Here is a 56,119-nt window from a genome sequence, read left to right on the forward strand (position 1 = left end):
GCCATTGGCCCGCTTCATGCGCTATTATGGCCAGACCGAGCCCATGCTCCACCTACCCTTCAACACCCAGGTAATGAAGACCAAGCCTTGGAAGGCACGCAAGGTCGACGCCTCCATCGAGCAGTTCATGCAGCTGCTGCCCGAGCATGGCTGGCCCAACTGGGTTATCGGCAGCCACGACGTGCCGCGCCTTGCGAGCCGGCTCGGACCGGCTCAGGCGCGCGTCGCCTCCTTCCTGCTGCTGACGCTGCCCGGCACGCCTTTCATCTACTATGGCGACGAACTGGGGCTTGAACGCAGCAAGTTCTCGCCCGAGCAGGCGGTTGATCCCTATGAGCCCTTTGGCCTCGGCCGCGATGCCGAGCGCGGCCCCATGCCCTGGAGCAATGAAGCAAACGGCGGCTTCACCACCGGCAAGCCGTGGCTGCCACTTGGCGAAAACTGGAAGAGCTGCAATGTCGAGACCGCGCGGGAGGACCAGCGATCCATGCTGCACCTGCACCGTCAGTTGATCGCACTGCGTCAGGACCATCCTGCTTTGCGCGGCAAGGGCTATGAGCCCGCCTGGGGTAATGACGAACTGCTTGCCTTCTACCGCACGGGTGACGGCAAACGCTATTTGGTGGCCGCCAACCTCAGCATGACGCCACAATCCATGCCGCTCGAGGGCGACGGCAAGATCCTCGTTTCGACCGCGCTGTCACGCAGCGAAAACGTGCAGGGTCATGTCAGCCTCGAACCCAACGAGGCCGTGCTGATCCAGCTTGCTTCGGAGTCCTGATGAAAAAGAAAAGCCCCATCCAGGAGGACGGGGCTTCGCAATTTGAGACGCGGAGGTCCTAGGCGCCGAGCGAGGCCCGGATCGACTGCAGCATGACGAGGTGCGTCTGGATGCCAGTCACACCGACCATCGAGGCACCGCGCGCCATCGGGTCTTCACCGTTCTTGGCATACTGCTGGTGAATGGCAAGGAGTTCCTCGTGTCCCGCGATTTGGCCTTCGATATACATCATGTCGAACTCGGCGCCTTCGGCTGCTTCAAGCTCGGCCAGCTTGGCCGCGTGTTCTTCGCTGAGGCCCGCAGCGCCTGGCTCCGAACCGAACGCCATGGCAACGGCGGCCTGTTCGGCGATCTCGAGCTTTGCGAAGGTTTTCACCGAAGCGTTGCTGGCCTTGCTGGAGGCCAGCTGGCTGGTCGCAGTCGCGAAGTCACCTCCCATGAGAGCAGGAAGCTTGGCCTGGTCGACCTGGCCCGACTGGGCCTGCGCCAAGGAGGCAAACGGAAGGACGGCCAGCGTTGCAGCCGAACCGGCAATAAGGGAGCGTCTGTGCATGATATTTCCTCTGGGGGGATCGCAGATGCCTCGTTAACCAACGAGAGTCACGCACGTTCCTGCTCCTCGAATGATGCAACCTGTGTTGCATCGCCAGCCGCGGACGCTGAGGTCAAACCGGCCGGGACTGGTCGGAGTTCTAGCGCGCTCCAGAGCGGCAGCAGATGAACCGGAAGGAACTCCTGCTGCCGCTTTCAACAGGCCTCTGCCTCACTTGCTGCTAGGCTAATGCCGGACCTCTTGCAGGTCATGACAACCAAGTTGGTCCAGCACCGTCTGCAGTGCCTCCGGATAGCTGTACATCGCCATCGCCAAGCGCACTGATCCCATTACCGCTCCCGCACATGAAGCAGCGATCCCGTTCTTTCGGCATGCTGCAAATCGATCGCAAGTGTCGAGTAAGCTCGCGAGCGGACGATCGGAAATGCGCTTCACTCAGGCCCATTCTGCAGATCTGCATAGCCCAAAGCAGACTCGCCTAGCTCGTCGACGGCCATTTGAACATTGCCCTTTGCTCTCAAGTAAGTGCCTGCAGAGTTGACTGATAAGTAGTCGCTATTCCCAAGATACAATTTTGAATTCCATTTGACATAATAAATGGGCGGTGCAAACCTGCTGATGTGTTGGGAGGCACAGCATGGTCTTGCGGGGGACAAATCAGGAGCTGGCGCGCCCTTATAATCGGCGCATCGTTCTCGAGTGCATCCGCAGTTTTGGACCACAGACGCGTGGGGATATCGCTCAGCGCGTTGGGCTTACCGTGCAGACCGTTTCCACCATTGTCCGGGAGCTGGAAGAGCAGGAATACCTGATCTCAATTCGGGGCGCGCCAAAGGGACGCGGGCTGCCGGCGACCACGCTTCATCTCAATCCCGATGGCGGCTACGCCATCGGGCTATCCGTCACGCCACTCGGAGTCCATGCCGCTCTGATGAACCTGGCAGGTGACATACTGGGCAGCGCAGAGCGAGCCTGTCCGCATCCCAGTCCTCACCAGGCGTTCGAACTGATCGAAGAATTGGTGGCCGAAGTCCGCGTATTGCGTCCCGAAGGCCGGCTTCTCGGCGTCGGCTTTGCCATGCCCGGCCCGTTCGACGTCCAAGCCATGAGCTTTGTCGGTCCGACCACGCTCGATGGCTGGGCGGGAGTGCCGATCCGGGCACGGCTCGAGGAAGTGACTAGGCTGCCTGCCTTTATCGCTGTCGATACAGTTGCTGCGGCCTTGGGCGTGCGGCTTTATGGCGAAGGGGCCTCGATCTCCCAGTTTTACTACCTCCACCTTGGTGTAGGCCTTGGCGGCACCATGATGCAGGACGGCGTGCCCTTGCGTGGCGCTTGGGGGAATGCCGGCGAGATCGGACACATCCCCGCGGTTTCGGGTGGTTTGCCCTGCCCTTGCGGCAGCGCGGGATGCCTTGAGCGATACCTGTCCCTCGATGCGTTCCGCAATCGGGCCGCTGGTCAAAGCCAGGCGGATTGGATCGAGGAGATCACCCCGATCTTTCACAGCGCCATCCGCACTATCGAAAACCTTTTCGATCCGCAGACGATCGTGCTGGGCGGGATCGCTCCCGACGACCTGATTGCGGGGCTGACCGCCACCACTGACCAGCTGCCAACTTCGATCTCCAGCCGCTACGACCGCACGACGCCACGCGTCATTGCCGCATTGGGCCACCTCTCCGTGCTGCGGGGCGCTGCGGCATTGGCCGTATCAAGCGTGCTCTCGCCGCGTCAGGAGCCCTCCTCTTCACCCGGTCGCGTCCGCAAGCGCGATCCATTCTCGAACGGAATGGCCGCATGACCGAAGAACTGCTTGCTCTCGACAACATCACCAAGAGCTATGGCGCCGTACAGGCCTTGCGCGGTGTGTCCTTCTCGATCGCCAGGGGCGAAGTGATTGCGCTGCTTGGCGACAATGGCGCCGGCAAGTCGACACTGGTCAAGATCATTTCCGGCGGGCTTGAAGCCAGCTCGGGCAGCATGCGGTTCGAGGGGCGCGACTTCCGGCCAAGATCACCTTCGGAGGCCAAGGCTGCGGGCATTGAGACGGTCTACCAGGACCTTTCGCTCTGCACCAATGTCGACGTCGTCGCCAATTTTTTCATGGGCCGCGAGCTGACCCGCTCGGTCATGGGCATCAAGGTGCTCGATGAAGCGCGGATGGAGGAGCAGGTCGCCAAGGCCCTCGCCAGCGCTGGCACGCGTATTCCATCGCTGCGCACCAAGGTCGAGCATCTCTCCGGCGGGCAGCGCCAGGCGATCGAACTCAACCGCTTCGTCCATTGGGGCGGCAAGCTGGTGCTGCTCGACGAACCTTTTGCTGCGCTCGGCGTGGAGCAGACCAAGCGTGGGCTCGAGATGATCCGCATGGTCGCCGCGCAGGGCATTGGCGTCGTCATCATCACCCATATCATGCAGCAGGCCTTCCAGGTGGCGGACAGGATGGTGGTGATCCGCCAGGGTATTGTCGCAGGTGATGTGCCCACCAGAAAGACGAACGCGGACGCAGTGATCGGCATGATCACCGGCGAAACCCTTGCCGGTGCCGGACCGGTCACGGGCGCGGGGGAGTAGCGATCCGGCAAAGGGAGCGACGAATGAAGCAGTTGTTGAAATACGGCGTGGTTCTTCTGGCCGGCTCGGCCGCCTTGCTGCACCCCGCCTATGCCCAGGAGAAGGGCACCGTCTATTACATGGTCCCACCTTGCTCGACGAGTTCCAGACCGGCTCGGTCAGCGCGCTCGAAATGTTTCTTGAGCAGGTCGGCTACGACCTGACCACCCTTAATGCCGACAACAAGACCGACCTGCAGCAATCGCAGATGAATGACGTCATCGCGCTCGCGCCCAAGGCGATCATTCTGGCTGCGGTAGATTTCAACGCGCTCGCTCCCTCGGTGGACGCGGCGCGGGCTGCCGGCATCCCGGTGATCGAGTTCGATCGCCAGATCTCCTCGACTGTCTCCGACTTTACCTCCGTCGCCGGCACGATCGAAATCGGTCATGTCGCGGCCGCGGAGGTCGAGCGCCTGCTGACCGAGAAGAACGGCTCGGTCAAGGGCAAGGTCCTGCAGGTGCTGGGCGATCCAGGCGACCCCTACACCCTCGATATCCAGAAGGGCTTCGAGCAAAAGATGGCGGCATTCCCGGAGGTCACCATCATCAGCCAGCCTGCCATGATGTGGGAAGCCAGCAATGCCGGCACCATCGTATCGGACCAGCTGCTTGCTAATCCTGATATCGACATCGTCTTCAGTCACGCCGCGCATCTGTCCGTGGCAGCCGTGGCTTCGCTCGAAGCTGCCGGCAAGCAGCCGGGTGATGTCTATGTCATGAGCTCAAACGGCGCGCCGGTAGCCCTCCAGATGATCCGTGACGGATGGATGCAGGTGGAAGTGGAGCAACCGCTTTATGCCCAGGCCGCCGCAGTCGCCATGTTCATGGACAAGATCGTCGCCAAGGAAGAAATCGCGCCCGGCGAGTACGACGTGCTTGGACTGCCCTCGGTGGTGACCAACGAAGCATGGGGTCCGACCATCAAGATCCCCGGTGCCGCCATTACCCCGGACAATGTCGACGACCCCTCCTTCTGGGGCAATCTCAAGCCGCCGGCTGCACCGGTGACGCCGGTCGATTAGTGCCAGCGCCGCTCCTCCCGCGAGGCGGGAGGAGCTTCCCGCATCCATCATTGCCGAGAGACCGAGATGCAGCCCAATCAACGCCGCAGCCTTGAATTCGCGCTCGATAACCTCGTCTGGTTCATGCTGCTCGCGGTTCTCGTCGTCTTTTCGCTGACCGTTCCGAACTATTTTCAACTCGGCATCTTCGCGAACATCATCGAGCAATCCTCGGTGCTCGGCGTCATGTCGATCGGCCTCGCTCTGGTGATCATTGCCGGACACATGGACCTTTCGGTCGAGTCGGTCGCCGCGTTCAGCGCCATGGCGACCGGCATCCTTTTCGCCTCCTCCGGCATCGGTATGGGCATCACATTGACGCCCGGCTGGCTTGTGGTTCCAGTCTCGATTTTGGTCGGGTTGGGGGTCGGTGCTGCTATCGGCGCGCTAAACGGCTTTCTGGTCATCAAGATCAAGATGAACGCCTTCATCGTGACCCTCTCGAGCTTCATCTGGGTGCGTGGCCTGGTTGTCGCCAGCTCAGGCGGCCGCTCGGCGCAGAACCTGGCCGACGAGTTGCGCTTTCTCGCCATTCAGCGCGTCCTCGGCATTCCTCTTACCGCCTACATTGCCATCGTCTGCTTCGTCGGCTTCTCCTTCATGATGGCCAAGACCCGTTTCGGTCGCCACCTGCTGATGATTGGGGGCAATGAGAACGCCGCTTTTCGCGCCGGCATAAAGGTCGACAAGGTTCTGATGATTGCCTTCATCCTGTCGGGCGCAATTGCCGCGCTGGCCGGCTGGCTGCTCGCGATTCGTACCTCGGGCGCCACCGCGAACCTTGGCGCCGGCATGTTGTTCAATGCCTTTGCAGCCGTGGTCATCGGCGGCGTCAGCCTAAAGGGTGGGCTGGGGGCCCTGCCCGGCGTTTATGCCGGCGTGCTGCTGCTGTCCTCGATCAACACCGCCATCAACCTCATGGGCCTGCCGGCGCACTATACCCAGGTCATCCATGGCCTTCTGGTGCTTGCTGCCGTTTTGCTCGATACCCTCAAGCAGACCATCAGAAAGAAATTGGCATGACCGGACGTCTCGCGGGCAAGACCGCAATCATCGTCGGCGCCTCGCGCGGTATCGGCAAGGGCACTGCCATCCGCTTCATCGAGGAAGGCGCCAATGTCGTCCTGGCCGATTGGGAGCCCGAAGCGGGTCAGGCCACCGCAGACGAGATCGGCGCGACTTTCATCCCCACCGACATTTCAAGGTACGCCGATGCAGAAGCGGCAGTTGATCTGGCGGTATCCAGGTTCGGCCAGCTCGACATCATCGTACAAAATGCCGGGATCTATCCATGGCAACTCATCGAGGACACGTCGTCCGACGATTGGGACCGGGTCATGGGCGTCAATCTGCGGGGCAGTTTCCACGCCGCCAAGGCTGCCTTCAAGGTGATGAAGACGCAGCGCACGGGCCGCATTCTTTTCACCTCATCGATTACCGGTCCCTATGTCACCAGCCCCGGCCATGGTCATTATGGCGCGACCAAAGCCGGCATCAACGGCTTCATTCGCTCGGCGGCACTGGAATTTTCGAGCTTCGGCATCACCGTCAACGGCGTCGAGCCGGGCAACATCATGACGGAAGGCATTCAGGAGGGGCGTGGCGATGCCCACATCGCCTCGATGCTCGCAGCCATTCCGCTCGGGCGCCTTGGCTCAGTCCGGGACGTCGCCAACGCTTTCCTGTTTCTTGCCTCCGATGAAGCAAGCTACATTACCGGCACCACCATTGTGGTGGATGGCGGGCAATTGCTGCCCGAAGGCAACGACTTCCGCCTTACCCCGAGCGGTATCTAGGTTCTGTGCCACCAACAACCATGTCGTCGCCAATGCCGATCCTGGATCCTGGCGTCGACATTGCACCTCACACTTCACGTCGGCTCCGCGCCCGGCGGCGCATCGTACCGCACTGGCGCAAGCGCAAACGGCATCGTTTGCTCGACCTACACGAGTTGGGGTGGCCGACTGCCTGTGACCACCCCAGCCTCGATCAGGCAGCGCCCGCTTCCTTGAAGCGCCGTGGCAGAAGAAAATCCACAACGGCGAACACAATCACAGCAGCGCCGGTAAGCGGGAACGCCACGCAAACCGCAAGGGCAATGACGATCACGCCCCACGGTGCCCGGTACTGCCTCGGGTAAAGCGGTGCCGCGACCTTGCCCTTCGGACGACGCCACCACCACATCGCCACACCGGAAATGACCATGAGAATGATCGCCAGGCAGAACAGCACGTTAAGGACGATGTTCCACCAGCCGAGGTTGCCCTGGTGCAGCGCGATGCCGGCGGCCATGGCCTTGCCGCCAAGGCCATAGTCGGCGAACGCTATATCAGCGATCACTTGGCCCGAGTACTGGTCGATGTGGACAGTGCGATCACCAAACGGGTTGGCGCTGTCGCCGCTATTGCTGTCACTGGAAATGGTGAACACGCCCCTCTCGTCTGCGGGTAGGTTGACGCGGAATTGACCTTGGAAGCCAAGTAGGCGAGCTGTTGCGGCGACGCTGTCAAGGTCGACGCCGCTGCTAGGTGCCCTTTCCATCCCGCCCATATCGTGTAGCCCCGTGGCGCTGTGGTCGTGGGGCTCGGACGCTGGCAACGGGGTCTGCTCCAGCGTCCAAGGGACATCGTGCTCGTCGCCCTGGTTCATCGCGGCGTGAGTTCGGTCCGAGAGCGGCGCCTGCATCTTCTCCGCTGGGAACGTATTCCATGCCTGCACGATCTGGGTGCCCCAGACGCCCGTCCAGGCCAGCCCAGTGAAGAGAAAGAACAGCAGGACGACGCCGAAGTAGAAACCGGTGCTCATGTGCAGGTCACGCCAGAAGGCACGGCCTCTGCCCAGGCGTGGAAGCAAGGCCTGGGCCCAGGTCCTGGGTCCACGCGGCCACCACATGTAAAGCCCCGTCAGCAGCAGCACGATGCCCAGGCCAGCAGCGACCTCAAGCACGCGGTCACCGAAGTCGCCGAGTAGCAACGTCCCGTGGATCTTGGACGCCCAGTTGAAGAGAACGCTGTCCTGGCGGTAGTCGGCAACGACCGAGGCGTCGTTCGGATCGACCGCGACGATGTGCGGCCCATCGTCCGCTGAGACCATGAACTTGTTGCCAAGGTCAGGTTCCGGCGCCTGGACGAACATCGTGACTAGGCCACCCGGAATAGCTCCGGCAGCGGCAGCGGCCTGCTCCGTAATCGGCACCGGCGATGTGGAAGACGCCACTGGGTGGCGTGGCCCGAGCATGGTCTCGACGGAGTTGCCGTAGAGCATGATCATGCCGGTGCAGGCGAGAAGAATGAAGAAGGGAACGACGACGAGGCCAGCATAGAAGTGCCAGCGCCAGACGGCGCGATAGAGACGAGAGCTGGCGCGGCTGTCCGGCCGGGCGCCCTCCATTGAAGAGGTGGTCATGATGGATCCTGAGCGTTCACGCGCCGTTGCGGCGTGTGAAGGAAATAGAACGGGGTGAGAAGGCTCAGGCGTGTAGCGGCGGCCCGCGGCTGCGATGGGCGGTCGCGTGTCCATCGGCCTGGTTCGAAACGTCTATCGGCGAAAAGCGGACCGGAAGCGCCTCCCGATCAACCGGAACACTGTCGCATGGCCGCGGCGGCAAGACCGCGTCACCGCCGATCCGGCATGCATGGCATGGCGCAGGTGCCGACCGATCGTCAGGGCCGCTGTCACCGCAGAAGATCACCGTGGCATTGGTGAAGGCGAAACCCTCAGAGGCAACGGCTGGCGCGGCATAGTGAGCGAGGTTGAACAGGATCAGCGCCAGCACAAGGAGTGCGCGCGTCAACTCTTCAAGATATGGACGAACTCTATCCATGGGTCACCTTCCACTCCCCATAACCGGAGAAAGAGGCCTTCGCCACATGGATTTGACATAACCGAGCCGCGCCGACATCCCTTGTGGCTCATCAGGCCAAGCGGCCATTGCGCCGCATCAGGAGAATGAAAAACGCTCCCCCTACCAGGCCCGTGATCACACCCAGCGGCATGTCCTGCGGAGGGATGATGATCCGCGCCGCCATATCGGCCACAACCAGAAAGATGGCGCCCACCAGCGCCGATAACGGCAATACGCGGCGGTAGTCGCCACCGACCACCATGCGCACCAGATGGGGGATCATCAAGCCGACAAAGGAGATGATGCCGGAAAAGGCGACGGCAGCGCCGGTCAGGAGCGCACATACAATAAAGACGACCAGTCGGAACCGCGCTGCCGGAATGCCGAGCGTCGTTGCCGATTCATCGCCCAAGGTCATGGCGTTGAGGTTGCGGGCGTTCAGCAGGAGAAAGGCGCCGCCGGTTAGGAGTGCGACGGCTGGGTAGGGCAATTGCGCCCATTGCGAAAGGCCTAGCCCGCCCAGCATCCAGAAGATCACCGTGTGTGCCGCCCGCGGGTCACCCAAGAAGATGCCGAGGCTGCCAAGCGAGGTCACCACGAAGGACACGGCCACACCGGTCAGCACGAGACGGCTGGCATTGGTGGCGTGGGCAAAGTTGGCCACACCGACCACGACGGCCGTCGTCAGCAAGGCGCCGCCGAAGGCGAAAAGTGGAACGGTGATGAGCCCGAGAAACATGCCGGTGTGGAGGAGGACAATGATCGCGCCCAGTGCGGCACCGGACGAGATGCCAAGCAGGTGCGGATCGGCCAAGGGGTTCCGGGTGACCGACTGCAGCGCCGCTCCGACAATCGACAACGTCGCGCCGACAATGGCTCCAAGGATGACGCGGGGCAGCCGGACTTCCCAGACGATGTTGTCGCGACCCGCAGACCATGTCACCTCGACGCTGTCCGGCGCCAGATGGCTGACAACGACACTCCAGACAACATCGAGCGGAATGCTGACCGCCCCTACGCTGACCCCCAGCATCATGACGGCGAACAGAACAACAACCAGCCCGCAGGACACCAGCGGGAGGTTGTGCAGGATAGCGTGGCGCGGACCGGCGACGAGGTGTTTATGGTTCATCTGGGAGATGGGCTGTGGGGTACCAGCCCCTTTTGGTTATTGCGGGTGAAACGCGGCCGCGAGGCGCTTGATGGCCTCGATATTGCGCGGTCCGGGTGTGGCCTCGACATATTCGAGCACCACGAAGCGATCATTCATCACCGCTGGTATGTCGTTGAATGCGGGATTGGACTTCATGAAGTCTATTTTCTGTTCCGCGGAAACGTCTCCATAGTTGACGATGACTACCACGTCGGGATTGCGCTCGATTACGGGCTCCCAGCCGACCTCAATCCAGCTCGATTCCACGTCGTCCATGATGTTGGTTCCACCCGCGGCCTCGATCAGTGCCGTCGGAATGGCATAGCGCCCTGCCGTGAACGGCTTGTCTTCGCCCGAGTCATAAACAAAGACCTTGGGCGTTCCCGCTGTCGCAAGGGTGGCGGTGAAGTCGGCAAGCTCCTGCCTGTACCCGGCGACAAGCTCGTCAGCTTTCTCTTGGACGCCAAAAATTTTGCCCAGATTGATGAGGTCGACATACATGTCGTCCATGGAGGCCTTGGGCTTGGCCATGATGTGGATGCAGCTTTCCGTAAGTTCATAGGTGGCGATGTCAAATGCGCCCAGCGTCTCGGGCGTGACTTCGCCACCCACTCTCATGCCGTAATTCCAGCCGGCGAAGTAGAAGTCGGCGTCGGCTCCCAGCAGCACTTCCTTGGTCGGGTAGTCGGGAGACAACTCGGGCAGTTCGGCAACCCCCTCCCGCAGCCGCTCATCCAGCGTCTTCCAGTCCGATACGCCGGTATAGCCCACCATATGGTCCTGCAGGCCCAGTGCCAGCATCATCTCGGTGAGATTGACGTCGTTGGACACGGCCCGCATCGGCGCAGCTTCGAAGGTTACGTCGCGATTGCAGCTCTTGACGGTCACCGGGAAGTCCGACGCCATGGCGGCGGTGGACGCTAGGGTTGCCGCAAGGGTAAGCATGGATAGCGGGTGCAATTATTGATCTCTGTGCTTGGCGTTGAGGTCGAGATGAAAGGAAAAGCGTGGCCGTCTGGTCACGGGGTGGCTGTCGATGGTGCTCTCGACAGCGAAAGTCTGGCGAATGGTCTGCGGTGTCAGCACATCGAGCGGTGTTCCCAGTTGAACCTGGTGCCCCCTCTCGAGCACCAGCACGCGGTCAGCGTGAGCGGAGGCCAGTGCCAGATCGTGTAGCGACACAACAACAGTGGTCCGCAGGCGTGAGAGCAGTTCGAGCACTTCGAGCTGGTGCCGGATATCGAGGTGATTGGTGGGCTCGTCCAGGATCAGCAAGTCGGGCTGCTGCACCAGCGCGCGAGCGATCATCACCCGCTGCTTCTCGCCGCCCGATAAAGTGGCAAAGTCGCGCGATGCAAACGGCAAGAGGTTCATCAGAGCCAGAGCTTGCTCGACAGGCTGATCAGAGTCGATCCGCTGCCAGCGGCCCATGTGCGGGGTTAGACCAAGCTCGACGATTTCGGCAACCGTCAGGCCAAAATCGGAGGCGGGCTCCTGCAGCACCGTAGCAACGCGGCGCGCACAGTCTCGCGGCTTCATCTGCCAGATGTCGCGGTCATCAAGCCTGACGGTGCCGGTGAGGGGTCGGTGATAGCGGTAAAGGCAGCGCAGGAGCGATGACTTGCCCGCCCCGTTGGGCCCAACGATCGCCAGTATCTCGCCAGGTTCGACGGTGAAGGTGGCCGGGTACAGCACAAGATGGTCGGCGTGCGGGCCCCAGGCCACGCCATCGACGGACAATGCCGCAGGTCGCCCCGCTTCAAGCCAAGGATGAGAAAGGTCCAACAGCACATTCCGCGCATGGGCGAGATGTGCGGCGAACCGGACTGACCGCGAGCTACAATATGAACTGCAAGCGCCATCTTCGTTCCCCTCGGCACACCCCGGCCGGGTTTCGTTGATGTCGGCGGCAGGTCTCCTGGCTCGCGGGTCGATGCGCTTCCATGCCTTCCCAACCCGAAGGTCAGTGGCGTTAGAGGAAGAACTCGCCGCTTACAGTTGCGGGGGCAGCCACGGTTTTGCGTCCTGATGGATACGTCGCACCGTGTTCCCTTTTAATCCCCATTGGCTCGTGGCCGCCGAGGAACCTACGACAAGCCCCATAGGGAAGTCAGGAACGTTCATTTGTCAACGGCCGCTCTTGCGTGTTTGCTTCAGGCGCTCAAGTGCCCGACAGGGCGCTTCTGCCGATCAGCAGCATCGCGCCGCCTTTAGGTCGTTCAGGCGATCATCACGACTCCCAACGAGCGAACCTCTCAGCCGCCAGGGTCGGCGGGCGCTAGGAGGGTCGCACAGAGGCACCTCTTGGGTTGTAGTTGCGCAAGAAGCAGGAGCCGCTCAAATGCTCTGACGTCTGAAGCTATGGCGAAGCGATCTGGTCAGGCGATGGCGCCTTCGAAGTGTTCCGCCGACGTTGGCGCCACACTGCTCATTCCCTCCCGCGCGAAACGAGTCGGCGAAATGCCGACGTCGCGAGTGAAGGCGACGCTGAAGGCGCTGGTGGAGCGGTACCCAACATGGCGGGCGACCTCGCCGACGCTGATGTCGCCCTTGCGGAGCAGATTCTTGGCAATGGCGAGGCGCCACGCCGTCAGGTATTCCATCGGCGTCATGCCCACGGCGCTGTGGAAGCGCTCATGAAAGCCGGAGCGAGACAGGGCCGCCTCGCGCGCCAACTGCGCCACAGTCCAGTCGCGACCAGGACTTGCGTGGATGCCGCGGATCGCGACGGCGAGCCGATCGTCCGACAGCCCCCGCAGGAGACCTGGCATTGCGCCGAGTTCGGCGGACGAGCGGAGGGCCTCGATCAGCAGCACTTCGAGAAGGTGCTGCAGCACGACCTCCCGCCCTGGCTTGCTGCTCATGGCCTCTTCACCGAGAAGCTGCATCAGCATGGCCAGGCGATACTCGCCGCGCACCACCACCACCTCCGGCAGCAACGATGACAAGAGCGTCGCGTCTTCCGACTGGAAGATGCAGTAACCCACAAGCGCACGCATATCGATCGGACCATCGACACTGCCGACCCGATACCCGCCGCCCGGCAGGACCACAGGCTCGACCACCATATCGCGTGGGGTACTTGGTGCTTCGCTCACCATCACAAAATCTTCGGCGGAGGGAATGAGGATGAAATCCCCGCCACGAACGACGACTTCATCGCCCCTGCGGCCGAGATAGCGCAGGCTGCCCTTCAACACGGCGACATAATAGGGATTCGGCGACTGGGTGCGCCGCACCTGCCATGGCCCCGAGCCCGTGACGCATTTGAAGAACGGCGCACCGGGCTGGAGGAGGCCGACAATCTGCGTGAGGGGATCTGCCAATCTGGACAATCTCGAAACAAGCTTGGACGAATGAATATAGAACGTCCAGCAAGGCGTGACCATCTCCTGCTCGGCCAATCAAGAACAGGACCACGCCATGACTGAGACCAAACGCATTGCCCTTGTGACCGGCGCCAACCAGGGGATCGGATTGCAGATCGCGACCGACCTTGTCGCCAATGGGCTGACCGTGCTGCTCGCTTCGCGCAATTTCGAACGCGGCCAGGCAGCGGCGGCAACCATTGCCGGCGACGTCCACCCTATCCAGCTCGATGTTACCGATCCCGCCTCCATCCAGGCGGCAGCAAGTCAGGTCGAGCAGCAGTTCGGGCGACTGGACATCCTCATCAACAACGCCGCCATCTCCCGCGCAAACGGCGAGCCTAGCGAAACCATGGAGGCTTATATCAAGCGCTCGCGAGCAACTCTGATCTCTGTCGATGAAGTTCGTACTATCTGGGAGACCAATGTTTTTGGCGTTCTCAGCGTCACCCAGGCATTCGTGCCGCTGCTGCGCAAGTCTGCCGCCGGCCGCATCGTCAACGTCTCCAGCGGCCTGGGGTCGCTGACGTTTAACGCCCAGCCCAATCCTTACAGGGCAACGTTCAACCCGGGCTATGCCGCTTCAAAAACCGCGCTCAATGCCATTACCATGGCGTTCGCCATTGACCTTGAGGCGGAAGGCATCAAGGTCAATGCCGTAACTCCGGGCTATACCAGCACCGCACTCAACAATTTCGAAGGCACCGAGACAGTGCAGCAGGGCGCGGCGGAAGCCGTGCGCGTTGCGCTCCTCGGCAGCGAGGGGCCAACGGGCACTTTTACCGGCTCTGTCGACCAGGCCTATCCCTGGTAACCTGCTGCTGCTCGCCGGCACACCCCGGCGGAACCTCAGGCCATCTCGGCGGCGAGCCGCGCCGCCGAGGCATCGCGCATCGGGGGCATGCCGAACATGCGCCGTCTACTTGGCCAAGGAACTAGCTAGCCGCGGCATCGCCGCCAATGTTGTCGCACCGGGCGCCATCGCAACGGACTTCCTCGGGGGTGCCGTACGTGACACCCCCCGATCTCAACAAGATCTTCGCCGGCATGATTGCCCTAGGCCGTGTTGGCGTGCCCGATGACATCGGCCCGATGATCGCGAGCCTGCTCGGCGAAGACAATCGCTGGACCACGGCGGAACGCATCGAAGTGTCCGGCGGGCAGGCGATCTGATTGGTAAAGCGGGGAGCCATAGCTCCGCGCTTGTTTTAATGGGGCAGTGCACTCCAAGGCGTGACCCCGTTGCCGCCAAACAGCCCGGCACGCGGCAGCTTGAAAATGAAGTACGGGCTTGCAAGCGGCATGGACGTCACGCTTTCGAGCCGCTGCAGTTGATCGTCCGAAAGTGCCGTCTCGAGTGAAGCGATATTTTGCGCCAGCTGGTCCGGACGGCTGGCGCCGATCAGCACGGAAGATACGCCAGGTCGAGCCGCTACCCATGCGAGGCTGACCTGAGCCATCGACTTTCCCGTCTCGGCCGCAAGCCCGCGCACAGTGTCAACGATATCGAAGTTGCGCTCGGTAAAGAGCATGCCACCAAACGGATTGTCGCCATTGAGCCGACCATCGCTGCCATCTTTCCCAGCGTCGCTGGCGTTGTCGGGCATGGCCGGCGCCCGGTTGGCGCGCGACAGCATGTCTCGTCCGTATTTTCCGGTGAGCAATCCACCGCCCAGGGGACTCCAGGGCACAAGTCCTAGTCCGAACTCGGCGCCGGCCGGTAGGACATCGAGTTCGACGCCCCGGTCGATCAGCGAGTATGAGTACTGCAGGCCGATCGGCTTGGGCAGGCCATGCGCGGCGGCCAAAGTTGCGACCTTGGCCACGTACCAGGCGGGCGTATTGGAGAAGCCGTAATGGAGGATCTTACCCGCATTGACCGCGTCGCTGAGGGTGCCGAGCACTTCCTCAGCCGGGGTGGTGCGGTCCCAAACATGCATCCAGTAGAGGTCGATATAGTCGGTCTGCAGGCGGCGCAGCGATCCCTCGATGCCGGCGCGAATGTTCTTCTTGCCATTCCCACCGGCAAGAGCGGTCCCCTGCTGACGAGAGAAGCCCGACTTGGTTGCAATAACAAGCCGGTCACGCAGCCTGGCTTGCGCAACGAAACGGCCGAGCATCTCTTCGCTTTGGCCTCCCGAATAAATATCGGCCGTGTCGACGAAATTGCCGCCGGCGGCGACATAGGTGTCGAATATGGCGCGGGACGTATTTTCATCGGCACCCCAACGGCCGGCGCCGAACGTCATGGCGCCAAGCGTAAGTGGGCTGACAACGAGCCCGGAATTCCCGAGCGTGCGATATTGCGTAAGCGTCATGATGGATCTCCTGTTGCGGTGCGGGAGAAATAGAGCCGCTACTCAGGAGAGATTAGTCGTTGCTGATCGTATGAGCTTGTGAGCAGACTGCAACAATGAACCGCATGCCGCTCAACGATCTCGCCTTGTTCGCTGCTATCGTTCGGGAGGGCAGCTTTACCCGCGCCGCCTCGGTGCTCGGCATGTCGACTTCCGCCCTGAGCCACGCGATGCGAGGTTTGGAAAAGCGCCTCGGTGTGCGATTGCTCTCAAGAACCACCCGCAGCGTGTCGCCAACGCCGGCGGGCGAACACCTGCTTATCTCCTTGCAGCCCGCCCTTTCAGCCATTGACGAAGGATTGTCAGGCCTCAGTGAATGGCGCGACAGCCCGTCCGGTCTGGTGCGCATCACGACCATCGCCTGGGTGTCACAGAACGTTCTCGAACCCAGGCTTCCCGCGTTTTTGTTGGCGCACCCGGACGTGCGGGTCGAGGTCAATATCGAAGATGCGCTGGTCGACATCGTAGCTCAGGGCTTCGATGCGGGCATCCGTTTCGGCGAAACGGTGGAGAAGGACATGGTTGCCGTCCGTGTGGGTCCCGACCTGCGCACCATAGTGGTGGCCACACCCGACTATTTCAGCCGCAATCCGCCGCCGGTTTCTCCATACGATCTCGAGCGCCACGCCTGCATTAACTATCGGCTCGCCACCTCTGGTGGCATGCTGCCCTGGGAGTTTCGACACGAGGGCAAGGATATCAGGATCAGACCCTCCGGTCCGCTGATCGTCAATGACGGTGGCTTGGCCGCAGCGGCCGTGCGGGCGGGAGCCGGTCTGGGCTATATCATGGAGCAGGATGTCGCTGAAGATCTTGCCGCTGGACGGCTGATTCAGGTGTTGGATGATTGGTGCCCAACCTTTCCGGGCTGCTACCTCTATCACTCAAGCCGACGACAAAGCCCTCCGGCGCTGCGTGCCTTGATAGAGGCGCTGAGATGGCGCTGATGAACTGGTGAAACGTGCCAGGAGCGAGCGGGTCCATTGCCAATTAGCAGGGACCTGCGAGCGTCCACTAGGGTGTGCACTGCCAGACAAGTGCCGCGTAGCAACCTGGGCCATTCCGAGCCACGCTATCGCTGCATCAACTGGAGGGTCTTGTCGGCAGGATCACCGGCACCAAGAACGAGACAGGCAGTCGGCAACAAGCTTGGGCGTTTGATCGTTTGTCTGCAAACCAAGCGACAGGAATTCAACTATGACCGACGATTCCAATCTGACGCCGGGCGGCGAAATGAACGATGCTTCAACGATAGTTGACTGTCCCGTGTCCGGTGAGCAGGCAACCGAGCACCCCACCACCGGCGACTATCGCGAGTATGACTGCCCTACCTGCGGGAGATTTCGGATCAGCCGAACTGTTCTGGCTCTCGCACCAGATAATCCAGAAACGTTAAAGGCAGCATTGGAAACCGCCAAGCGGGCGGCGCCAGGTGAGATACCATTCATCAGCAACATTGTGTCGGGCTGAACGGAAAAGTCCGCCGCTTGCAGTCAACTTGGGAGGCCCACCCTGGAAACGTTTCAAAATGTTGCCGTTACGTCGGAGGATGTGTGGGGGAGCTTTACCTGGGCCATTCGTCCAGTCTGCACCTGTGGACGCCTGGCCGATGCCGTCGAGCAAAAGCTGATCTTTGTCAGCACGACACTGGTCGCAGAAGGTGAGAAGGCAAGCAACCTGTTCTACATGCTCCCAGTCAGTGGCGACGGGTTCTTTGCTCTCCACGAAGGGGTTGCGATTTCCTGCTGCCCGTGGTGCGGCGACAAGATCAACGGCAGGCGCCGCAATATTCAAATCTAAAGCCAGCTTGGTCTCGCCCCAGCGGCCACGAGCCAGGTGTCATGGTATGTCGGAGAACTGTTGTGACGTGCTTCAACGAAGCCGCCGTGGTCAAGGATGAAGGAACAGCCCATGTGGGGCGAGAGGCCACGGTATGACTCCGTTCCTGACAATGGACGGCCGGCGGGCGCTGATTACCGGAGGCACATAAGGAGCGGGCGCCTCCCCTGGACGACGCAAGGTCGTCTGATCAGCGAAGACACGGGGCGAACGCCGGCGGGCTACTGCATCGCTCCGGCCTGCCGGGGCAGCCACAGGACGATATCGGGCACATAGGTGATCAGGAACAGCGTGGCGATCAGCAGCAACAGGTGCGGCCAGAGCTCCTTGATCATGGCACTGATGGGAATGCCGTTCACCGCCTTGATGACAAAGAGCAGCATGCCCATCGGCGGCGTGATCAGGCCGATCATCATGTTGAGCACCAGCACGACGCCCAGATGGACAAGGTCGATACCCAGCGCAAGGGCAGTCGGGATAAACAACGGCACGATGACGAGCTGGATGGTCGAGACATCCAGGAAGCAGCCCAGGATCAGGAAGAGGACGTTGAGCAACAGCAGGAACAGCCAGGCTTCCATTTGATAGTAGGCGAAGAACTCGTAGACCATCTGCGGAATGCGCTCGACGGCAATCACGTAGTTGAACACGAAGGCGCCGCAAAGGACGATCGACACGACGGCGGTGGTTTTGACCGTCGCATAAACGACCGCAAAGAAGCTCCGTGGACCTAGGGTGCGATAGGCAAAGAGCGCCAGGAGCAGGGCATAGAAGGCCGAAACCGCGGCCGCTTCAGTGGGCGTGAAGACCCCGCTATATATGCCGCCAAGCAGGATCACCGGCATCATCAGCGCCGGAAAGGCGCGCAGGAAGATCATCGGAAACTGGCGGAATGGAATGGCATCCTCGACCGGGAACCCGCGGCGCTTCGCGGTGATATAGGCGGCCACCATCTGGAAGCCGACAATAAGAAGCGCGGGTACTACGCCGCCCAGAAACAACGCCCCGATCGAAGCGGAGGAAACCAGCGCGTAGTAGACCATGGGAATGGAGGGCGGGAAAATCGGGCCCACCACGGCAGTCGCGGCAGTTAGCGCGCCGGCATAGCCGGGTGGATAGCGGTTTTCGCGCATCATCATGTCGTTGACCACCTTGCCCACGCCGGCGGCATCGGAAATGGCTGAGCCGCTCATTCCCGAAAAGATAAGACTGGTAAGGATATTCACCTGCGCCATGCCGCCCGGACTGCGGCCCACAAGCGCCAGGCAGAACTTGAGCAGCCGGTCCGATATCTTGCCGGCGTCCATGATGTTGGCGGCAAAAATGAAAAGCGGCACGGCCACGGCGGCGAAATTGCCGAAAATGCCGTTGAGCACCATTTCGGCTCCGAGGCCAACGTCGCGGCCCGAGATGAAAAGGTAAAGAACGCTCGAGGCGATCATGGCAACGCCCATGGGCAGGCCGGCTATTGTGGTCACCACAAGGACCACGAGCATGATGGGAAGAGCGTATTCAGCCAGCATAATAAACCTCTCCTGGCGCTAGATCTGCTTGCCCCAATCGGGCGTGAACAGGCGCCAGAGCCGCCAGGCGGCCTGGATGGTGAAGTTGACCACGAACAACAGGTAGCAGCCGTAGATCCAGGTCATGGAAAAGCGCAGCACCGGGCTGCGCTTGCGCAACAGGAACTCGAGATAGTCCCAAGTCGCCGGGATCAGCAGCACGAAGCAGCCGATCAGCACGATCATCGAAAAGATCGCCATGGCGCGCTTTACCTGCGGCGACACAAGCTCATAGACCACGTCGAAGCTGACATGTTCGCGCAGGTTGACCATGAAGCCGGCCGCCCAGAACACGGTCCACACGAAGGCGATCATCGTCACTTCTTCGGTCCACAGGATCGGCCGGTTGATCACATAGCGGAAGAAGATCTGGACGATGAAGCCCAGGAAAGCGGTGGTGAACAGCAGGACGCCGACAAGGTCGGCGCCCCCTTTGAGCAACCGCAACCATGCGGGCATCCGCCGGACGGACGCGGAATACTCGTCAGTCATGGTCTACTCGGCAGCCATGGCGTTGATCTTCTCAACCCAGCCTTCCGGCCAGGACGCAGCCCGGTCGGAATTGAGGTAATAGTCCTGCACATGGGTGCGGAACGCCTCGACGTCAGGGGTCGTCACTTCGAGCCCTTGCTCCTTGAAGAACGACACCAGGCGCTCTTCCTCGGCGACGCGTTTTTCGTTGTTCCAGTCACAGGAAGCGACAGCAGCCTCGGTCATCGCGGCCTTTTCGTCATCGCTCAACTGTTCCCAGGTCTGGTTGTTGACGGCAACGTTGATGCCATCGACGAGGTGACTGGTCAGCACGATCTGCTCGGTGACCTCATAGAACTTGGCGGCCTCGACCGATGGCAGCGGATTGTCCTGCCCGTCGATCGTGCCCGCCTGAAGGCCAAGATAGACCTCGCCGAACGGCAGTGGCGTCGGATTGGCGCCAAGCGCCTGGCCCAGGAACAGCCAGGCGTCGGACGAGGGCATGCGCAGCTTGACGCCAGCCAGGTCTTCGGGCGTCTGCACATCGCGGGCGGTGCGCAGGTTGATCTGGCGCGTGCCCAGATAGCAGGTATCGAGCAGCTGGATGCCCATGTCGTCCGACACGCGCTGCTTGAACTCGGCGCCCAGATCGCTGATCATGAAGGCGCGGTAGTGCTCGGGGCTCTGGAACAGGTAACCGGCGGTGAGCAGGCCATATTCAGGAATGTTGTCGGCAATGAGCTGGAACGAAACATAGGTCATTTCCGCATTGCCGCGCTGCAGCGCGTCGAGGTCCGCACCCTGGGCGAAAAGCGAGCCTGAGTCATAGAGCTGGATGTCGAAGCGGCCGGGGGCCAGCTCTTCGAGCTTTTCGGCGAACACCTTCATGGCCTGCGTATGCAGATCGGTCGGCACGCTTGGCACGGTATATTTCAGTTCCAGCTTGTCCTGGGCCTGCGCGGCGAGCGTCAAGGCCAGGGTGGAAACGGCGGCGGATGCGACTGCCTTAAGATTCATGATGTCCCTCCTCCAAGGGTAAGAGCGAGCGCAAAGCGCGCCGTTTGGCTGTTCGTCCTCACGCAATGCTCCGCACCTTGCAATAAGTTACCACTCATGTAAACAGTGATGTGAGAATTGATTGCGTCACTGATTGTATCAGTTGACGGTTGAGGAGATATCTGTGTCCACAGCCCCGCTGAAAGGCGTCATCGCCGCTTCGATCACGCCACTCGCCAAAGACTTTTCCGTCGATATCGAACGCCTTGCCGCCCACAGTCAGCGCCTGCTCGACAATGGCTGCGCCTTTGTGTCGACCTTCGGCACCACCGGCGAAGGGGCATCCCTTTCCACGGCGGAAAAGGTGGCGGCGCTTGCCGCTATGCACGCCGCGGGCGTCGACATGGGGCGCCAGGTCCCTGGGGTCATGACGCCGACGCTGGATGATGCGGCCAGAATGCTGGTGGGCATTGCCGAGGCCGGCTGCCGTGCCGCTCTCGTGCTGCCGCCATTCTATTACGGCACATCGGAAGCCGGCATTGCCGCCTGGTACGATGCACTGATCGAACGCACCCAATCGGCGACGCAGATCGACATCCTGCTCTACAACATCCCCCAGATGAGCCGCATCCGCTTCACCAAGCCGCTTGTCGAAGCCATCACCGCGCGCCATGGCTCGCGTATCGTGGGCATCAAGGACTCCACCGGCGAGGTCGACAACGGCGTGATGCTGGCAACCAGCTTCCCCGAACTCGCCGTCTTTACCGGCGACGACCGCGTCTTGCCCACACTTCTGGCCAATGGCGGTGCCGGAATGATTGGCGGCATGCCCAATATCTTTGCCCGCGATCTGCGCGCCCTCTACGACGATCGCACCAATCAAGACCTTCTGAGCAAGCAGACCGACCGTATCCTGGCGGTTGACCGCCACGGCTCCCTGGTCGCCCTCAAGGCGGCCTTGGCCAACTATCTCGGCGACGAGAATTATGCCCGCGTCCTGCCGCCGCTCAAGTCCTTGGACGCTGAAGGCCGCGGCAAGCTGCTGGAAAGCTTTGCCCGAACCGGATTTGATGCGGCCGCGTGAGTCGAACACGACCACGGGGGGAGTTGCCATGACCGTTGATGCCGCGACAGATGCTGCAGAGCCCGAGCTCCGTTCGGTCAAGCAAGCGGCCTATGAGCGGTTTCGGCAGGCACTGTTTGACGGCCGGCTGAGACCCGGTCAGTTCGTCTCGCAACGCGAATTGGTCGCTATGCTGGGCCTCTCGATCGGCGCCCTGCGTGAGCTGCTGCCGCGTCTTCAGTTCGAAGGCCTGCTCAACGTGATGCCGCAGCGTGGTATCCAGATCACCCAGATCGACCTGCCGATGATCCGGCAAGCCTTTCAGATGCGCATGGCCTTCGAGCGCGAAGCCGTCATCACCGCCGTGCGCAAGCTCGATGATGCTCTGCTCGATCAGCAGGAAAGCCTGCATCGCGAGATCCTCGAGGAAGTCCGCCATAAGCCGTCTTCCGAGCTGTTCGAACGTGGCCAGCAGATCGATGACGGCTTCCACAACCTGCTTGTTGCCAACACGCGCAACGAACTCCTGGTTCAGGCCTATGCCGTCAACGCCATCCGCATCCGCCTGATCAAGCTCGACCGGATAACCCTTTCCGCCAGCGTGCTGCCCTCCGCCTTCGGCGATCACCTTGCCATCATTGCCGCCATCCGCAGCCGCGATGCCCATGCCGCGGTCGATGCGATGGACCGACACATGATGAATGCGCGCGAGCGGGCGCTCGAACTTTAGACCTGGAGGTCTCATGGCCCCCCTTATTCCTTTCGACCTGCGCTGCGAACACCTGTCCACCGCGCGTGGCCTCAACACGCCGGTACCGCGCTTTTCCTGGGCTCTGGAAGGAGACGGGCAGGACCGCCGCCAAAGCGCCTACCAGCTTTTGGTTCGCAACGATCGGCAAACAATCTGGGACAGCGGCAAGATCGTTTCGGACGCGACGCAGCTCATCCCCTATGGCGGTCCGCCCCTTGGTTCAGACCAGGTGCTGGACTGGACCGTCACCGTTTGGGACGAAAGCGACACACCCTCTGCAGCATCGGAGCCTGCCATGACCTTCGCCGGCCTTGATGCCGCCAACTGGCAGGCCGAGTGGATCGCCCGCTATTTCGTCCTGCCTGCCGGACGCGAAGCGCCGGCCGACAATGTCTACGACAATCGCTGGCAGGCACGGCCCGCCGATTACCTGCGCCGCGACTTCGCCGCTGCGGGGACGCCATCCCGTGCCACGCTCTACATCACGGCACTTGGCCTCTACGAAGCCTATCTTAACGGCCAGCGCATCGGCGACGACGTCATGGCGCCGGGCTGGACCGACTACCATACCCGCGTCGAATACCAGATGCACGACGTCACCAATCTGGTCCGTCCCGGTGACAACGTGCTGGGCGCGATCCTGGGCGAGGGCTGGTACTCGGGGCGCGTCGGTCACAATCAGCGGCGAGCTGGCAACCACTACGGCGGCCGCCCTGCCCTTCTCTGCCAGCTCCATCTGCATTACGCAAACGGGACCACCCAGATCGTGCGCAGCGACGAGCACTGGCAGACCCGCCAAGGCCCCATCTGCTATTCCGATTTCCTGATGGGCGAAATGTATGACGCGCGGCTAGATCTCGACGGCTGGAACAGCGCCCAGGGCCCCCTCTCCGGTTGGCAACCAGTCGAGGTCTTTGTTCCGGATCCATGCGCCCCTCAGCTTGATGCTGCCCGCGTGCAGCCGGTGCGGGAAGTCGCTCGTTTGCCTGCAGCTTATTCCCATCTCAGCCAGAATGGCGGCGCCATCTTCGACCTTGGGCAAAACATCGCCGGTTATTGCGAACTCAGCGTATCGGCAGAGCCAAGCGATCGCTTCGTTCTCCGCCACGGGGAGATCCTCGATGGTGATCGGGAACTTTATACCGCCAATCTCCGTCACGCGGTCGCCACGGACATCTTCATCGCCTCCGGCGATGGCACCGAGATCTTCAAGCCCCGCTTCACCTTTCACGGCTTCCGCTTTGTGGAATTGACCCTGCCGGCGGGAATGTCGCCCCAGGCTGTGACCCTCACCGGCATCGCCATCCAGACCGACACGCCGGTTACCGGCGAGATCGCGACTGGTCACCCGCTGGTCAATCAGCTCCTCTCCAACATTTTCTGGAGCCAGCGCGACAATTTCTTGTCGGTTCCCACCGATTGCCCGCAACGGGACGAGCGCTATGGCTGGACGGCCGATGCTCAGGTCTTCTGGCGCACCGCCGGCTACTTCATGGATGTCTCGGCATTTCTCACCAAGTGGATGCTCGACATCGAGGACGGCCAGTCTCCCGATGGTGCCTTTCCCGATGTGGCCCCGACCAAGCCCCTCAATCCCTACCGCCTCACCCCACAGCCGGGCGCACCCGGCTGGGGTGACGCTCCGGTGATCATGGCCTGGGAACACTGGCTCCGCTATGCCGATCATGAGCTGCTCGAACGGTACTGGCCCGCCCTGGAAGCCTGGTCGGACCACATCCTGCGCGCCAATCCCGATTTCATCCGCCGCAATGCTGTTTACAACAATTATGGCGACTGGCTGAGCGTTGGCCCTGCTTCCGATCGTACACTGGTCGCAACCGCCTACTGGTTTCGCGTGGCCGATCTCATGTCCCGCATTGCCGTCGTACTCGGTCGGTCAAGCGATGCCGCGCGTCATCGTCAGGTCGCGGCCAGCGTCCGTGAGGCATTCATCGGATGTTTCGTCGGTGACAACAAACTGCTGACGAACGACACTCAGACGTCATACCTCTTGTCACTCGACTTCGATCTTCTGCCCCCCGCCCTGCGCCAGGGCGCCGCTGATCGCCTGGTGGAGCTGATCGAGGCCGCCGGCGGCCACCTCCAGACTGGTTTCCTGGGCGTACGCCATCTGCTTCCGGTATTGACCTCCATTGGTCGTGATGACCTGGCGGTCGCCATGCTGCTCAAGAAAACCTATCCCAGCTGGGGGTTTAGCATTGAGCATGGCGCCACTACCATATGGGAGCGCTGGGACGGCTGGACCCCCGACAAGGGCTTCCAGAGCACCAACATGAACTCCTTCAACCACTATGCCTATGGCTCGGTCGGCGAATGGATCTGGTCGCGCTTGGCCGGCATAGAAGCAATGGAAACGTCACCGGGCTTTGCCACGGTGCACATGGCCCCTTTGTTGGACGACCGCATCGGTCAGGTGTCCGCTAGATACCGAAGCTGCCGGGGAACAATCGAGAGCAAATGGCAGATTGAGGGCGATCAGGCGCGTTGGATCGTGACACTGCCGCCTGGGTGCCAAGCGGTGGTACAAATTCCTGCGTCCTGGCAACACCAGCGCGGCGAGCGGCAGCTAACGCTTGGCTCTGGGAGACACGCCTTGACCCTCAAGCGATCATAGTCATGCAATATTTCGCCCAGTCTGTTCTTGAAGCGATCGAACTCAATACGCCGATACAGCGCGACCGTGTGGAACCGCCAGTGTTGCAAGCGGACGTGGAGCGTGTGCAGCTAGACGTGGTGGAACGCCTCGGGGGCGTCGGCGCCTGGAAAGTGTCGCCTTGGACTACAACCGGCTCGATGTGGGCTGGACCTATACCGAGCAAGTGGATACGGCGATCGGGCGAAGCAATCGAGCCCGGACGCTACAGCATCGAGGTGGAGTTTGCTCTGGTGCGCACCGAAGCTGGCGACTACGTGCTCGCGCCAGCCTTCGAACTACTCCAGTCCCGGCTGGATTCAACTCAAGACTGGCCTGCTTCGGCCAAGGAAGCCGATCTATTTTCCACCGCAGGATTGGTAATCGGCACCTCACACCCATTGCCGAGCGAGCCACTGTCGAGCCGGGTGATGGTGCTGACGAATGGCAAAACTCTGCAGTCCATCAACACGGAATTATCAGTTCCAAAGCTGCTCCAGGCAGCATCCTGGACCGAAGAACAGGCCGTTCGGCTCGGCATACCTGTGGAAGCTGGCACTATTATCCTAACTGGGGCTCGCATCGGCCCGCTGCCGCAGACGACCTCCTACCTTCGCGCCGAGATCTCAGGGTTTGGCTTCGTAGAAATCGGTGTTGAACCCTAGCACCCGCTCAATGCCTTGCTGTTTGACGAGCGGGATCGAAGAAGTGTCTTAGGGCATGTCGTGAGGCGCAAAATAAACGGGCGTCCACGAAGAACCGGAGACGCCCGTAACACTGGTGGGCCCAGAGGGACTTGAACCCCCAACCAGACCGTTATGAGCGGTCGGCTCTAACCATTGAGCTATAGGCCCGCCTGCGCGTCTTAGCATTGTGTCCGGCTCTGGCAAGAGGGAAGTCTCGCTCCTGCACGACGCGTCTGCGTCAAATCCCATCGCCAGTGCAGAAGCTCTGCGTTAAATCAGTCTCCAGCGGGGGCTACCATGCGCGAAGGCGACATCATCAATGGGCTGGTCAAGGGCCTGGCGGTTATCGAGTGTTTCGATGAGGCCCATGCCAGCCAGTCTATAACCGACGTCGCCAATCGCACCGGGCTTGAGCGCGCCACGGCCCGCCGCTGCCTGCTGACCCTCGTTCACCTCGGCTATGCTAGCTATGACGGCAAGTTCTTTCGCCTCACGCCGCGCATCCTCAACCTCGGCCACTCCTATCTTGCCGCCACGCCGCTGCCGCGGCTGATCCAGCCCTTTCTCGAAGAGCTCTCCGCCCAGATCAACGAAAGCGCCTCCGCCGCCGTCCTTGATGGCACCGAGATCCTCTACATTGCCCGCGCCTCCCATCGCCGGGTGATGTCGATCAATCTTGGCGCCGGCGCACGCATGCCGGCCTACTGCACCTCCATGGGCCGCATCCTCCTTGCGGCCCTGCCCGCTGCTGCGGCGCGCGACGTGCTCGAGCGCTCCGACCTCGTCGCCTATACGGCCAAGACCAAGGCGGACCTTGCCTCCCTCACGACCGAACTGGCCGTGGTCGCCGCCCAGGGCTTTGCCGTGATCGACGAGGAACTCGAGCTCGGCCTCTGCTCCATCGCCGTGCCGCTGGTCAATCCCCAGGGACAGACCGTCGCTGCGCTCAACATCGGCGCGCAATCGGCCCGCGCCTCCACCTCGCACATGATCGCCAATTTCCTGCCGCTGATGCGCAAGATCCAGGCCGAGGTGCGCCCGCTGCTGCGCTGAAGCGGCCGCTGCAATACCCGTGTCATAAAGCGGGTCTACACAGCATCCGCGCGCGCACTATGCCGCCTGCAGCAGGGTCGCCATGGTGACGTTCGGCAAGCACCGGAGCCGATGCAGATTTCTTCATCATCGAAATCCAGCTGCTAAAACAAAGACTTGCGCTGTCATAATCCCGTTACCGAAAAGCAATAAAACTGTCGCGTGCCCCCCATATGGTCCCCCACGTCAAGGGCGGCGCCGGGGCATAAGTGCCGGATCGTTCTGCTAGATTTGAACTGAATTCCGAAAGGGAAACCCCATGAAGATCGCACTCTACGCCAGTGCCGCCGTGATCGCGCTTGCCGCCTTCGGCACCAACGCTGCCTTCGCCCAGTCGCGCGACACCATCCAGGTCGCTGGTTCCTCCACCGTTCTGCCCTTCGCCTCGATCGTTGCCGAAGAATTCAGCGCCGCCTTCCCCGAATTCAACACTCCCGTCGTTGGCTCGGGCGGCACCGGCGGCGGCCTCAAGCAGTTCTGCGAAGGCGTTGGCGAAAACACCATCGACATCGCCAATGCTTCGCGCAAGATCAAGGACAGCGAACTCGAGGCTTGCACCGCTGCTGGCGTGACCGACGTTCGTGAAATCCAGTTCGGCTTCGACGGCATCGTCTTCGCTTCGGCTGCCAATGGCCCCGATTTCGCCCTGACCCCAATCCAGGTCTACAAGGCCATTGCGGCCAAGGTCGTCGTCGACGGCGAGTTGGTCGACAACCCCTACAAGAGCTGGTCCGAGATCGACGCTTCCCTGCCCGATCAGCCGATCCTGATGGCCATCCCCGCTTCCAACCACGGCACCCGTGAAGTCTTCCAGGAGAAGGTGATCTCGGCTGGCTTCGAAGAAGCCGGTGCCCCTGAAGGCCTGTCGGAAGAAGAACTCGAAGCCGCTGAAACCACTTTCCGTCAGGACGTGGTCATCGAAATCTCCGGCGACTACACCGAAACCCTCGCTCGCCTCAACTCCGATCCCAACACCGTTGGCGTCTTCGGCCTGAGCTTCTACGAGCAGAATACCGACACTCTCAAGGTTGCCACCATCGACGGCGTCACCCCGTCCAAGGAAACCGTTGCCGCCGGTGAGTATCCGGTCTCCCGTCCGCTGTTCTTCTACGTCAAGGGCCAGCACATCGGTACTATCCCGGGCATCGAAGAATACGTTCAGTTCTTCCTGTCCGAGCAGATGGCTGGCGAAGGCGGCACCCTCGAAGCTGCCGGCCTGATCCCGCAGCCTGCTGAAACCACTGCTGAAGTTCTGGCCACGTTCGAAGCCGGCGCTCAGTAATCACTCCGGGCCGCGCTCTCCAGCGCGGCCCACCTTCTTTCTCCCGCAGGGGCGCGCCCATGAATGCCTTGATCGTAGCTGCTTTGCTGCTGGTGCTGCTGGGGGTGGCCTACCAGTCCGGCTGGTCCCGTAGCCGCAACCTCGTGACCGCCTCAGGCGTCAACGTCCACTCGCGTCCGCAATATCACGGCTCCTATGTGGCCATCTGGGCCATGCTGCCCGCTCTCGTCGTGCTCGGCCTCTGGGCCTGGTTCGGCGGCGGCATCACCCACAACTACACGGTGGGACAGATCCCGCAGAATGTCCTGCTAAGCCTCGACCAGACCCAGCTCAACAACACCATCGCCCGCATCAATGCCCTGGCCTCTGGCTACGGCGTTGCCGGCGAGGTCCAGCCCTTCGAACAAAGCGCCGGCGACGCGCTGCGCTCGTTCCAGATGCTGACCTTCCTCGGCGTCCTCCTGGCTGCCGCCGTCGCCGGTGGCGCCGCCCTCCTCTACGCCCGCAGCCGCGTCACGGCCCGCCTCCGCGCCCGCAACGCCGTCGAGCGCGTGGTCAATCTCGTCCTGCTCGCCTGCTCCGCCGTTGCCATTCTCACCACCGTTGGCATCGTCGCGTCGCTGGTGACCGAAGCCTTCCGCTTCTTCACCTTCATTCATCCGGTCGACTTCTTCTTCGGCACCGTCTGGAATCCCAATAACGCGGGCACCGCCGGCAACTGGGGCAGCTATGGCCTGCTACCGCTCCTCGTCGGCACGCTGATGATCACCGCCATCGCCATGCTGGTGGCCGTGCCCGTTGGCCTCATGGCCGCGATCTATCTCAGCCAATATGCCCCGCGCCAGCTGCGCGCCGTGGCCAAGCCGATGATCGAGATCCTCGCCGGCATTCCCACCATCGTCTTCGGCTTCTTTGCCCTGGTGACGGTGGGCCCGTTCCTGCGCGACCTCGGCAACCTGCTCGGCCTCGACATCAATGCCACCAGCGCCCTGACCGCGGGCGTGGTCATGGGCATCATGATCATCCCCTTCGTGTCCTCGCTCTCTGACGACATCCTCAACCAGGTGCCGCGCACCCTGCGCGACGGCGCCTATGGCCTGGGCGCCACCAAGTCGGAAACCATCCGCAACGTCCTGCTTCCGGCAGCCCTCCCCGGCATTGTCGGCGCCTTTCTCCTGGCTGTCAGCCGCGCCATCGGCGAAACCATGATCGTTGTGCTCGCAGCCGGTAACGCCCCGGTCCTGCGCGGCAATCCCTTCGAGCCCGTCGCCACCATCACCGTCTCCATCGTCAACCAGCTGACGGGCGACACCGATTTTGCCGGCCCCCAGTCGCTGGTCGGCTTTGCCCTCGGCCTGACGCTCTTTGTCATTACCCTCTGCCTCAACGTCGTCGCCCTCTACATCGTCCGCCGCTTCCGGGAGCAGTACGAATAATCATGACCGATACGCTCTCCACCACCCACGCCGCTTCCGTTGAACGCACCAAGCTGATCCGCGCCGGCCTGCGCCGTCGCCACATGAGCGAGGCCATCTTCCGTGGCCTCGGCCTCGCCGCGATCATCGTCGCGCTCGGCTTCGTCGCCCTGCTCTTCATAGACGTGTTCCGCAAGGGCATCCCGGCCTTCACGCAGTCCAACCTCCATCTGGCCGTGACCTTCGACCCCGCGGTGATCGACGTCGGTCCCGCCCCCGCCCGCGCCGACTTTGGCTCCGAAGCCGAGTTCGTCGCCGCCAACCAGAAGTGGCAGCGTGACGTCGCCCTGCTCAACTGGAACACCATCATCGAACAAGCCATGCGCGCCGCCGCGCCCGCCGGCTACGACATCGAGACACGCGCCCTCCTGAGCATTCCCGAAACCGATGCCCGCCACGAAGTGCGCGCCATGTTCGTGGAAAATCCGGCGCTCCTCGGCCAGACCGTTGAGGTCGACGTGCTGGCCTCGGCCAACGCGACCAACTGGATCAAGGGCAATATCGACCGTTCGCTCGGCGACGCGCAGCAGCAACTTGCCGCTCCCGCACGCGCACTCATCGACACCTTTGTCGAAAACGGCACCATCACTAACGGCTTCGCCTGGTCCATCTTCACCAATGTAGACTCACGTGCCGCTCCCGCCTCGGCGGGCCTACTGGGCGCTTTCGTCGGCACCCTGTGGATGATGCTGATCGTCATCGTCCTGGCCGTGCCGATCGGGGTTGCCGCCGCGGTCTACCTCGAGGAGTTCGCCCCCAAGTCGCGCCTCACCGACTTCATCGAGGTCAACATCAACAACCTCGCCGCCGTGCCTTCCATCGTCTTCGGGCTCCTCGGTGCGGCAGCCTTCATCAACTACATGCACCTGCCCATTTCGGCCCCGATCGTCGGTGGTCTGGTGCTGACGCTGATGACCCTGCCCACCATCATCATCGCCACCCGCGGTGCACTGCTGGGCGTCTCTCCCGCCCTGCGCCAGGCCGCGCTCGGCATGGGTGCCTCCAAGACGCAGATGGTGTTTCACCACGTCCTGCCGGTCACCTTCCCCTCGATCCTGACGGCCACCATCCTCGGCGTGGCGCACGCCCTGGGTGAAACCGCGCCGCTCCTGCTGATCGGCATGAAGGCCTTCGTCGCCCAGGTGCCCACCACGCCGTTCGACCAGGCCACCGCCCTCCCCGTCCAGATCTACCTCTGGCAGGGCAATGAAAACCGCAACTTCTTCGAACCCCGCACCGCCGCCGCCATCATGGTTCTTCTCGCTGTGATGATCTGCCTCAACGGCGTCGCCATCTACCTGCGCTCGCGCCTCGAAAAGCGCGCATAGCTAGCAAAAGGATGCTTCAAATGGATATGGTCGCCGGCAAGGTTAAGATGACTCAGCAATCAGTGAACAGCGCAATGAACCCGACCGACATGCTTGAACGCCCCATCCGCCTCACGGCGCGCGACGTTACCGTCCACTATGGCGCCAAGCAGGCTCTCCATGGCATTTCGATCGACATCCCCGATCGTGCCGTGACCTCCTTCATTGGTCCATCGGGCTGCGGCAAGTCGACCTTCCTGCGCTGCATCAACCGCATGAACGACACGATCGAAGGCGCCAAGGTTGGCGGCACGATCAAGCTCGACGGCGAGGACATCTACGATCCATCCCTGGACGTAGTGGAGCTGCGTGCCCGCATCGGCATGGTGTTCCAGAAACCCAATCCCTTCCCCAAGTCGATTTATGACAACGTTGCCTATGGCCCCAAGATTCACGGCCTGGCGCGCTCCAAGTCCGATCTCGACGAGATCGTCGTCTCCTCCCTGCGCAAGGCCGGTCTCTTCGAAGAGGTCAAGGATCGCCTCAACGAACCCGGCACCGGCCTCTCCGGTGGCCAGCAGCAGCGCCTCTGCATCGCCCGCGCCATCGCCGTGGGCCCCGAAGTCATTCTGATGGACGAGCCCTGCTCGGCCCTTGACCCGATCGCCACCGCCATCATCGAAGAGCTGATCGACGAGCTGCGCGAGAACTACACCATCGTCATCGTCACGCACTCCATGCAGCAGGCTGCACGCGTGTCGCAGAAGACGGCATTCTTCCACCTGGGCAATCTGATCGAGGAAGGCGTCACCGAAGACATCTTCACCAATCCGGTCAACAAGCAGACCCAGGACTACATCATGGGCCGTATCGGCTAAGGCGAGGAACCATCATGGCACCCGAACACATCGTCTCGTCCTACAATGACGAACTCGTTGCCCTGGCGCAGCTGATCGCCGAAATGGGCGGCCAGGTCGAGGTCGCCATCGACAACGGCACCAAGGCCCTGCTCAAGCTCGACCGCGAGCTGGCCGACGTCACCATCATTGCCGACCAGCGCATCGACGACATGCAGCGCCGCATCGACGATGTCGCCGTGTCCATGATCGCCCGCCGCCAGCCCATGGCCAGCGACCTGCGCGCCATCATCACCTCCATCCACGTCGCCGCCGACCTGGAGCGCGTGGGCGACATGGCCAAGCAACTGGCCCGCCGTTCGCTCAAGCTCGAAGGCCTGACGCTGCAGCCCACCTTCTACAACGGCGTCAAGAACATGACGGCCCTGGTGCTGCGCCAGATCAAGGAAGCGCTCGACGCCTACTCCACCCGCAACGCCGCAGCGGCCATCGAGGTCTGCAATCGCGACGACGAAGTGGACGCCATGCACACTTCGCTGTTCCGCGAACTCCTCACCTACATGATGGAAGACCCGCGCAACATCACCGCCTGCACCCACCTGCTCTTCTGCGCCAAGAGCCTGGAACGCATCGGCGACCACGCCACCAACATCGCCGAACGCGCCTACTACCTCCAGACCGGCAAGCAGCTCACCAGCGACGAGCAGGACCTGCACCGGACCCAGATAAAGGCATAGGCTGGATGGTTCAGCCGACACCCTCCCCCTTGCGGGGAGGGATCAAGGGTGGGGGTAGAGAGCCCCGATATTGGGGCTAGACCCCACCCCCTCCCAACCTCCCCCGTTGAGGGGCAGGTGTCGTCCGGTAGCTGTGACACCTAGGTGCGAGCCACCACGTCTGACCTCTTCCGACGGGAGAGGTGAAATCAAACGCCGGCAGCCGTCCGGCAAATGGGAGGCCACCCCATGCCCGCCACCATTCTCGTTGTCGAAGACGAAGGCGATATCGCCATTCTCCTGCGCTACAACCTCGAAGCCGAGGGCTTTCGCGTCATCACCGCGGAAACCGGCGACGAGGCGCAGCACGCCATCCAGGACAAGCTGCCCGACCTGATCCTGCTCGATTGGATGCTGCCCGAGATTTCCGGCATAGAACTGTGCCGGCGCCTGCGCGCCCGCGAGGAAACATCGCGCGTGCCGATCATCATGCTGACTGCCCGCGGCGAGGAAGAAGAGCGCGTCCGCGGCCTCTCCACCGGAGCCGACGACTACATCGTCAAGCCCTTCTCGGTGCCCGAGCTCGTCGCGCGCATCCACGCCCTCCTCCGCCGCGCCAATCCCAATCTGGTGACCGCTGCGCTCAAGGTCGGCGACCTCGAACTCGACCGCACCACCCATCGCGTCCGCCGCGCCACCCGCGACGTCCATCTCGGGCCCACCGAATACCGCCTGCTCGAATACCTGATGCGCCACCCCGGCCGCGTCTATTCGCGCGAGCAGCTCCTCGATGGCGTCTGGGGCAACGACGTCTATGTCGACGAGCGCACGGTCGACGTCCATATCGGCCGCCTGCGCCGCGCCATCAACCGCGGCCGCGAAGCCGATCCCATCCGCACCGTCCGCGGCGCCGGCTACGCCTTCGACGAACGCTTCGCCGCGATGGCCTGACAGCCCACGAGACAGGCAGTCATCCTTCCCTCCCCGGGGCCGGCAGCCAGCCTTCCCTCCCCCGTGACCGGCAGTCAGCCCCCCCAGGGTCGGCAGCAGCCTCCCCTCCCCCTTGCGGGGAGGGAAGCGAGATAGGACTTAGCCCTTCGCTAAGTCCGTCATCGAGCAGGGTGGGGGCGAGGGCCCAGAACCGGGGTCAACCCCGCCTACATTCTCCCACCCCAGGGAGAAGCTACCAGCAACCTACGGCGCCACTTCCAGCGAGTCGCGCAGCGGCATGTCATCACTGAGCGGCACCGTCTGCCGCTCGATCATCCGGTGCACCCTGGGCAGTCTGTTTCCCTTCCCCATGACAGCCAGTCATCCTTCCCTCCCCCTTGCGGGGAGGGAAGCGAGATAGGACTTAGCCCTTCGCTAAGTCCGTCATCGAGCAGGGTGGGGGTGCGAGAGCCCGGAAACGTGGTAAACCGCGCCCACATTCTCCCACCCCAGGGAGAAGCTACCAGCAACCTACGGCGCCACTTCCGGCGAGTCGCGCAGCGGCATGTCATCACTGAGCGGCACCGTCTGCCTCTCGATCATCCGGTGCACCCTGGGCGGTTCGCTACCCCGATGCAGTGCCCGCAGGCTCTCCACATTGTCCGCATCCGCCTTGGTGCGCCGCAGATTGTGGCGCACATAGTCGATCCAGGTCGGCACATGGTAACTCTCGACCCAAAGGTCGGGATGCTCCAGGTCTCGCAGCAGCGCCCATTGCCGCGCACCGTCGCGGATGCGGATGCGCCGGCGGTCCGACATATGCTGCAGGAACGCGGGGATGTCTTCCTGCGCAATCAGGTAGTCCACCATGACCATGATGGGTCCGCTGCGTGGCCTGAGGTCCAGCTTGAGCACCGGTTCGCTGAACGTCCCCAACGGGTTGAGGTCGCGCTGGTTGAACTGCGGCAGCGGTAGGCGCAGCCCGACCAGGGCACAGGCAAGCAGCACGACGCTGGCAGAAACCAGCGCCCAATTAGGGCCGAAGGCGTCGGCCGAGAGCCCCCACACCCAGCTACCCAGGGCCATGCCGCCAAAGGTCGCCGTCTGGTAGAGCGACAGCGCCCGCCCCACCACCCAGCGCGGCGATGACAGCTGGATGGATACGTTGAACAGCGACAAGGCCAGGACCCAGCAGGCGCCTGCGGGCAACAGAACCAGGTGGCTGAGAACCGGATCCCGGCTGAAGCCCAGCCCGATGCAACTCATCGCCAGTCCGAGGCATGCCAGCCTGACGATGACTTCGTTGCTGAAGCGCGCCCGCACCCGCGCATTAACCAATGCGCCACCAATGGCCCCGAGCCCGAAACAGCCGAGCAACGTGCCATAGACCAGCGCGCCGCCCCCCACATAGTCTGCCGCCACCGAGGGTAACAGCGCCATAATCACCACCGCGGCGGAACCGAACAGGAAGCCGCGCAGCAGGACCGTCGTGAGGTTGGGCGACAGCGACACGTAGCGGACACCTGCCAGGATAGCGCTGCCGAAATTCTCGCGCGGCAGGCGGTTGGCCGGCCGCACCGGCTTCCAGCGCAAGAGCGCGACGATCAGCGGCAGGTAGCTGAACGCATTGAGCGCGAAGGCCGAGGCGGCTCCCAGGAGCGCCACGATCAGCCCGCCCACCGCCGGACCCACGCTGCGCATCATGTTGAAGCCCATCGTGTTGAGCGTCACCGCACCGGCCAGGTCCTCGCGCGGCACGAGGTCGCCCATTGAGGCCTGCCATGACGGGTTGAAAAGTGCCGTGCCGCAGCCGATCAGAAAGGTGAAGCTCAGCAGCAGCCAGGGCGAAAGAAGGCCGAGATAACCCAGCACCGCCAGGACGATCGACACCACCGCCATCGCACACTGCGCGATGATCATCACCGTGCGCCGGTCGAAATTGTCCGCCAGGGCGCCTGCCGCGAGCGAGAACACCATGATCGGCAGCGTTGTCGACGCCTGTACCAGCGCGATCATATTGTGGGAGTCGGTAAGCGTGGTCATCATCCAGCCGGCGCCGACCGATTGCACCAACCCGCCCAGATTGCTGACCAGCGTCGCCAGCCACAACATGCGAAATGCTTCATGGCGGAAGGGCGCCATCACCGGTACGCGTTCGGCCATTACCCCCATCCTTTCGCTCTGCCTTGGTCTAGGACCGGCATCTGCTGCTGGCAAGGGCGGCCCCCGCTAGCCCAAAGTGTAAACGGCAGCGTTGGTTGCTACTCTTGCTACGGACATCATCCGAGTCGGACCTGCAATGCCCGCCAGCCAGACCTCTGCCCGCCCATTCCATCTGCTTGCCGCCTTCGCCAGTGGCGGCGTCCTCACCATAGCCGTCTTCATCAATGCCGAGGCCGGCCGCTACGGCGGCGCCATGTTCTCGTCTTGGCTGGCACACGGCACCGGTACTATCGGCGCCATCCTGTTCCTCGCCGTCTTGTGGCGACGCCAGCGCCACGAGGCCGAAGAGGCGCGAGCCAGGGCCGGCAAGCCGCCGCTTTGGGCCTATCTGGGCGGCATCATCGGCGCTGCGACGGTTATGCTGACCTCGACCTCGGTCAACTCGCCGCTGGCGCTGGCCGGCACCCTCGCCCTTGGCCTCGCCGGACAAGTCATCCTCAGTCTCGCCGCCGATTTCTGGGGCCTGTTCGGTCTCGCCAAGCGCCGGCTCGACCTGCGCGATGCCGGCGCCGTGGTGCTGATCGCTGCCGGCAGCCTTCTGATCATCCTCTTTGGCGTGGGTGCGGCATGATCCTGCCGATCGTCTTCGCCTTCACCGCCGGCCTCTTCGTTATCCTTAGCCGTCAGGTCAACGGGCGCCTGTCGCTGTCCACCACGCCCCTCCTGTCCTCGTTCTGGAACCACATCGTGGGCTTCGTCTTCCTCAGCCTGCTCGGCGCGGTCATCGGCGGACTGATCCCGGCTGGGCTCGAACAGATGCCGTGGTGGGTCTATCTGGGAGGCACCCTAGGTGTCGTCTTCGTCGCCGCTTCATCCTGGCTCATCACGCGCATCGGCGCTGTCAATTCCACGCTGCTGGTGATCTCGGGGCAGATGGTTTCGGGCGTGGTGTTCGATCTCTTGCGTGGCGTGCCGGTGACGCTTTGGGCCAGCGTCCTCGGCATCGCCCTGATCTTTGCCGGCATGGCACTGACGCAGCGCCGGCGCTAGCAACGTGATAGCAATCTGCTAGCATAACGGGGCTCGAAGGCCCCGTTTTTGTCACTAACCGGCAGCGGTATAGGCCGTCTTCACCACGGTGAAGAACTCGGCCGCATACTTGCCCTGCTCGCGCGGACCATAGCTCGAACCCTTGCGCCCGCCGAATGGCACGTGGAAATCGACGCCCGCCGTCGGCACGTTGACCATCACCATGCCGGCCTCGGCATTGCGCTTGAAGTGCGTCGCATACTTCAGAGAAGTTGTGACGATACCGGCACTTAGCCCGAACTCGGTATCGTTGGCCGTCGCCAGCGCTTCCTCGTAATCCTTGACCCGGATCACCGATGCCACCGGCCCGAAGATCTCCTCGCGACTGATGCGCATCTGGTTGGTCGCCTCGGTAAACAGCGTCGGCTGGAGGAAATACCCCTCCGTACCCGCCTTCACCCGCTCGCCACCGGCCACCAGCTTTGCCCCCTCGGACTTACCGATCTCGATATAGTCGGTATCCTGCTTGAGCTGGCTGGGATCCACCACCGGGCCGATTTCGGTATTCTTATCAAGGGCATCGCCAACCCGCAGGTTGCGCGTGCGCTCGGCCAGCGCCTCAACGAAGGCATCGTGGATACCCTCGGTCACAATGACCCGGCTCGAAGCCGTGCACCGCTGGCCCGTCGAGAAGAAGGCCGACTGCGCCACAGATTCCACCGCCACCTTGAGATCGGCGTCATCCAGCACCACGGTCGGGTTCTTGCCACCCATTTCCAGCTGGAACTTGCGCCCGACCTCGATGGAAGCCGCGGCAACGCGCTTGCCGGTGCCCACCGAACCGGTGAAGCTGATGGCATGAACGTCCTTGCTCTCGAGCATGGTCTGGCCCACCACGGAGCCCTTGCCCATAACGAGGTTCAACACGCCCTTGGGCAGGCCGGCACGCACCAGGATATCGACGATCGCCCAGGTCGAGCCCGGCACCAGTTCCGCGGGCTTGATCACCACGGTGTTGCCATAGGCCAGCGCCGGCGCAATCTTCCAGGTCGGGATGGCGATCGGGAAGTTCCAGGGCGTGATGAGGCCGATCACGCCGATCGGCTCGCGCGTGATCTCCACGCCAACGCCCGGCCGGACCGACGGCAGCACTTCGCCCGCCAAACGCAGCACTTCACCGGCAAAGAAGTCGAAAATTTGCGCAGCACGCGTCACTTCGCCAATGCCTTCAGGCAACGTCTTGCCCTCTTCGCGGCTCAGCAACTCACCCAGTTCAGCCTTGCGAGCAATGATCTCCTGCGAGGCCTTGGAGAGGATGGCGTGGCGCTCAAGGATCCCCGAGCGCGACCAGGCCGGGAACGCCGCCTTGGCTGCAGCAATCGCCCGCTTGGTGTCTTCCGCTGTCGCGCGAGCATAAAGCCCCACCACTTCGGCCGTGTTGGATGGGTTGATATTCTCGACCCCATCCGTGCCCACCCATTCCCCGTCGATGAGGTTCTTGTGCAATTCAGCCATGTCGAATGCCTTTCGAAAAAACTAGAGAAGGTCGGCCCGTGCGAGGTCGCGCAGCAGGTGGCTGGCGCCATAGGTCCAGGGCGGACATTTGGTGGAGAGATTGACCCTGTTGGTGAGGGTACCAAGCTCGGGCGTAGATATTGAGACGACATCGCCCAGTTTGTGCGTAAAGCCCTTACCGCTGCCATCACGGTCTTTGACCGGGGCAAACATCGTCCCGAGATAGAGCACAAGCCCATCAGGATACTGGTGGTGCTCGCCGACCGTGGCCGCCACAAGCGACTCCGGCGTCCGCGAGATCTGGCTCATCGAGGAGTGTCCCTCGAGCACGAACCCATCCTCCCCCTCAACCTTGAGGGCGATCTCGGACTGCTTGACCGTCTCAAGGGTGAATTGGTCGTCGAACAGCCGGATAAAGGGGCCAAGCGAGGCCGAAGCGTTGTTGTCCTTAGCCTTGCCGAGAAGCAGCGCCGAGCGGCCCTCCACGTCCCGCAAATTGACGTCATTGCCCAGAGTCGCACCGATAATCATACCGGCACTCGTCACGAGGAGTGCTACTTCCGGCTCGGGATTGTTCCAGCTGGACACGGGATGGAGCCCAACTTCGCCGCCATAGCCGACCGAACTCATTGGCTGGCCCTTGGTGAAGATCTCAGCGTCGGGCCCGATGCCGACCTCGAGATATTGGCTCCACACGCCTTTCTCAATCAGTGCCGCCTTGACCTTCATGGCCGTGCCCGAGCCGGGGACCAGTTCCGAAAGGTCAGTTCCGATCAGCGTCAGGATCTCGCCGCGCAACGCTTCGGCGCGCGACTTGTCGCCACGTGCCTGTTCCTCGATCACCCGTTCCAGTAGCGACACGACAAAGGTCACGCCCGATGCCTTGATCGCCTGGAGGTCAATGGGAGAAAGGAGGCGCGGTCCTGCAGCACCGATCGCAGGCGCAACGGAGTTCGCCATCGCCGCCTCGACGCTGCCAAGGCTAGTGCCCTCTGCATCAGCCACATAAGCGGCTGCATCGGCGCTCTCGGCAATGTCGCGTACCGTAGCAAAACCCTTGCGCGTGATGTCGATGAGCTGCCCGTCCCTGACCGTGACGATCCGGGGATGATCGAAGCCAGGCACCATAGCGCGGCCGAGCAAGATGCCGTCGGGATAGTGCTTGCTGCTCATGATCCATCCTCAAATAGGCTGCTGCTGTGAGTACCGCACGGGGCGCCGGCAAGGCAACCCTGAAAAGTCATACTTTTGGTGGTGAACCGATCTCCACAGCGCTGTTCAGCACCGGTTCAGCCACGCCGCAATACTGACGCAATGGGTGGGGTACTAGTCCCCCACGAATCTTGGAGTGTCACATGCGTCACCTTGCTGCCATTGTTCCGTTTGCTCTTCTGGCCACCCTGTCTGCGCCGGCCCTTGCCGGCTCGATCACCATCGAAGGCCGCGGCGAAGTCACCGCCAAGCCGGACATGGCCCAGATCAATTCCGGCGTAACAAGCCAGGGCGCGACCGCCCGCGAGGCGCTCGACGCCAATTCGGCCGCCATGGCCGAGCTGATTGCCGCGCTCAAGGAGGCCGGTATTGAGGCACGCGATATCCAGACCTCGGGCTTCTCGGTCAATCCCAACTATGTCTATAGCGATGCGCGCGACGCCAATGGCTATACGCTGCCGCCCAAAATTGAGGGTTATCAGGTCGCCAACAGCGTCACCGTCAACGTCCGTGATCTTGATGCACTCGGCTCGATCCTCGACAAGTCGGTGACCGTTGGCGCCAACACCATCAACGGCGTCACCTTCGCCGTTGCCGATCCATCCGATCTTTATGACGAAGCCCGCAAGGCTGCGTTCGAAGATGCCCGCGCCAAGGCCGAGCTTTATGCCACCGCTGCCGGCGGCAAGCTCGACGAGATCGAGTCCATCTCCGAGACCCTGGGCTTCAATGCACCCCAGCCGGTCGCCATGTACTCGATGCGCGCCGAGGCGCAGAGCGCGGACGTTCCGGTTGAAGGGGGTGAACTCACCTTCGCGATCAACGTCAATGTTCAGTGGGAACTCGACACTGCCGCAAACTGATACCCATACCCCTCCTAGGGGGCTTGGGCGGTGGGGACGGACGGAACAACCGTAGTCACCCGTCTCCACCAACCTCATGAAAGGCCTCTGCGTCAGCAGGGGCCTTTTTCTATGTGCTAGCCGGCGAGCACCTTCCACAGCATGTTGAGGCCGACAGCGACGAGGAAGATGGCAAAGACGTATTTTAGCGTCTTCTGATCTAGCCGATGCGCCAGCGCAGCACCCAGCGGAGCAAAGACGGCGGCCAGCACCGCCACCAGAACAAGGGCAACCAGGTTGATATAGCCCAGACTGAGGGGCGGCAGTCCCTCTGCGCCCCAGCCCGAAACGATGAAGCCCAGCGTCCCCGACAGGGCGATCGCCACGCCCACGGCTGCCGACGTTCCGACTGCGGCGTGCATGGTTGCGCCGAACGCAACCAGCGTTGGCACCGTAAGTGATCCACCGCCAATTCCCATCAGCGACGACAGGTAACCCACCACGAAAGCTGAGATCCGGTGCGTGATGGCCGAGCCTCTGAGGTGGCCCATCAGCTTGGTTTGGAAGGCAAAGACGACGTTAGCTGCAATCAGAAAAGCCATGACGGCAAAGACGATGCGCAACACGTCGCCGGAGAAGTAGGCAGCCATCAACCCGCCGATAAAGGTGCCGGCGACAATAAAGGGGACCCACATCTGGAGCACCTTGAGGTCGAGCGAACCCCGCTTGTAGTGGGATCGGGCGCTCACATAGCCGGTCGGGATGATGATCGCGAGCGAAGTCCCGACGGCCACGTGCTGCACGACGTCTGCATCATAGCCAAGGAGCAGCAGTGCATTGCCGAGCGCCGGCACGATGATGGCGCCACCGCCGATGCCCAGCAGACCTGCCGCGATCCCGGACAAGACGCCCGTGACCATCAGCCCAAGCACAAAAGGCCAGTAGCTCGTAAGCGTCGCCCAATCCATCTGCATCTCCAACTCGACTGCAAACCCGCCCTAGCATGATCGTCCGGCAAACCACCATCCCGTTCGCCTCAATCAAGCCATCTTCCCGATGACCCCTGCCCTCACCGCTGCGTGAGGAACTAACCTCAAACCCAGGCGTTGCGGGGATTACGGGGAGAGAGCATCGCCGAAACGGCGCCAAGAGCCGTTCAGTATCCGTTCAGATTGGCACCGCGATGCTTGGCTCAAGTGTCAACCGACCTTAAAGGAATTCATAATGCGCCTTAGAAACTGGCTTTTGACCGGCACGAGTATCGGTCTTATGGCCCTGCTGCCGATGACCGTGCGCGCCCAGGATGGCGACCTCGTCGCGGCCTACCAGGCCTATGCCGCCGCCCAGGCGTCCGGGGACGCCGCTGCCTTGGAAGCAGCTCAGAGCGCCCTGACCGAACTTTGCATCGTCAACGGCTATGCCAGCATCGACGAATGCATAGCCGCAGCTACCGCTAGCGCACCCGCCGCCGCTGCTGAAGAGCCGACGGAAGCCACGGAAGAGCCAGCTGCCGAAGCGAACGCTGCTGCTGAGGCTGAGGCTGCCGCACAGGCCGAGGCTGAGGCACAAGCTGCCGCCGAGGCGGAAGCGGCTGCCGCGGCCGCTGCTGAAGAACAGGCCGCCGCAGAAGCTCAGGCAGCTGCTGAAGCCCAAGCTGCAGAAGAAGCTCGTGCAGCTGAGGAAGCACAGGCGGCCGCTGAGGCGCAGGCCGCTGCGGACGCCCAGGCTGCAGAAGATGCTCGTGCCGCCCAGGAAGCCCTGGCAGCTGCCGATGCTGAAGCCGCTGCCGCTGCTGAAGCTGAGGCCGCAGAGGGGCAAGCCGCCGCTGAGGCACAAGCAGCAGCCGACGCTCAGAGCGAAGCTGACGCACAGGCTGCGGCAGAAGCCGAAGCCGCTGCTGCGGAGACTGCAGCCGATGTTCCAGCTGCTACTGGCGCAGATGCTGCAGCCGCAGCGACCACTGAAGAGCCTGCCGCCAGCTCGGCCGCTACGGCTGACATCTCCGCCGACCTCCAGGCCCAGATCGACCTTGCCAATGGCGCCGTATCCGACTTGATCAGCGGCGGCGATGCTGCTGCTGCCCGCGCGCAGTTCGACGCCGCCCGCGCCCAGATCGATGCACTCTGCCTGGGTGCCGGCTTCCCGGACACGGAAAGCTGCCTGGCCCAGTATGGCCTGACGCTTCCTGATGTGCCTGCCCTTAGCGACGTTTCGCCTGCCGCAGCCGACCCGGCTGCGCCTACGGCTGATCCAGCCGCACCGGTCGCCGATCCCGCCGCAAACCCTGCGGCCACCCCTGACGCTACTGTTGTCGATCCTGCCACGGGCACGACTGTCGATCCCGCGACAGATCCGGCCGCCGCCGCACCGGCCGCGGACGTCCCCGTCGAGATCATTGAAGAGCTCCCCGAAGGCGTAACGCAGGAGCAGGTCTCCCCCGTTCTCGATAGCGCCAAGGATGCCCAGACCGCTCCGGCAGTGGATGCTCAAGGTGCAGCAGTTGCTCCGGCAGCCGCCGCAGCACCAGTCGAGCAGGCGCCGCCCCCTGAATCTGACGCCGCCGCACAGTCCGAAGCTGTCCGCGCCTTCGCTGCTGAACCCGTTGTTTCGCTGGCTGCCGAAGAGGGCACTCAGGTGACGGCTACCGGCAGCACGACGGTGACCCAGACGGTGGTGAACAACTACGTCACCAACGTCACCAACAACGTGACCAACAACACGGTCAACAACACCCAGAACAACATCGGCCAGCAGAACAACGTCACCATTGTCGAACAAGTGCCGGTGCAGCAGGCCAATACAGGCGATGCCATCACCCAGGTGATCCTGCAGGTGGGTACGCAGCTGCTGGTCAATTCCATCGGACAGGACACCGATCGCTTCTATAACGAGCAGGAAGACGAGATTTTCTACGAAAATCTCAGCAACGGTCGTGTTCGTGAAACCATCACCCGTCCTGACGGCACCCAGATCATCACCGTGCGCAACCGCAACGGCGATGTCCTGCGTCGCTCGCGCATCGCGCCAAACGGCGAGGAATACGTGCTGGCCTACTTCGACGACCGCTACGACGAAGATCTCGTCGTCTGGCGCGACCCGGGCCAGGACCTGCCGCCCCTGCGCCTCAACATTCCTGTCGAGGAATATGTTCTGGACGCCCGCTATGCCGATGAGCAGGAAGTCGAAGTCTTCTTCCAGCAGCCGCCGGTTGAAAACGTCGCCCGCCTCTACTCGATCGACGAAGTCAAGCGCTCGGCTCGTGTCCGCGACAGCGTGCGCAAGCTGGAAGTGGGTGGCCTGACCTTCGACACCGGTGCAGCAACCATTGGCCGTGATCAGGTCGGTGCCCTCTCCAACGTTGCCAACGCCATGCTGGCGCTTCTGGAAGAGAATCCCGGCGAAACCTTCCTCATCGAAGGTCATACCGACGCGGTTGGCTCCGACGTGTCCAATCTCAGCCTCTCCGACCTCCGTGCCGCTACGGTGGCCCGTATCCTGACCGACTTCTACGGTGTCCCGCCTGAGAACCTGGCAACCCAGGGTTATGGCGAGCGGTATCTCAAGATCCGCACCGAGGCGGCAGAACGTGAAAACCGGCGCGTTACGATCCGGCGTATCACGCCGCTGATTACCGTCGCCTCCAACTAATGCTCACCTGAACAGCAGAAGGCCGGGCCCATGCCCGGCCTTTTTGTTTCACAACGCCGGTGCTGTTGCAGCACGTTCAACAAGTTATCACCCCGTACGCACCGAGTAAGCGGTTGTTTTTACGTGCAGAATTCCAGTCGGATGCTTTGATGACGAGTGTGATCACACAATCGGGAACGAAAATAAAAAGGCGACGTTTCTTTGCCATACGGTGAAACAAAGGAGCGAAATCATGGCTACCCCTGAACGCGATACCGTTTATACCAACGATGGCAACCGCACTGTTTATACCCGCGAATCGAGCGGCACAGGCTGGTTTGTCGGCATCATCGTAGCTCTGGCTCTGCTGGCCATCGGCTACCTCGTTTTCTCGGCCAACTCTGGCCCGTCTACTTCGGTTGACGTCAATGCCGCACCTGCTGGCATCGAAGCTCCGGCTTCTGACGCCACGGCTCCTGCTGCGATGACCGAAGCCCCGGCCGATGCCGGCGCTGTGTCGGAAACCCCGGCCACGCCCGCTCCGGCCACTGAAGCTGCTCCGGCCGCTACCCCAGCCGCTCCGGCTGCTCCGGCCGCTCAGTAACAAACTACCTTACACCGACATCGTCAGCCCTCCCTCTCACGATGTCGATCAAGACCCCGGCCGCCCCGCCGGGGTCTTCCCTTTTTGGGCAGCGGCATTCGGTCTCGTCTCCTGACCTTGCGTCACCTCCGCGCCGTTCCCACCTTGCAGGGACCAACAGCAAGGGAACGCCCATGTTCAACATCGACCAGATCGTCAAAGCCCTCCAGACCGACAAGAACACGCAGCGCAGCGCCATGACGGGAGCTGCAGGGCTTGCCGCGGGCATGCTGCTCAGCGGCGGTGGTTTGGGCAAGCTTGCGGGCAGCGCCGCCAAGCTTGGGACAGTGGCTGCGGTTGGCGGACTGGCTTACTCTGCTTGGCAGAAATATCAGGAAAGCCAGCAGGGCACCGCTATAGCCCCCGGCCGCGATGCCTTTATTCCGGGAGCAACTGACGCTCAGGAAGAGCTCGGCAAATCCCTCGTGCGCGCCATGATTTCTGCCGCAAAAGCGGATGGCCGCATTGATGCCGATGAGAAGGAAGCGATCTTCGCCAAGCTTGAGACCATGTCCTTGTCCCCGGAAGAGAAGGCCTGGGTATTCGACGAGCTCTCCAGCCCGCTCGACATCAATGCTGTGGTCGCCCGCGCCGATACGCCTGAACACGCCATGGAAATCTACGCAGCGTCCCTGGTAGCCATCACCGCAGACACCGCCGCGGAACGCGCCTACCTTGATGCCCTGGCGTCCAAGCTCCGGCTGGCGCCCGCTCTGGTCAGCGAGATCCACAAGGCTGCGGGCGAACGCGCCCCCGAGCCGACAGCCTCCGCCGGGACCTTTGCCTATAGCCCTTCAGGCAGCAACCTCTGATCGGCTCCGCCTCGAAGCAGCCTGACGGTTACACGCATGTACGTTCTTGAACCCTCAGGCTGCCACAGCGATGTAGAGCGCGACAGGTAGGTGATCATGGAACTTGGGCTCTACTCCTTTGCGGAAAACACTCCCGATCCGCTCAACGGCAACAGCTTGCAAAGCCCGGCCGAGCGGCTGCGCGATCTGCTTGAAGAGATCGAGCTCGCCGACCAGCTGGGCTTGAGCTTCTATGGCCTGGGCGAGCATCATCGCCCGGACTATGTCGCCTCCGCGCCCGTGACGATCCTCGCAGCTGCTGCTGCCCGGACCAAGTCCATCCGCCTCTCCACCGCGGTGACCGTTCTGAGCTCGGACGATCCGATCCGTGTCTGGCAGCAATTCTCGACGCTGGATCTGCTCAGCAACGGCCGCGCCGAAATCATGGCCGGCCGCGGCTCCTTCATCGAAAGCTTCCCGCTGTTCGGATATGATCTCGACGACTACGATACGCTGTTCGAGGAAAAGCTCGAACTGCTGCTCAAGATCCGCGAAGGCGGCAAGGTCTCATGGCCGGGCAGCGCCAACACCAAGCCCATTCCCGGCATCGAGATCTTCCCCAAGCCGGTGCAAGAACCGCTGCCGGTCTGGATCGCCGTCGGTGGCACGCCGAATTCGGTAGCCCGCGCCGCCTATTATGGCCTGCCGCTGATGCTTGCCATCATCGGCGGTCAGCCACGCCAGTTCGCCCCTCTCGTACAGTTCTACCGCGAAACCGCCCAGAAGGTGGGACGCGATCCGGCGGCACTACCGGTTGGCGTGAGCTCGCACGGCTTCATCGCCGCCGACAGCCAGGATGCACGCGATATCGCCTTTCCGGCCCATAGCGAAGCCATGAGCCGCATCGGCAAGGAGCGGGGCTGGCCACCAACGACACGCGCCCAGTTCGATGCAGGGGCAACGCCGCAGGGCGCCTACTTCATCGGCTCGCCGCAGGAGATCATCGACAAGATCCTGATGCAGCACGAATGGTTCAAGCACGACCGCTTCGGCCTGCAACTCAGCGTCGGCACCCTGCCCCACGACAAGGTCATGAAGGCCATCGAACTCTACGGCACGGTGGTCAAATCTGCTGTGGACAAGGCGCTGGGGACTACTTCCCGCTCCGCTTGATCGACTTGATCTGCAGCGGCGGCAGTCCGGACTTCTCCGAAATTGCGCGATCCTGCTCCATGATGGCTTCACGCGCCGGTTCATCGCCGTCGAGGCCGCCAAGGAGGCTGGCGTCGACCTTGCGGTTGGACCGCTGCGAGCCGTCTTCATAGACGACATCGAACATCACGAATTCGCTGCGCGCGGTGGGTTTCTTGGCCATAGCTATTCTCCTGTGCGGCAGATCAGCCTCGCAGGACGCCGTGTCCGCGATTGGCAGTCTGCCTTGATGTGTGTGTGTTCGTTGCGTCTAGCGAAAAATCGCTTCGCCCTGCTCGTCGATGATCTGCCGCCCTTTCGAGAGCGCCAGGACGACGAGATCGTCGCGTGAGCTCATGCGGTCGGCCCGGACGAAGCGGTAGCTCTTGAGCTCGCCGCCGACATCCTTTTCGATAGTCCCGGCCAGTTGCAGCTCACTACCCGCCTTCATCTCGATCGCCTTGATCAGAAAGCCCTTGTAGCCCTCTTCTCCCAGCACCTTGTCGCCGGCCGGTTCGCTGCCGGCAGAGCCACCGCCAAAGAGTTTCTTCCAAAACGACATGGGCAAGTCTCCTTGTTAGTGATCGCGCCGGCGGCGCACCGGCAGCGGCAATTCGAGTTCGCCGCGTTTTTCCATTTCTTCACGCAGCCAATCGGGCGAGATGTCGAAATGGTTGGGCCAGGTCGGCACACCATTGCGGAGCTCGACCCTGCCAAAGAAGCGCCGGTCCCGCAACGGCTCGGTTCCCTCGCCCCGCTCGCCCAGCATCGGAGCCGCGTCGAACGTGCCGGACGAGCCGTCATTGAACGTCACCACCAGCTTAAAGGGCACGATGGCCCTTACGCTGGTCAGCTTGAGGCGCGGAACGGCCATCGGAGCCGCTCCTAGTTGTCGAGGAAGCTCCGCAGCTTGCGCGAGCGGCTCGGATGCTTGAGCTTGCGCAGGGCCTTGGCTTCGATCTGGCGGATACGTTCGCGCGTCACCGAGAACTGCTGCCCCACCTCTTCCAGCGTGTGGTCGGTGTTCATGCCGATGCCGAAGCGCATGCGCAGCACGCGCTCTTCACGCGGCGTCAGCGACGCCAGGACGCGAGTCGTGGTCTCGCGCAGGTTGCTCTGGATCGCCGCGTCGATCGGCTGGATCGCATTCACGTCCTGGATGAAATCGCCGAGGTTGGAATCCTCCTCGTCGCCGATCGGCGTCTCGAGCGAGATCGGCTCCTTGGCGATCTTGAGGACCTTGCGGACCTTGTCCAAAGGCATCTGCAGCTTTTCGCTGAGCTCTTCAGGCGTCGGCTCGCGGCCGATTTCATGGAGCATCTGGCGCGAGGTGCGGACGATCTTGTTGATCGTCTCGATCATATGCACCGGAATACGGATGGTGCGCGCCTGGTCGGCGATCGAGCGGGTGATCGCCTGCCGGATCCACCAGGTAGCGTAGGTCGAGAACTTGTAGCCGCGGCGATATTCGAACTTATCGACGGCCTTCATTAGGCCGATATTGCCTTCCTGGATCAGGTCGAGGAACTGCAGGCCGCGATTGGTGTACTTCTTGGCGATGGAGATCACGAGGCGCAGGTTGGCCTCGACCATTTCCTTCTTGGCGATCGCCGCTTCGCGCTCGCCCTTTTGCACCTTGTGCACGATGCGGCGATACTCGCCGATGTTGAGGCCGGCTTCGGTTGCAAGCGTTGCCACTTCGCCGCGGATGTCATGGATGGTGTCGGCTTCGCGCTTGGCAAACTCGGCCCAACCCTTGCCCTCGAAGGTTTCGAGCGCGGCTTCCCAGCTCGGATCGACTTCCCGGCCGTAGTAGCTCTCGAGGAACTTGTCGCGCTTGACGCCATAGCTTTCGGCCAGGCGCAGCAGGCGGCCCTCGAGCTTCACGAGGCGCTTGTTGATGTCGTAGAGCTGCTCGACCAGGTTCTCGATACGGCCGGCATTGAGCGACAGCGACTTGACGTCGGCAATCACCTCGGCGCGGAAGGCCTCGATCTTCTTGCGGTCGGCGTCGGACACTGAAGCCGAACGGTCCTCGGCGTGCTTGTCCTGCATTTCGCGCATCTGCCCATAGGCATTGGCGATGCGGTCAAACGTCTCCACGACCTGTGGCTTGAGTTCGGCTTCCATGGCCGAAAGCGACAGGGCATTTTCGTATTCGTCGTCGTCCTCGTCGGGCGCGGGGTCCTGCGGCGCCTGCGGTTCGTCTGGGACGTAGTCGTCCTCGTCGTCGGAAGACGCACGCTTGGGCGCCGGGGCCGCCTTGGGCTTTTCAGCCACGGCTTCCGGCTTGGGCGCCTGATAGGCAGCCGACATGTCCGGCGCCGCCTGCTTGGCGTCGGGGCCGGCATAGGTGGCTTCGAGGTCGATGATGTCGCGCAGCAGGATTTCACCTTGGGCGAGCTGATCGCGCCAGATGATGATGGCCTGGAAGGTCAGCGGGCTTTCGCAGAGCCCCTCGATCATGGTCTCGCGACCGGCCTCGATGCGCTTGGCGATGGCGATTTCGCCTTCGCGGCTCAGGAGTTCGACGGAACCCATTTCGCGCAGATACATGCGCACAGGGTCATCGGTACGATCCGAACCGGACTTGGCATTAGAGGTGGACGCGACAGCGGTGCCGGTGGCCGGAGCGACTTCCTGGCCCTGGTCTTCCTCGTCCTTCTCGACTTCGGTCTCTTCGACCTCGTCCTCGTCGACGACGTTGATGCCCATGTCGGAGAACATGGACATGAAGTCTTCGATCTGCTCGGATGAGACCTCGTCCGAAGGCATCACCGCATTGAGCTCTTCATAGGTCACGTAGCCGCGCTTTTTGGCGACCTTGATGAGCTTCTTGACCGCGGCATCATTGATGTCGAGGAGCGGGGAATCGTTCGTCGCCTCGGGGGCGCCGGATTCCGGCTTCTCGGTTTCCTTGGTGGTCTTGGGTGCTGCCTTGGTGGCCATCTGGTACTCCGACGGATCCCGTTGCGCCCGGGCCCGAATAAGGCTTTAAGTGGTGACACCTCAAGGCAAGGTAAAGGCGAAGTCACCAAGGCGTTAACGCCCTTGGCAACAACACGGTTCGTCACCGATAAGTTTCGCATATCGCCATATGCAAAATCGCGCGTACTCGCCGGTTTTCAAGGTCACCCCTAAAAACTGCGTGTCGCGCGTCCCGATAACGAACCAAATCCTTCGATCAATGCCTCTGTGCCATCGACAGTGGTAATCTGGTTCTTGATGTCCCGCAGCCTTTCAAAAGTTTCTTCGCTCGGGTCTTCGCCCAGCGCGGCTTCGGCTGCTTTGAGCTCCCTATTTAGTTGAACTTTCTTATTATGCAAGGCCAGCGCGTGACTCAAACCAATCTCGGCATCGGCCAGCGCTATTTCCGATGCAATCTGCCAGACGCCCTGCCGCGCCAGCACATCCGCCATTCTGTCCAGCGTCGGCCCGTGGCCGCGCACTCCCAAGGCTGACTTGAGATCGTCGGCGGAAATGTCGTGGTGCCGGACGCAGAGCGAGAGGATCTCGCCCATCACCTTCTGGGCCACTGGCGTGTCGAAATCGATGGCGGCCAAGGCCTCGAACTTGTCCTCAACCAGCGCCGGATGATTGACCAGGCTCAGGATGATCGCGGCCTCGCGGGGGGTTGCCTCCGCCATCGCGCCTGGCTTGAGCAGCCGCGAATTGCGCAGCGTGTCGCTGACCACCAGGCGCGGCGTGCCGCGGCCGGGATAACCATAGGCGCCGCTCTGGCCGTAACGCTGCTGGCGCCCGCGTGGCTCGAACCGCCCCTGCCGCATCGGCGCCAGGAAGGCACGCAGCTTCTCGTCGAACGCCTGCGCATAATGGAAGCGTACCGAGCTGTCCTGGATCGAGTTGGCGCGCTCGCGCAGGCGCGCCTGCAGCGCCGCCCGTGCCTCGGGTGTCTCGGGCACCAGCCCACCCGTTTCCATGCTCCAGATGACATCCGACAGGGAACGCGCCCGATCGATGACATCGGCAAAGGCTGCACGGCCTTGCGCCTTGATCAGGTCATCGGGGTCCTGCCCTTCCGGCAGCGTGGCGATCTTTACGGTGAAGCCAGGCTTGAGGTGCGGCATGATTAGGTCCGCCGTCCGCTCGGCGGCCTTGAGACCCGCCTTATCGCCGTCAAAGCATAGCACCGGATCGGGCGACATGCGCCACAGCAACTGCAGGTGTTCCTCGGTCATCGCCGTTCCCAACGGCGCGACTGTGCCTTCGAATCCTGCCGAGACCGCCGCAATCACGTCGAGATAGCCCTCGACCACGATCACGGTGCTCCCGTCGCGGGCAGCCTGCCGCGCCATCTGCCCATTGTAGAGCGTTTGCCGCTTGTGGAAGAGCTCGGTCTCGGGAGAGTTGAGATACTTGGCCGGCACGTCTGCGGACATCGCGCGGCCACCGAAGGCAATAACCCTGCCCCGGAAGTCCATGATCGGGAACATCACCCGGTTACGGAAGCGATCATATGTCAGCGCGTCGCCTTCGCGGCTGGCGACGAGCCCGGTATCAACCATGTCCTGGGCCGATACGCCGTTTGCCGCCAGGTGTTCCTTGAGGCCATTGCGGCTGTCCGGCGCAAAGCCGATGCGGAACCGCGTCTGGCTTTGCGACGACACGCCACGTTCAAGCAGGTACCCTCGCGCCCTTGCGCCGATATTGTGCTGCAGCGCCGCCTCGAAATACTTGGTCGCAAGCTCCATCACATCGAACAGGGACCGGCGCTCGGCCTCCCGCTTTTCCTGCCGCTCGTCACGAGCCGGCATGGGGACGCCTGCCATGCCGGCGAGCTTTTCCACTGCCTCGGGAAAGCTCATGCCGGCTTTTTCGGTCAGGAACCGGAAGTGATCCCCCGAAACCCCGCAGCCGAAGCAATGATAGATGCCGCGACGATCATCGGCGTGAAAGCTCGGGCTCTTTTCACCGTGGAATGGGCAACAGGCCCACATGTCGCCCTTGGCTGGCTGCGACTTGCGCTTGTCCCACAGCACATGCTCGCCCACCACCTGCGTGATCGGCAGGCGTTGACGGATCTCGTCGAGAAACTGATCGGAAAAGCGCATGAGATGCTAAGTAAGCACTAAGGGCGTCCGAGTCACGCCCGACCTCTTTTCCACAGCAGGTCCTGCGTGCCTTCCGCCAAGACGTTTCCCCTCCCCCTCTTTGCCGCCTTGACGGCCGGCCCCGCCCTCGTCGTCGGGGCAGGCCTCTGGTGGCTTGGAAGCTTTGCGCCAACCTGCGCCCTCGACATCCAGCAGAGTCTGGTCTCGCCGGACGGCCGGTTTGACCTGGTGATCTTCTCCCGCAACTGCGGCGACAGCACCGGCTCCAACACCCAGGCCGCATTGATCCCCGCGGGCAGCGATCTTCCCGAAGACGCCGCCAGCTTCGCCTCCATCGGCGCCGAAGCCGACCTGGCGCCGCGCTGGGATGGTTTCGGCAACATCGAGTTGACCTTGCCCGACGATGCCGAAATCTACCGCCAGGACGAGGCCGTCGCGGGCGTCACGGTCATCTACCGCTAGCCGGCAAGCATTGTCCTGACCTTGCCGCTGGCTTTGCCGAAGTCGATCCGGCCGGGGTAATCCACCTTGAGCTGGGCAATGACCTTGCCCATGTCCTTGGGACCTTCTGCGCCAGTGGTGGTGATCGCGGCCTTGATGGCAGCATCCACTTCGTCCTCGGTCAGTCCCTTGGGCAGGAACTCGTTGAGGATGTCGATCTCTTCCTTTTCCACCGTGGCGAGGTCGGAGCGACCCGCCTGCGCATAGATGGCAAAGCTCTCCTCGCGCTGCTTGACCATCTTCTGGATGATGGTGAGGATTTCCTCGTTGGTTGCCGGTCCGCGGTTCTCCTGGCGGATCGCGATGTCCTTGTCCTTGATGGCCGAGGTGATGGCGCGCAGCGTTGCCGTGCGGCGCTGATCGCGCGCCTTGAGCGCCTCCTTGAGGCTTTCGCTGAACTGTTCGCGCATGGGTTTGTCATCCTCTTGCTATGCATCTTGAGCGCCCCATATAGGCACAATAAGCAGTGAGCGCCACTTGCGCTGGGCTGGCCGGGCTTCTATTGAGGAGCCTCAACCGACATCATCAAAACTCTGGAGGCCCACCGTGACCGGCTGGCAGCAATCCCCCGCGACCGCACTTCTGATCCTTGCGGACGGTACGCGCCTGGAAGGCCGCGGCATTGGCGCCATCGGACATACGGCTGGCGAAGTCTGCTTCAACACGGCAATGACCGGGTACCAGGAAGTGCTGACCGACCCGTCCTATGCGGGGCAGATCATCACCTTCACCTTCCCTCATATCGGCAATGTCGGCACCAATGACGAGGATATCGAGACGGTCAACATGGCCGCCTTGTCCGGTGTCCGGGGCGTCGTGCTCAAGGCCGACATCACCAACCCGTCCAATTATCGCGCTGCCGAAAAGCTCGATGCCTGGCTCAAGAAGCGCAACATCGTTGGCATCACCGGCATTGACACCCGCGCCCTGACCGCCCTTATCCGCGAAAAAGGCATGCCTAACGGCGTCGTTGCCCATGAACCTTCCGGCCAGTTCGACGAAGCCTCCATCATGGCCGAGCTCAAGGCCTTCCCGGGCCTTGAGGGGCTCGACCTCGCCAAGGAAGTCACCACCGCTCAGACCTATCACTGGGACCAGACCGGCTGGGCCTGGGACAAGGGCTACGGCACCGTCGAGAAGCCCGACTTCCACATCGTGGCCATCGATTACGGTGCCAAGCGCAATATCCTGCGGTGCCTCTCCGATCAGGGCGCCAAGGTCACCGTGGTTCCAGCCACGGCCACGGCTGAAGATGTCCTGTCGCACAATCCAGACGGCATTTTCCTCTCCAATGGCCCCGGAGATCCGGCGGCCACCGGCAAATATGCCGTTCCCACCATTCAAAAGCTGATGGAAACCGGCAAGCCCGTCTTCGGCATCTGCCTCGGCCACCAGCTACTGGGTCTTGCGCTCGGCGGCACGACCAGCAAGATGCATCAGGGCCACCATGGCGCCAATCATCCGGTCATGGACCTGACCACCGGCAAGGTGGAAATCACCTCGATGAATCACGGTTTTGCCGTGGACAAGGCCAGCCTGCCCGCCGGCGTCACCGAGACCCACATCTCGCTGTTCGACCAGTCCAATGCCGGTCTGTCGGTCGAGGGCAAGCCGATCTTTTCGGTGCAGTACCACCCCGAGGCCAGCCCCGGCCCACGCGACAGCCACTACCTCTTCACCCGCTTCCTCAACCATGTCCGCAAGCAGAAGGGCATGGAAGAAAAGCCTGAATTCACCGCACCAGCGGCCTGAAACGCTTGCCCGTAACGCTTCACTCGGCAGCCGAACGGCCAGACCTGGTCGCCGCTGCGGAAGCAATGGGCGCCGAGATCTGGCCTGTCTGGCTGTCGACCAAGGCAGTGCGGAGCTTCTGGTCCGCAATCTACGAGCCGCCGCTCGCCCAGTTCCAGACCATCGCGGTCGACGGCGATCGCGTAGTCGGGTTGGGCAACTCCGTGCCCTTCTTCCTCGCCCCGGGAGCGTCCCTGCCCGACCAAGGGTGGGACGCGGTGCTGGAATGGGGCGTCCTCGGCGCCCGCAGCAATCAGCCGGCCAACAGCTTGTCGGCCTTGTCCGTCGCCATCCGCCCCGACCAGCGCGGCACCGGCCTCGCCGCCCAACTTCTCGCCGCCATGAAGCCACCTGCGCGCCGCGCTGGCCTCTCCCGCATGTTTGCGCCCGTACGGCCCACCCGCAAGGCGTTCTACCCGCTCCAGGACTTCGCCACCTACTGCAACTGGCGCCGACCGGACGGCACGCCGCTCGATCCATGGCTGCGGACGCACGAGGCTCTAGGCGCCACCACCATCCGGATCGCCGAGGCATCGCAGACGATCACCGGCACCGTCGAACAATGGGAGCGCTGGACCCAGCTGCAGTTCCCCGAAAGCGGCCGCTATGCCATCGCCGGTGCACTGGCGCCGCTGGAGATCAATCTCGCCAACGACATCGGCACCTGCATCGAACCCAACCTCTGGATGGAGCACCCGCTCTAGCGCCACTTCTGCAGCACCGGCCCGTCCTGCCCACCAACTGGATCCGTCGCCGGCAGAGCCAGCCGGGCAATGCTTTTATCGGCTGCCGGCCGGTCGCTCACCTCGCCGCGCAGCACGTCCCACTTCTGGCCGGGCGGATAAGCGCCTACCACCAGAAACCCACCGCCAGCCCCCTCGCATTGGTGCGCCACGCCCGCGGGCAGCAGCAACACGTCGCCCTTGCTGACGGCAAAACTCCGTCCATTGGGGCCACCCAGCCGCAGCGTCGCCTCTCCCGCCGCGATCCCCAGGCATTCATGCGCGGTGGAATGGTAGTGATGGTAGTAATAGACGCCTGCGCGCCATTGGCTCGGCCAGCCATTGGTGTCGAACAGCGCCTCCATTGCCTCCGGCGAGGCGTCCGCTGCGGCGATGGCCTGCCGGTAGATCACCACCGGCAGCGTGCTGTTGGGGAACTGGCCATCATCGGCGAAATACTCGAACTTGACCCCGCTCATATTGCCGATCATCTCGCTACTCCGCCGATATCAGACATTGCCCGAGAAGGTGTCGCACTGGTTGGGATCGCCAGAGGTATAACCCCGCTCGAACCAACGCTGCCGCTGCGCGGAAGTGCCATGGTTGAACGTCTTGGGCACGGCAAAGCCCTGCATGCGCTCCTGCAGCGTGTCGTCGCCGATCTGCTCGGCGGCGTTCAGCGCCTCCTCGATATCGCCATTGTCGAGGAGATCCTCCTGCCCGGCATAGTTGGCCCAGACGCCGGCATAGCAATCAGCCTGTAGCTCAACGCGCACCGAATAGGCATTGGCCTCTTCCTGGCTCATCGACTGGCGGCGCTGGTTGAATTCAGGCAGCACGCCGGTGATGTTCTGGATGTGGTGCCCCACTTCGTGGGCGAGGACATAGGCCTGCGCGAAATCGCCCGGCGCGCCGAACTGGTCGCGCAACTGGTCATAGAAGCTGAGGTCGATATAAACCTGCTGGTCTCCCGGGCAGTAGAACGGACCCGTACTGGAATCAGCCGCGCCGCAGGCCGTGTCCACGCCGCCGCTGAACAGTACGACAGTTGGCTCTGGATAGTCCTCACCCGAGGCCTGGAACACCTCCGTCCAAAGGTCCTCGGTCTCCTTGACCACCACGCCGACGAAGTCGCGCAGTTCATCCTGGTCGCCGGAGGCAGGGATCTGGCTGGACGAACTTGCCGACGAGGAGGATCCGGTGCCGCCGGTCAGCATGTCGAGCGGGTTCTGCCCGGTCGCGAACCAGATGATTCCCAGCACCACGACGATGCCGATCAGGCTGCCGATCCCGCCGCGCGAACGGCCACCACCACCCGTCGGGATCCGGAAGCCGCCACCGCCACGGCCGAAGGGATTGCCGCCAAGGCCGCCGAGCCCGCCGAGTCCCCCACGTCCCTGGCCTCGACGATCCTGGATGTTCGAGCTCTGCTGCCTGCCGCGCCACTTCATACGTGAGATCTCCAGTTGCCTTCAGCAACAAAGCATCCCTGGGCCAATTTGTTCCGGCCGGCCGTGGCCGGGGCAAGAGCTGGGCGCCTTACCATTTCCGGTCCGGCCGCATTTGACCGCCTGGTCAAACTTTCATAGCCTCTCTGCGCCGCCG

General features: G+C 62.6%; 52 protein-coding genes, 1 tRNA gene, 2 pseudogenes and 1 riboswitch (1 of these 56 only partly in view). Of the genes and pseudogenes, 31 read left to right on the forward strand and 24 right to left on the reverse strand.

The window, feature by feature from the left end; genetic code table 11:
• Positions 1-781, forward strand: the final stretch of a protein-coding gene (locus VIL88_RS01060) for an alpha-amylase family glycosyl hydrolase (RefSeq protein WP_331985034.1). It extends 788 nt beyond the left edge of the window; 781 of the gene's 1,569 nt are visible here — the last part of the coding sequence; its start codon lies beyond the left edge, outside the window; the stop codon is at positions 779-781.
• A 58-nt stretch (positions 782-839) separates the two neighbouring features.
• On the opposite strand, the gene VIL88_RS01065 is transcribed toward VIL88_RS01060, so the two are convergent.
• Positions 840-1,334, reverse strand: coding sequence for a DUF4142 domain-containing protein (locus tag VIL88_RS01065; RefSeq protein WP_331985036.1), 495 nt, complete (start codon positions 1,332-1,334; stop codon positions 840-842).
• Between the two features lie 637 nt (positions 1,335-1,971).
• On the opposite strand from VIL88_RS01065, the gene VIL88_RS01070 reads away from it, so the two are divergent.
• The 5 genes and pseudogenes from VIL88_RS01070 (at position 1,972) to VIL88_RS01090 (ending at position 6,809) form a co-directional block, all read left to right on the forward strand.
• Complete coding sequence (locus VIL88_RS01070) at positions 1,972-3,138, forward strand: ROK family transcriptional regulator (protein WP_331985038.1); 1,167 nt, start codon at positions 1,972-1,974, stop codon at positions 3,136-3,138.
• Positions 3,135-3,911, forward strand: coding sequence for an ATP-binding cassette domain-containing protein (locus VIL88_RS01075; RefSeq protein ID WP_331985040.1), 777 nt, complete (start codon positions 3,135-3,137; stop codon positions 3,909-3,911). The genes VIL88_RS01070 and VIL88_RS01075 overlap by 4 nt, the downstream gene beginning before the upstream one ends.
• A 23-nt stretch (positions 3,912-3,934) precedes the next feature.
• A pseudogene (locus VIL88_RS01080) lies at positions 3,935-4,974 on the forward strand (sugar ABC transporter substrate-binding protein).
• Positions 4,975-5,040: 66 nt separating this feature from the next.
• A complete protein-coding gene (locus VIL88_RS01085) occupies positions 5,041-6,036 on the forward strand; it encodes an ABC transporter permease (protein WP_331985042.1) in 996 nt (331 codons plus the stop codon).
• On the forward strand, positions 6,033-6,809 hold the full coding sequence (locus VIL88_RS01090; RefSeq protein ID WP_331985044.1) for an SDR family NAD(P)-dependent oxidoreductase: 777 nt from the start codon (positions 6,033-6,035) through the stop codon (positions 6,807-6,809). The genes VIL88_RS01085 and VIL88_RS01090 overlap by 4 nt, the downstream gene beginning before the upstream one ends.
• A gap of 193 nt (positions 6,810-7,002) precedes the next feature.
• On the opposite strand, the gene VIL88_RS01095 is transcribed toward VIL88_RS01090, so the two are convergent.
• The 6 genes from VIL88_RS01095 to VIL88_RS01120 form a co-directional block, all read right to left on the reverse strand.
• Positions 7,003-8,418, reverse strand: coding sequence for a PepSY domain-containing protein (locus tag VIL88_RS01095; RefSeq protein ID WP_331985046.1), 1,416 nt, complete (start codon positions 8,416-8,418; stop codon positions 7,003-7,005).
• A 64-nt stretch (positions 8,419-8,482) separates the two neighbouring features.
• Positions 8,483-8,836 (reverse strand): hypothetical protein, encoded by a 354-nt coding sequence (locus tag VIL88_RS01100; protein WP_331985048.1) that lies wholly within the window; start codon positions 8,834-8,836, stop codon positions 8,483-8,485.
• A 91-nt stretch (positions 8,837-8,927) separates the two neighbouring features.
• The gene (locus tag VIL88_RS01105; RefSeq protein WP_414650097.1) at positions 8,928-9,989 is read right to left on the reverse strand and encodes a FecCD family ABC transporter permease; all 1,062 of its coding nucleotides are present in this window, start codon (positions 9,987-9,989) and stop codon (positions 8,928-8,930) included.
• A gap of 36 nt (positions 9,990-10,025) precedes the next feature.
• Entirely contained in the window at positions 10,026-10,955 is a 930-nt protein-coding gene (locus VIL88_RS01110; RefSeq protein WP_331985050.1) for an ABC transporter substrate-binding protein, read from the reverse strand.
• Between the two features lie 15 nt (positions 10,956-10,970).
• Positions 10,971-11,801, reverse strand: coding sequence for an ABC transporter ATP-binding protein (locus tag VIL88_RS01115; protein WP_414650098.1), 831 nt, complete (start codon positions 11,799-11,801; stop codon positions 10,971-10,973).
• A 100-nt stretch (positions 11,802-11,901) separates the two neighbouring features.
• A riboswitch (cobalamin riboswitch) is annotated at positions 11,902-12,116 on the reverse strand.
• A 272-nt stretch (positions 12,117-12,388) separates the two neighbouring features.
• Positions 12,389-13,336 carry an AraC family transcriptional regulator gene (locus VIL88_RS01120; protein WP_331985054.1) on the reverse strand — a complete coding sequence of 316 codons (948 nt, stop codon included), beginning with the start codon at positions 13,334-13,336 and terminating at the stop codon, positions 12,389-12,391.
• Positions 13,337-13,433: 97 nt separating this feature from the next.
• On the opposite strand from VIL88_RS01120, the gene VIL88_RS01125 reads away from it, so the two are divergent.
• Positions 13,434-14,192: an SDR family NAD(P)-dependent oxidoreductase gene (locus tag VIL88_RS01125; RefSeq protein ID WP_331985056.1), complete on the forward strand. Its 759-nt coding sequence runs from the start codon at positions 13,434-13,436 to the stop codon at positions 14,190-14,192.
• Between the two features lie 103 nt (positions 14,193-14,295).
• Positions 14,296-14,551, forward strand: a pseudogene (locus VIL88_RS01130) (SDR family oxidoreductase); the annotation flags it as partial.
• Positions 14,552-14,586: 35 nt separating this feature from the next.
• On the opposite strand, the gene VIL88_RS01135 reads toward VIL88_RS01130, so the two are convergent.
• Positions 14,587-15,696 (reverse strand): aldo/keto reductase, encoded by a 1,110-nt coding sequence (locus VIL88_RS01135; RefSeq protein WP_331985058.1) that lies wholly within the window; start codon positions 15,694-15,696, stop codon positions 14,587-14,589.
• Positions 15,697-15,791: 95 nt separating this feature from the next.
• Here VIL88_RS01135 and VIL88_RS01140 point away from each other — a divergent pair, with 95 nt between their 5' ends.
• Together VIL88_RS01140 and VIL88_RS01145 are read left to right on the forward strand one after the other, a co-directional pair.
• On the forward strand, positions 15,792-16,682 hold the full coding sequence (locus VIL88_RS01140) for a LysR family transcriptional regulator (RefSeq protein WP_331985060.1): 891 nt from the start codon (positions 15,792-15,794) through the stop codon (positions 16,680-16,682).
• 250 nt (positions 16,683-16,932) lie between these two features.
• Positions 16,933-17,205: a hypothetical protein gene (locus tag VIL88_RS01145; RefSeq protein WP_331985062.1), complete on the forward strand. Its 273-nt coding sequence runs from the start codon at positions 16,933-16,935 to the stop codon at positions 17,203-17,205.
• 590 nt (positions 17,206-17,795) lie between these two features.
• Here VIL88_RS01145 and VIL88_RS01150 read toward each other — a convergent pair.
• From VIL88_RS01150 to VIL88_RS01160, 3 genes are read right to left on the reverse strand one after another with little or no spacing between them, the layout of a single operon-like run.
• Complete coding sequence (locus tag VIL88_RS01150; RefSeq protein ID WP_331985064.1) at positions 17,796-19,097, reverse strand: TRAP transporter large permease; 1,302 nt, start codon at positions 19,095-19,097, stop codon at positions 17,796-17,798.
• A gap of 18 nt (positions 19,098-19,115) precedes the next feature.
• Positions 19,116-19,628: a TRAP transporter small permease gene (locus tag VIL88_RS01155; protein WP_331985066.1), complete on the reverse strand. Its 513-nt coding sequence runs from the start codon at positions 19,626-19,628 to the stop codon at positions 19,116-19,118.
• Between the two features lie 3 nt (positions 19,629-19,631).
• Positions 19,632-20,624 carry a sialic acid TRAP transporter substrate-binding protein SiaP gene (locus VIL88_RS01160; RefSeq protein WP_331985068.1) on the reverse strand — a complete coding sequence of 331 codons (993 nt, stop codon included), beginning with the start codon at positions 20,622-20,624 and terminating at the stop codon, positions 19,632-19,634.
• 163 nt (positions 20,625-20,787) lie between these two features.
• Here VIL88_RS01160 and VIL88_RS01165 point away from each other — a divergent pair, with 163 nt between their 5' ends.
• From VIL88_RS01165 to VIL88_RS01180, 4 genes are read left to right on the forward strand one after another with little or no spacing between them, the layout of a single operon-like run.
• The gene (locus tag VIL88_RS01165) at positions 20,788-21,687 is read left to right on the forward strand and encodes a dihydrodipicolinate synthase family protein (protein ID WP_331985070.1); all 900 of its coding nucleotides are present in this window, start codon (positions 20,788-20,790) and stop codon (positions 21,685-21,687) included.
• A 28-nt stretch (positions 21,688-21,715) separates the two neighbouring features.
• Entirely contained in the window at positions 21,716-22,396 is a 681-nt protein-coding gene (locus VIL88_RS01170; RefSeq protein WP_331985072.1) for a GntR family transcriptional regulator, read from the forward strand.
• A gap of 13 nt (positions 22,397-22,409) precedes the next feature.
• Entirely contained in the window at positions 22,410-25,052 is a 2,643-nt protein-coding gene (locus VIL88_RS01175) for a family 78 glycoside hydrolase catalytic domain (protein ID WP_331985074.1), read from the forward strand.
• A gap of 2 nt (positions 25,053-25,054) precedes the next feature.
• Positions 25,055-25,735, forward strand: coding sequence for a hypothetical protein (locus VIL88_RS01180; protein ID WP_331985076.1), 681 nt, complete (start codon positions 25,055-25,057; stop codon positions 25,733-25,735).
• Between the two features lie 113 nt (positions 25,736-25,848).
• Here the strand turns inward: VIL88_RS01180 and VIL88_RS01185 are convergent.
• Positions 25,849-25,924, reverse strand: a tRNA-Ile gene (locus tag VIL88_RS01185).
• Between the two features lie 129 nt (positions 25,925-26,053).
• On the opposite strand from VIL88_RS01185, the gene VIL88_RS01190 reads away from it, so the two are divergent.
• From VIL88_RS01190 to phoB, 7 genes are all read left to right on the forward strand, one after another.
• Positions 26,054-26,809, forward strand: a complete 756-nt coding sequence (locus VIL88_RS01190; RefSeq protein WP_331985078.1) for an IclR family transcriptional regulator domain-containing protein — start codon at positions 26,054-26,056, stop codon at positions 26,807-26,809.
• A gap of 298 nt (positions 26,810-27,107) precedes the next feature.
• Positions 27,108-28,130 carry a substrate-binding domain-containing protein gene (locus tag VIL88_RS01195; protein ID WP_331985080.1) on the forward strand — a complete coding sequence of 341 codons (1,023 nt, stop codon included), beginning with the start codon at positions 27,108-27,110 and terminating at the stop codon, positions 28,128-28,130.
• A gap of 59 nt (positions 28,131-28,189) precedes the next feature.
• Positions 28,190-29,566, forward strand: coding sequence for a phosphate ABC transporter permease subunit PstC (gene pstC / locus VIL88_RS01200; RefSeq protein WP_331985082.1), 1,377 nt, complete (start codon positions 28,190-28,192; stop codon positions 29,564-29,566).
• A gap of 2 nt (positions 29,567-29,568) precedes the next feature.
• The gene (gene pstA / locus VIL88_RS01205; protein ID WP_331985084.1) at positions 29,569-30,933 is read left to right on the forward strand and encodes a phosphate ABC transporter permease PstA; all 1,365 of its coding nucleotides are present in this window, start codon (positions 29,569-29,571) and stop codon (positions 30,931-30,933) included.
• A gap of 74 nt (positions 30,934-31,007) precedes the next feature.
• Positions 31,008-31,790, forward strand: coding sequence for a phosphate ABC transporter ATP-binding protein PstB (pstB, locus tag VIL88_RS01210; protein WP_331985701.1), 783 nt, complete (start codon positions 31,008-31,010; stop codon positions 31,788-31,790).
• Between the two features lie 14 nt (positions 31,791-31,804).
• Positions 31,805-32,506, forward strand: coding sequence for a phosphate signaling complex protein PhoU (gene phoU, locus VIL88_RS01215; protein ID WP_331985085.1), 702 nt, complete (start codon positions 31,805-31,807; stop codon positions 32,504-32,506).
• A gap of 228 nt (positions 32,507-32,734) precedes the next feature.
• Positions 32,735-33,436 carry a phosphate regulon transcriptional regulator PhoB gene (gene phoB / locus VIL88_RS01220; RefSeq protein ID WP_331985087.1) on the forward strand — a complete coding sequence of 234 codons (702 nt, stop codon included), beginning with the start codon at positions 32,735-32,737 and terminating at the stop codon, positions 33,434-33,436.
• Positions 33,437-33,946: 510 nt separating this feature from the next.
• Here phoB and VIL88_RS01225 read toward each other — a convergent pair.
• Complete coding sequence (locus VIL88_RS01225) at positions 33,947-35,578, reverse strand: MFS transporter (protein ID WP_331985089.1); 1,632 nt, start codon at positions 35,576-35,578, stop codon at positions 33,947-33,949.
• Positions 35,579-35,714: 136 nt separating this feature from the next.
• Between VIL88_RS01225 and VIL88_RS01230 the strand changes: the two genes are divergently transcribed.
• Positions 35,715-36,209, forward strand: coding sequence for a DMT family transporter (locus tag VIL88_RS01230; protein WP_331985091.1), 495 nt, complete (start codon positions 35,715-35,717; stop codon positions 36,207-36,209).
• Positions 36,206-36,628 (forward strand): DMT family transporter, encoded by a 423-nt coding sequence (locus VIL88_RS01235; protein ID WP_331985093.1) that lies wholly within the window; start codon positions 36,206-36,208, stop codon positions 36,626-36,628. Before VIL88_RS01230 ends, VIL88_RS01235 begins: the two co-directional genes overlap by 4 nt.
• 54 nt (positions 36,629-36,682) lie before the next feature.
• On the opposite strand, the gene VIL88_RS01240 is transcribed toward VIL88_RS01235, so the two are convergent.
• Both VIL88_RS01240 and VIL88_RS01245 read right to left on the reverse strand, forming a co-directional pair.
• Positions 36,683-38,122 (reverse strand): aldehyde dehydrogenase family protein, encoded by a 1,440-nt coding sequence (locus VIL88_RS01240; RefSeq protein WP_331985095.1) that lies wholly within the window; start codon positions 38,120-38,122, stop codon positions 36,683-36,685.
• Between the two features lie 21 nt (positions 38,123-38,143).
• Positions 38,144-39,295 (reverse strand): fumarylacetoacetate hydrolase family protein, encoded by a 1,152-nt coding sequence (locus tag VIL88_RS01245; protein ID WP_331985097.1) that lies wholly within the window; start codon positions 39,293-39,295, stop codon positions 38,144-38,146.
• A gap of 182 nt (positions 39,296-39,477) precedes the next feature.
• On the opposite strand from VIL88_RS01245, the gene VIL88_RS01250 reads away from it, so the two are divergent.
• Positions 39,478-40,197, forward strand: a complete 720-nt coding sequence (locus tag VIL88_RS01250; RefSeq protein ID WP_331985099.1) for an SIMPL domain-containing protein — start codon at positions 39,478-39,480, stop codon at positions 40,195-40,197.
• Positions 40,198-40,313: 116 nt separating this feature from the next.
• Here VIL88_RS01250 and VIL88_RS01255 read toward each other — a convergent pair whose 3' ends face one another.
• Positions 40,314-41,144: a sulfite exporter TauE/SafE family protein gene (locus tag VIL88_RS01255; RefSeq protein WP_331985101.1), complete on the reverse strand. Its 831-nt coding sequence runs from the start codon at positions 41,142-41,144 to the stop codon at positions 40,314-40,316.
• A 256-nt stretch (positions 41,145-41,400) separates the two neighbouring features.
• On the opposite strand from VIL88_RS01255, the gene VIL88_RS01260 reads away from it, so the two are divergent.
• The 4 genes from VIL88_RS01260 (at position 41,401) to VIL88_RS01275 (ending at position 46,410) form a co-directional block, all read left to right on the forward strand.
• Positions 41,401-43,824: an OmpA family protein gene (locus VIL88_RS01260; RefSeq protein ID WP_331985103.1), complete on the forward strand. Its 2,424-nt coding sequence runs from the start codon at positions 41,401-41,403 to the stop codon at positions 43,822-43,824.
• A gap of 232 nt (positions 43,825-44,056) precedes the next feature.
• Positions 44,057-44,407, forward strand: coding sequence for a hypothetical protein (locus VIL88_RS01265; RefSeq protein WP_331985105.1), 351 nt, complete (start codon positions 44,057-44,059; stop codon positions 44,405-44,407).
• Positions 44,408-44,580: 173 nt separating this feature from the next.
• Positions 44,581-45,258 carry a tellurite resistance TerB family protein gene (locus tag VIL88_RS01270; protein ID WP_331985106.1) on the forward strand — a complete coding sequence of 226 codons (678 nt, stop codon included), beginning with the start codon at positions 44,581-44,583 and terminating at the stop codon, positions 45,256-45,258.
• A 96-nt stretch (positions 45,259-45,354) separates the two neighbouring features.
• Entirely contained in the window at positions 45,355-46,410 is a 1,056-nt protein-coding gene (locus tag VIL88_RS01275) for an LLM class flavin-dependent oxidoreductase (protein WP_331985703.1), read from the forward strand.
• On the opposite strand, the gene VIL88_RS01280 is transcribed toward VIL88_RS01275, so the two are convergent.
• The 5 genes from VIL88_RS01280 to dnaG form a co-directional block, all read right to left on the reverse strand.
• Positions 46,391-46,612, reverse strand: coding sequence for a hypothetical protein (locus VIL88_RS01280; RefSeq protein ID WP_331985108.1), 222 nt, complete (start codon positions 46,610-46,612; stop codon positions 46,391-46,393). The genes VIL88_RS01275 and VIL88_RS01280 overlap by 20 nt on opposite strands.
• An 87-nt stretch (positions 46,613-46,699) precedes the next feature.
• Complete coding sequence (locus VIL88_RS01285; protein ID WP_331985110.1) at positions 46,700-46,990, reverse strand: HlyU family transcriptional regulator; 291 nt, start codon at positions 46,988-46,990, stop codon at positions 46,700-46,702.
• Between the two features lie 15 nt (positions 46,991-47,005).
• Positions 47,006-47,302 carry a DUF2442 domain-containing protein gene (locus tag VIL88_RS01290; RefSeq protein WP_331985112.1) on the reverse strand — a complete coding sequence of 99 codons (297 nt, stop codon included), beginning with the start codon at positions 47,300-47,302 and terminating at the stop codon, positions 47,006-47,008.
• 11 nt (positions 47,303-47,313) lie between these two features.
• Positions 47,314-49,377, reverse strand: coding sequence for an RNA polymerase sigma factor RpoD (gene rpoD, locus VIL88_RS01295; RefSeq protein ID WP_331985114.1), 2,064 nt, complete (start codon positions 49,375-49,377; stop codon positions 47,314-47,316).
• 188 nt (positions 49,378-49,565) lie between these two features.
• A complete protein-coding gene (dnaG, locus tag VIL88_RS01300) occupies positions 49,566-51,500 on the reverse strand; it encodes a DNA primase (RefSeq protein WP_331985116.1) in 1,935 nt (644 codons plus the stop codon).
• Positions 51,501-51,566: 66 nt separating this feature from the next.
• On the opposite strand from dnaG, the gene VIL88_RS01305 reads away from it, so the two are divergent.
• A complete protein-coding gene (locus tag VIL88_RS01305; protein ID WP_331985118.1) occupies positions 51,567-51,962 on the forward strand; it encodes a hypothetical protein in 396 nt (131 codons plus the stop codon).
• Here VIL88_RS01305 and VIL88_RS01310 read toward each other — a convergent pair.
• Complete coding sequence (locus VIL88_RS01310) at positions 51,959-52,411, reverse strand: GatB/YqeY domain-containing protein (RefSeq protein ID WP_331985120.1); 453 nt, start codon at positions 52,409-52,411, stop codon at positions 51,959-51,961. The genes VIL88_RS01305 and VIL88_RS01310 overlap by 4 nt on opposite strands.
• 136 nt (positions 52,412-52,547) lie before the next feature.
• On the opposite strand from VIL88_RS01310, the gene carA reads away from it, so the two are divergent.
• Together carA and VIL88_RS01320 are read left to right on the forward strand one after the other, a co-directional pair.
• Entirely contained in the window at positions 52,548-53,753 is a 1,206-nt protein-coding gene (carA, locus tag VIL88_RS01315) for a glutamine-hydrolyzing carbamoyl-phosphate synthase small subunit (protein ID WP_331985122.1), read from the forward strand.
• A 5-nt stretch (positions 53,754-53,758) separates the two neighbouring features.
• Positions 53,759-54,496, forward strand: coding sequence for a GNAT family N-acetyltransferase (locus VIL88_RS01320; RefSeq protein WP_331985124.1), 738 nt, complete (start codon positions 53,759-53,761; stop codon positions 54,494-54,496).
• Here the strand turns inward: VIL88_RS01320 and VIL88_RS01325 are convergent.
• Positions 54,493-55,005, reverse strand: a complete 513-nt coding sequence (locus tag VIL88_RS01325; protein WP_331985126.1) for a hypothetical protein — start codon at positions 55,003-55,005, stop codon at positions 54,493-54,495. The two genes, VIL88_RS01320 and VIL88_RS01325, sit on opposite strands and share 4 nt — an antisense overlap.
• Before the next feature lie 18 nt (positions 55,006-55,023).
• Positions 55,024-55,965, reverse strand: coding sequence for a KPN_02809 family neutral zinc metallopeptidase (gene ypfJ, locus VIL88_RS01330; protein ID WP_331985128.1), 942 nt, complete (start codon positions 55,963-55,965; stop codon positions 55,024-55,026).
• Positions 55,966-56,119 lie beyond the last annotated feature (154 nt).

This window comes from Devosia sp. (assembly GCF_036563435.1).
Taxonomy (GTDB): domain Bacteria; phylum Pseudomonadota; class Alphaproteobacteria; order Rhizobiales; family Devosiaceae; genus Devosia.

Bases quoted from the DNA above. Each gene is read 5' to 3' on its own strand.
- VIL88_RS01065 (WP_331985036.1), bottom strand. From the start codon at position 1,334: ATGCACAGACGCTCCCTTATTGCCGGTTCGGCTGCAACGCTGGCCGTC.
- VIL88_RS01070 (WP_331985038.1), top strand. From the start codon at position 1,972: ATGGTCTTGCGGGGGACAAATCAGGAGCTGGCGCGCCCTTATAATCGG.
- VIL88_RS01075 (WP_331985040.1), top strand. From the start codon at position 3,135: ATGACCGAAGAACTGCTTGCTCTCGACAACATCACCAAGAGCTATGGC.
- VIL88_RS01085 (WP_331985042.1), top strand. From the start codon at position 5,041: ATGCAGCCCAATCAACGCCGCAGCCTTGAATTCGCGCTCGATAACCTC.
- VIL88_RS01090 (WP_331985044.1), top strand. From the start codon at position 6,033: ATGACCGGACGTCTCGCGGGCAAGACCGCAATCATCGTCGGCGCCTCG.
- VIL88_RS01095 (WP_331985046.1), bottom strand. From the start codon at position 8,418: ATGACCACCTCTTCAATGGAGGGCGCCCGGCCGGACAGCCGCGCCAGC.
- VIL88_RS01100 (WP_331985048.1), bottom strand. From the start codon at position 8,836: ATGGATAGAGTTCGTCCATATCTTGAAGAGTTGACGCGCGCACTCCTT.
- VIL88_RS01105 (WP_414650097.1), bottom strand. From the start codon at position 9,989: ATGAACCATAAACACCTCGTCGCCGGTCCGCGCCACGCTATCCTGCAC.
- VIL88_RS01110 (WP_331985050.1), bottom strand. From the start codon at position 10,955: ATGCTTACCCTTGCGGCAACCCTAGCGTCCACCGCCGCCATGGCGTCG.
- VIL88_RS01125 (WP_331985056.1), top strand. From the start codon at position 13,434: ATGACTGAGACCAAACGCATTGCCCTTGTGACCGGCGCCAACCAGGGG.
- VIL88_RS01135 (WP_331985058.1), bottom strand. From the start codon at position 15,696: ATGACGCTTACGCAATATCGCACGCTCGGGAATTCCGGGCTCGTTGTC.
- VIL88_RS01140 (WP_331985060.1), top strand. From the start codon at position 15,792: ATGAACCGCATGCCGCTCAACGATCTCGCCTTGTTCGCTGCTATCGTT.
- VIL88_RS01145 (WP_331985062.1), top strand. From the start codon at position 16,933: ATGACCGACGATTCCAATCTGACGCCGGGCGGCGAAATGAACGATGCT.
- VIL88_RS01150 (WP_331985064.1), bottom strand. From the start codon at position 19,097: ATGCTGGCTGAATACGCTCTTCCCATCATGCTCGTGGTCCTTGTGGTG.
- VIL88_RS01155 (WP_331985066.1), bottom strand. From the start codon at position 19,628: ATGACTGACGAGTATTCCGCGTCCGTCCGGCGGATGCCCGCATGGTTG.
- VIL88_RS01160 (WP_331985068.1), bottom strand. From the start codon at position 20,624: ATGAATCTTAAGGCAGTCGCATCCGCCGCCGTTTCCACCCTGGCCTTG.
- VIL88_RS01170 (WP_331985072.1), top strand. From the start codon at position 21,716: ATGACCGTTGATGCCGCGACAGATGCTGCAGAGCCCGAGCTCCGTTCG.
- VIL88_RS01175 (WP_331985074.1), top strand. From the start codon at position 22,410: ATGGCCCCCCTTATTCCTTTCGACCTGCGCTGCGAACACCTGTCCACC.
- VIL88_RS01180 (WP_331985076.1), top strand. From the start codon at position 25,055: ATGCAATATTTCGCCCAGTCTGTTCTTGAAGCGATCGAACTCAATACG.
- VIL88_RS01190 (WP_331985078.1), top strand. From the start codon at position 26,054: ATGCGCGAAGGCGACATCATCAATGGGCTGGTCAAGGGCCTGGCGGTT.
- VIL88_RS01195 (WP_331985080.1), top strand. From the start codon at position 27,108: ATGAAGATCGCACTCTACGCCAGTGCCGCCGTGATCGCGCTTGCCGCC.
- pstC (WP_331985082.1), top strand. From the start codon at position 28,190: ATGAATGCCTTGATCGTAGCTGCTTTGCTGCTGGTGCTGCTGGGGGTG.
- pstA (WP_331985084.1), top strand. From the start codon at position 29,569: ATGACCGATACGCTCTCCACCACCCACGCCGCTTCCGTTGAACGCACC.
- pstB (WP_331985701.1), top strand. From the start codon at position 31,008: ATGAACCCGACCGACATGCTTGAACGCCCCATCCGCCTCACGGCGCGC.
- phoU (WP_331985085.1), top strand. From the start codon at position 31,805: ATGGCACCCGAACACATCGTCTCGTCCTACAATGACGAACTCGTTGCC.
- phoB (WP_331985087.1), top strand. From the start codon at position 32,735: ATGCCCGCCACCATTCTCGTTGTCGAAGACGAAGGCGATATCGCCATT.
- VIL88_RS01225 (WP_331985089.1), bottom strand. From the start codon at position 35,578: ATGGCCGAACGCGTACCGGTGATGGCGCCCTTCCGCCATGAAGCATTT.
- VIL88_RS01230 (WP_331985091.1), top strand. From the start codon at position 35,715: ATGCCCGCCAGCCAGACCTCTGCCCGCCCATTCCATCTGCTTGCCGCC.
- VIL88_RS01235 (WP_331985093.1), top strand. From the start codon at position 36,206: ATGATCCTGCCGATCGTCTTCGCCTTCACCGCCGGCCTCTTCGTTATC.
- VIL88_RS01240 (WP_331985095.1), bottom strand. From the start codon at position 38,122: ATGGCTGAATTGCACAAGAACCTCATCGACGGGGAATGGGTGGGCACG.
- VIL88_RS01245 (WP_331985097.1), bottom strand. From the start codon at position 39,295: ATGAGCAGCAAGCACTATCCCGACGGCATCTTGCTCGGCCGCGCTATG.
- VIL88_RS01250 (WP_331985099.1), top strand. From the start codon at position 39,478: ATGCGTCACCTTGCTGCCATTGTTCCGTTTGCTCTTCTGGCCACCCTG.
- VIL88_RS01255 (WP_331985101.1), bottom strand. From the start codon at position 41,144: ATGGATTGGGCGACGCTTACGAGCTACTGGCCTTTTGTGCTTGGGCTG.
- VIL88_RS01260 (WP_331985103.1), top strand. From the start codon at position 41,401: ATGCGCCTTAGAAACTGGCTTTTGACCGGCACGAGTATCGGTCTTATG.
- VIL88_RS01265 (WP_331985105.1), top strand. From the start codon at position 44,057: ATGGCTACCCCTGAACGCGATACCGTTTATACCAACGATGGCAACCGC.
- VIL88_RS01270 (WP_331985106.1), top strand. From the start codon at position 44,581: ATGTTCAACATCGACCAGATCGTCAAAGCCCTCCAGACCGACAAGAAC.
- VIL88_RS01275 (WP_331985703.1), top strand. From the start codon at position 45,355: ATGGAACTTGGGCTCTACTCCTTTGCGGAAAACACTCCCGATCCGCTC.
- VIL88_RS01280 (WP_331985108.1), bottom strand. From the start codon at position 46,612: ATGGCCAAGAAACCCACCGCGCGCAGCGAATTCGTGATGTTCGATGTC.
- VIL88_RS01285 (WP_331985110.1), bottom strand. From the start codon at position 46,990: ATGTCGTTTTGGAAGAAACTCTTTGGCGGTGGCTCTGCCGGCAGCGAA.
- VIL88_RS01290 (WP_331985112.1), bottom strand. From the start codon at position 47,302: ATGGCCGTTCCGCGCCTCAAGCTGACCAGCGTAAGGGCCATCGTGCCC.
- rpoD (WP_331985114.1), bottom strand. From the start codon at position 49,377: ATGGCCACCAAGGCAGCACCCAAGACCACCAAGGAAACCGAGAAGCCG.
- dnaG (WP_331985116.1), bottom strand. From the start codon at position 51,500: ATGCGCTTTTCCGATCAGTTTCTCGACGAGATCCGTCAACGCCTGCCG.
- VIL88_RS01310 (WP_331985120.1), bottom strand. From the start codon at position 52,411: ATGCGCGAACAGTTCAGCGAAAGCCTCAAGGAGGCGCTCAAGGCGCGC.
- VIL88_RS01325 (WP_331985126.1), bottom strand. From the start codon at position 55,005: ATGATCGGCAATATGAGCGGGGTCAAGTTCGAGTATTTCGCCGATGAT.
- ypfJ (WP_331985128.1), bottom strand. From the start codon at position 55,965: ATGAAGTGGCGCGGCAGGCAGCAGAGCTCGAACATCCAGGATCGTCGA.